37 protein-coding genes and 2 pseudogenes are annotated in these 47,683 nt (G+C 68.0%); 20 read left to right on the top strand and 19 right to left on the bottom strand.

Annotated elements, in window-relative coordinates:
- Positions 1-92: 92 nt before the first annotated feature.
- Positions 93-1,527 (bottom strand): annotated as a pseudogene (locus C1I89_RS05940) (sigma-54-dependent transcriptional regulator).
- The gene (locus C1I89_RS05935) at positions 1,511-3,445 is read right to left on the bottom strand and encodes a sensor histidine kinase (RefSeq protein WP_102771792.1); all 1,935 of its coding nucleotides are present in this window, start codon (positions 3,443-3,445) and stop codon (positions 1,511-1,513) included. Before C1I89_RS05935 ends, C1I89_RS05940 begins: the two are co-directional and overlap by 17 nt.
- A gap of 292 nt (positions 3,446-3,737) precedes the next feature.
- On the opposite strand from C1I89_RS05935, the gene C1I89_RS05930 reads away from it, so the two are divergent.
- Positions 3,738-5,096, top strand: a complete 1,359-nt coding sequence (locus C1I89_RS05930; protein WP_102771791.1) for a dicarboxylate/amino acid:cation symporter — start codon at positions 3,738-3,740, stop codon at positions 5,094-5,096.
- 66 nt (positions 5,097-5,162) lie between these two features.
- On the opposite strand, the gene C1I89_RS05925 is transcribed toward C1I89_RS05930, so the two are convergent.
- From C1I89_RS05925 to C1I89_RS05895, 7 genes are all read right to left on the bottom strand, one after another.
- Positions 5,163-5,780, bottom strand: a complete 618-nt coding sequence (locus C1I89_RS05925; protein WP_102771790.1) for a Maf family protein — start codon at positions 5,778-5,780, stop codon at positions 5,163-5,165.
- Between the two features lie 22 nt (positions 5,781-5,802).
- Entirely contained in the window at positions 5,803-6,273 is a 471-nt protein-coding gene (gene rlmH, locus C1I89_RS05920; protein WP_102771789.1) for a 23S rRNA (pseudouridine(1915)-N(3))-methyltransferase RlmH, read from the bottom strand.
- A 7-nt stretch (positions 6,274-6,280) separates the two neighbouring features.
- Complete coding sequence (rsfS, locus tag C1I89_RS05915) at positions 6,281-6,685, bottom strand: ribosome silencing factor (RefSeq protein ID WP_102771788.1); 405 nt, start codon at positions 6,683-6,685, stop codon at positions 6,281-6,283.
- A 74-nt stretch (positions 6,686-6,759) separates the two neighbouring features.
- Positions 6,760-7,347 (bottom strand): nicotinate (nicotinamide) nucleotide adenylyltransferase, encoded by a 588-nt coding sequence (gene nadD, locus C1I89_RS05910; protein ID WP_102771787.1) that lies wholly within the window; start codon positions 7,345-7,347, stop codon positions 6,760-6,762.
- On the bottom strand, positions 7,344-8,255 hold the full coding sequence (gene hemF / locus C1I89_RS05905; RefSeq protein ID WP_102771786.1) for an oxygen-dependent coproporphyrinogen oxidase: 912 nt from the start codon (positions 8,253-8,255) through the stop codon (positions 7,344-7,346). Before hemF ends, nadD begins: the two co-directional genes overlap by 4 nt.
- A 13-nt stretch (positions 8,256-8,268) precedes the next feature.
- Entirely contained in the window at positions 8,269-9,576 is a 1,308-nt protein-coding gene (gene purD / locus C1I89_RS05900) for a phosphoribosylamine--glycine ligase (protein ID WP_168202329.1), read from the bottom strand.
- 89 nt (positions 9,577-9,665) lie between these two features.
- Positions 9,666-10,397, bottom strand: coding sequence for a YebC/PmpR family DNA-binding transcriptional regulator (locus tag C1I89_RS05895; protein ID WP_102771784.1), 732 nt, complete (start codon positions 10,395-10,397; stop codon positions 9,666-9,668).
- A gap of 172 nt (positions 10,398-10,569) precedes the next feature.
- Between C1I89_RS05895 and C1I89_RS05890 the strand changes: the two genes are divergently transcribed.
- The 4 genes from C1I89_RS05890 to C1I89_RS05875 all read left to right on the top strand — a co-directional run bounded on the left by C1I89_RS05890 (position 10,570) and on the right by C1I89_RS05875 (position 15,174).
- Positions 10,570-12,093 (top strand): helicase HerA-like C-terminal domain-containing protein, encoded by a 1,524-nt coding sequence (locus C1I89_RS05890; RefSeq protein ID WP_102771783.1) that lies wholly within the window; start codon positions 10,570-10,572, stop codon positions 12,091-12,093.
- 192 nt (positions 12,094-12,285) lie between these two features.
- Positions 12,286-13,353 carry a tartrate dehydrogenase gene (locus C1I89_RS05885; protein ID WP_102771782.1) on the top strand — a complete coding sequence of 356 codons (1,068 nt, stop codon included), beginning with the start codon at positions 12,286-12,288 and terminating at the stop codon, positions 13,351-13,353.
- Between the two features lie 81 nt (positions 13,354-13,434).
- Positions 13,435-14,201 (top strand): IS5 family transposase gene (locus C1I89_RS05880; RefSeq protein ID WP_102771781.1). Its coding sequence is split into 2 segments (ribosomal slippage): positions 13,435-13,750 and positions 13,750-14,201, totalling 768 coding nucleotides; the frame shifts between segments, so codons are not numbered across the junction.
- A 13-nt stretch (positions 14,202-14,214) separates the two neighbouring features.
- Positions 14,215-15,174, top strand: coding sequence for a hypothetical protein (locus tag C1I89_RS05875; protein WP_102771780.1), 960 nt, complete (start codon positions 14,215-14,217; stop codon positions 15,172-15,174).
- Positions 15,175-15,285: 111 nt separating this feature from the next.
- On the opposite strand, the gene C1I89_RS05870 is transcribed toward C1I89_RS05875, so the two are convergent.
- The 5 genes from C1I89_RS05870 to C1I89_RS05850 form a co-directional block, all read right to left on the bottom strand.
- Complete coding sequence (locus C1I89_RS05870; RefSeq protein ID WP_102771779.1) at positions 15,286-16,902, bottom strand: DHA2 family efflux MFS transporter permease subunit; 1,617 nt, start codon at positions 16,900-16,902, stop codon at positions 15,286-15,288.
- The gene (locus C1I89_RS05865) at positions 16,899-18,092 is read right to left on the bottom strand and encodes an HlyD family secretion protein (protein WP_102771778.1); all 1,194 of its coding nucleotides are present in this window, start codon (positions 18,090-18,092) and stop codon (positions 16,899-16,901) included. The genes C1I89_RS05870 and C1I89_RS05865 overlap by 4 nt, the downstream gene beginning before the upstream one ends.
- Positions 18,093-18,114: 22 nt before the next feature.
- On the bottom strand, positions 18,115-19,539 hold the full coding sequence (locus C1I89_RS05860) for an efflux transporter outer membrane subunit (protein WP_102771777.1): 1,425 nt from the start codon (positions 19,537-19,539) through the stop codon (positions 18,115-18,117).
- A 106-nt stretch (positions 19,540-19,645) separates the two neighbouring features.
- Entirely contained in the window at positions 19,646-20,134 is a 489-nt protein-coding gene (locus C1I89_RS05855; RefSeq protein WP_102771776.1) for a MarR family winged helix-turn-helix transcriptional regulator, read from the bottom strand.
- A 31-nt stretch (positions 20,135-20,165) separates the two neighbouring features.
- Positions 20,166-21,062 (bottom strand): DMT family transporter, encoded by an 897-nt coding sequence (locus tag C1I89_RS05850; protein ID WP_102771775.1) that lies wholly within the window; start codon positions 21,060-21,062, stop codon positions 20,166-20,168.
- A gap of 97 nt (positions 21,063-21,159) precedes the next feature.
- On the opposite strand from C1I89_RS05850, the gene C1I89_RS05845 reads away from it, so the two are divergent.
- From C1I89_RS05845 to C1I89_RS05800, 10 genes are all read left to right on the top strand, one after another.
- Positions 21,160-22,125: a DMT family transporter gene (locus C1I89_RS05845; protein WP_102771774.1), complete on the top strand. Its 966-nt coding sequence runs from the start codon at positions 21,160-21,162 to the stop codon at positions 22,123-22,125.
- 51 nt (positions 22,126-22,176) lie between these two features.
- Positions 22,177-23,166, top strand: a complete 990-nt coding sequence (locus tag C1I89_RS05840; RefSeq protein ID WP_102771773.1) for a quinone oxidoreductase family protein — start codon at positions 22,177-22,179, stop codon at positions 23,164-23,166.
- A 187-nt stretch (positions 23,167-23,353) separates the two neighbouring features.
- A complete protein-coding gene (gene styD / locus C1I89_RS05835; RefSeq protein ID WP_102771772.1) occupies positions 23,354-24,859 on the top strand; it encodes a phenylacetaldehyde dehydrogenase StyD in 1,506 nt (501 codons plus the stop codon).
- A gap of 67 nt (positions 24,860-24,926) precedes the next feature.
- Positions 24,927-25,808, top strand: a complete 882-nt coding sequence (locus C1I89_RS05830; RefSeq protein ID WP_102771771.1) for a transporter — start codon at positions 24,927-24,929, stop codon at positions 25,806-25,808.
- A gap of 70 nt (positions 25,809-25,878) precedes the next feature.
- Complete coding sequence (locus tag C1I89_RS05825) at positions 25,879-27,069, top strand: amine dehydrogenase large subunit (RefSeq protein WP_102771770.1); 1,191 nt, start codon at positions 25,879-25,881, stop codon at positions 27,067-27,069.
- Positions 27,066-27,623, top strand: a complete 558-nt coding sequence (locus C1I89_RS05820) for a MauE/DoxX family redox-associated membrane protein (RefSeq protein WP_102771769.1) — start codon at positions 27,066-27,068, stop codon at positions 27,621-27,623. Before C1I89_RS05825 ends, C1I89_RS05820 begins: the two co-directional genes overlap by 4 nt.
- A gap of 11 nt (positions 27,624-27,634) precedes the next feature.
- Positions 27,635-28,273 carry a methylamine dehydrogenase accessory protein MauD gene (gene mauD, locus C1I89_RS05815; RefSeq protein WP_102771768.1) on the top strand — a complete coding sequence of 213 codons (639 nt, stop codon included), beginning with the start codon at positions 27,635-27,637 and terminating at the stop codon, positions 28,271-28,273.
- Entirely contained in the window at positions 28,257-28,778 is a 522-nt protein-coding gene (locus C1I89_RS05810; protein WP_102771767.1) for a methylamine dehydrogenase light chain, read from the top strand. The genes mauD and C1I89_RS05810 overlap by 17 nt, the downstream gene beginning before the upstream one ends.
- Before the next feature lie 77 nt (positions 28,779-28,855).
- Entirely contained in the window at positions 28,856-29,302 is a 447-nt protein-coding gene (locus C1I89_RS05805; RefSeq protein WP_246842573.1) for a c-type cytochrome, read from the top strand.
- An 82-nt stretch (positions 29,303-29,384) separates the two neighbouring features.
- Positions 29,385-30,338 carry a helix-turn-helix domain-containing protein gene (locus C1I89_RS05800; RefSeq protein WP_102771765.1) on the top strand — a complete coding sequence of 318 codons (954 nt, stop codon included), beginning with the start codon at positions 29,385-29,387 and terminating at the stop codon, positions 30,336-30,338.
- Between the two features lie 12 nt (positions 30,339-30,350).
- Here the strand turns inward: C1I89_RS05800 and C1I89_RS05795 are convergent, their stop codons facing one another.
- On the bottom strand, positions 30,351-31,025 hold the full coding sequence (locus C1I89_RS05795; RefSeq protein ID WP_102771764.1) for an epoxyqueuosine reductase QueH: 675 nt from the start codon (positions 31,023-31,025) through the stop codon (positions 30,351-30,353).
- 72 nt (positions 31,026-31,097) lie between these two features.
- On the bottom strand, positions 31,098-33,878 hold the full coding sequence (glnE, locus tag C1I89_RS05790; RefSeq protein WP_102771886.1) for a bifunctional [glutamate--ammonia ligase]-adenylyl-L-tyrosine phosphorylase/[glutamate--ammonia-ligase] adenylyltransferase: 2,781 nt from the start codon (positions 33,876-33,878) through the stop codon (positions 31,098-31,100).
- A 174-nt stretch (positions 33,879-34,052) separates the two neighbouring features.
- Between glnE and C1I89_RS05785 the strand changes: the two genes are divergently transcribed.
- A complete protein-coding gene (locus C1I89_RS05785) occupies positions 34,053-37,709 on the top strand; it encodes a YhdP family protein (protein WP_102771885.1) in 3,657 nt (1,218 codons plus the stop codon).
- A gap of 146 nt (positions 37,710-37,855) precedes the next feature.
- Here the strand turns inward: C1I89_RS05785 and rho are convergent, their stop codons facing one another.
- Together rho and trxA are read right to left on the bottom strand one after the other, a co-directional pair.
- A complete protein-coding gene (rho, locus tag C1I89_RS05780; RefSeq protein ID WP_043541410.1) occupies positions 37,856-39,115 on the bottom strand; it encodes a transcription termination factor Rho in 1,260 nt (419 codons plus the stop codon).
- A gap of 117 nt (positions 39,116-39,232) precedes the next feature.
- Positions 39,233-39,559 (bottom strand): thioredoxin TrxA, encoded by a 327-nt coding sequence (gene trxA, locus C1I89_RS05775; protein ID WP_102771763.1) that lies wholly within the window; start codon positions 39,557-39,559, stop codon positions 39,233-39,235.
- A gap of 355 nt (positions 39,560-39,914) precedes the next feature.
- Here trxA and parE point away from each other — a divergent pair, with 355 nt between their 5' ends.
- The 3 genes from parE to parC are packed head-to-tail and all read left to right on the top strand — an operon-like array spanning position 39,915 to position 44,835.
- On the top strand, positions 39,915-41,876 hold the full coding sequence (gene parE / locus C1I89_RS05770; protein ID WP_168202330.1) for a DNA topoisomerase IV subunit B: 1,962 nt from the start codon (positions 39,915-39,917) through the stop codon (positions 41,874-41,876).
- 23 nt (positions 41,877-41,899) lie between these two features.
- Entirely contained in the window at positions 41,900-42,475 is a 576-nt protein-coding gene (locus tag C1I89_RS05765) for a YcxB family protein (protein ID WP_440130616.1), read from the top strand.
- A 35-nt stretch (positions 42,476-42,510) separates the two neighbouring features.
- Complete coding sequence (gene parC / locus C1I89_RS05760; RefSeq protein WP_102771761.1) at positions 42,511-44,835, top strand: DNA topoisomerase IV subunit A; 2,325 nt, start codon at positions 42,511-42,513, stop codon at positions 44,833-44,835.
- A 413-nt stretch (positions 44,836-45,248) separates the two neighbouring features.
- Here parC and C1I89_RS05755 read toward each other — a convergent pair whose 3' ends face one another.
- Positions 45,249-47,249: a TRAP transporter fused permease subunit gene (locus C1I89_RS05755; protein ID WP_258231342.1), complete on the bottom strand. Its 2,001-nt coding sequence runs from the start codon at positions 47,247-47,249 to the stop codon at positions 45,249-45,251.
- Between C1I89_RS05755 and C1I89_RS05750 the strand changes: the two are divergent.
- A pseudogene (locus tag C1I89_RS05750) lies at positions 47,248-47,683 on the top strand (IS5 family transposase); the annotation flags it as partial. The gene C1I89_RS05755 and the pseudogene C1I89_RS05750 sit on opposite strands and share 2 nt — an antisense overlap.

Raw genomic sequence — 47,683 nt, 5'->3', positions numbered from 1 at the left:
TCCTGTGGGGTTTTGTTTTTGTGCCTGTACAAAACAAAAACCCTCGTCGATATTGCGGCGAGGGTTTTTTGTTTTGGGGCGTCGCCGCGGATTTACCGCGGCATGTACTGCTGGCGTTCGATGCCGTGGCGCTGCAGCTTGTCGTAGAAGGTCTTGCGCGGAATGCCCAGCGCTTCCAGCGTCGCCTTGATGTCGCCCTGGTGCGTGGTCAGGGCTTCGCGGATGAGCTGGGCCTCGAAGCGTTCCATCCGTTCCGGCAGGCTGAGCGCGCCTNGTGGTCAGGGCTTCGCGGATGAGCTGGGCCTCGAAGCGTTCCATCCGTTCCGGCAGGCTGAGCGCGCCTGCGGCGGCGGCCGGCGCCGCCGTGGGCGGGGCGTTCAGCACGCCCAGCACCACGCGTTCGGCGAAATGCGCCAGTTCGCGCACGTTGCCGGGCCAGTCGTGCGTGAGCACGTGCTGCTTGATGGACGCGGGCATCTCGGGGATGTCGCGGTGGAAGCGGCGCGAGGCATGCCCGAGATAGTGGGCGAACAATAGCGGGATGTCCTCGCGGCGCTCGCGCAGCGGCGGAATCCGTATCGTGACCACGTTGAGGCGGTAGAACAGGTCCTCGCGGAACTTGTCGCGGATCGCGGGGCTGCCCAGGTCTTCCTTGGTGGCCGCGACCACGCGCAGGTCCAGGCTGCGCACCTCGTTGCTGCCCAGGGGCGTGATCTGGCGGGATTCGAGCACGCGCAGCAGCTTGACCTGGATGGCCAGCGGCATGCTTTCGATTTCATCCAGGAACAGCGTGCCGCCGCTGGCATGTTCGATGCGTCCGATGCGTTTTTTCTGGGCGCCGGTGAACGCGCCGGCCTCGTGGCCGAACAATTCGCTTTCGATCACGCTTTCGGGCAGCGCGCCGCAGTTGATCGCCACCAGCGGGCGGTCGCGGCGGCGGCTCAGGCGGTGCAGCGCGGTGGCCACCACTTCCTTGCCGGTGCCGGTTTCGCCTTCGACCAGCACATCCACGTCGGCGTCCGCGATATGGCGCAGCGTTTGCTTGATGCGCTGCATGGCCGGCGCGGTGCCGATGAAAGGCACCTCGTCGGCCTCCACGGCGAAGGCGGCTTCGCGCAGGCGGCGGTTCTCCAGCACCAGGCGGCGTTTTTCGGCGGCGTGCGCGATCGCGGTGACCAGCCGTTCGGCCGCATAGGGCTTGGCCAGGAAGTCATAGGCGCCGTCGTGCATGCATTGCACGGCGGTGGCGATGTCGCCGTGCCCGGTGATCAGGATGACCGGAATGTCGGGATCGATGTCGCGCACCCGGCGAAACAGCTGCAGGCCGTCGATGTCGGGCATGCGGATGTCGGTCACCACCACGCCGTCGAATTCACGGGTCAGCGCGGCCAGCGCGGGACGCGCGCCGGCGTGGGCGTCCACGGACATGCCGTGCAGCTTGAGTGTCTGGGCATTGGCGCGGCGCAGCTCGTCGTCGTCGTCGATGAAGAGGACGTGCGGGGACGCGGATTCAGGGACTGGTTTCATGGGCAGGATTCGCGGCAAGGTCCTGGCCGGACGCCTTGCGCAGGCTCAGGACGAAGAGGGCGCCACCGTCGGCCGGGTCCGCGACGTCCAGCTGGCCGCCGAATTCGGCGACCAGATCGCGGCAGATGACCAGGCCCAGGCCCAGCCCTTCCGGCTTGGTGGTGTGGAAAGGCGTGAAGAGAAGGGCGCGCGCCTGCGCTGACAGGCCGGGGCCGTTGTCGCCGACCTGGACCTGCACGCATTCGCCGAGGTCCCGCAGCGTCACGACGATGCGGCCGTCGGGCTGCCCGTCCAGCGCCTCCAGGGCGTTCTGCAGCAGATTGACCAGGACCTGTTCGAGCCGGATGCGGTTGGCTTGCACCTGGTAGTTCTGGCCCTCGGGCGGGCGCTGCAGGGCCACCGACTGGCGCCGCGCGCGCGGGCCGACCAGCAGCAGCGCGCCTTCGAGGCAATCCTTGAGGCTGGTGGGCCCGACCGCGGTGCCGGCCTTGCGCGAGAAGGCGCGCAGCTCGCCGGTGATGTGGCCGATGCGCTCGGTCAGGGAGGCGATGGTGTGCAGGTTCTCGCGCGCCGAGCCGTCGTCATGCCGGCGCAGGAATTCGGCGGCGTTGTCGGCGTAGGCGCGTATCGCGGCCACGGGCTGGTTGATCTCGTGCGCGACGCCGGCGGCGACCTGGCCCAGTAGCGCCAGCTTGCTGGCCTGGACCAGTTCTTCCTGCATGGTGTGCAGGCGGGCGTCGGTGCGCTGGCGCTGGTCCATTTCTTCGATGAGCTGCTCGTTCACTTCCAGCAGCTGCGCGGTGCGCTCGTCGACCAGGGCGGCGAGCTGTTCATGGATGACGGCCTGCTGCTGCGCGCGCTCGCGCTGGCGATGGCGGCGCAGCAGGACGATGCCGACGATGGCGGCCAGCGCGCTTTGCGCGAGCAGCGCGCCCAGCTGCGCGTTGGCCGTGGCCTGGTTGATGGAAGACTGCACCGGCGAGAGCAGGTGCAGGGTCCAGCCCGGCGATTCCGCGATGGGCAGCGTCGTATGCAATAGCGGCGCGCCGGCCGGGATCTGGGGCAGCGCGACGTCGGTGCGCACCAGTTGGCCGTTGCTGGCGGTCAGCAGCGCGGGCCGCAAGGGCAGCGGCTGGAAGCGGGCGTCGCCGAACTGCAGGCTGGTGCGCAGCTTCTGCGCCAGATCGGACGCCAGCGGCGCCAGCACCTTGAAGCGCCAGTCGGAGACGCTGCCCAGCAATACCACGCCGTGTTCGTCGGTGACGAAGATCGGCGCGTTGGACTGGCGCCAGTCGGCCTCCAGTTCGCGGAAATCCACTTTCAGCACGACCACGCCCAGCAGCCTGCCGCCGACGCCGTCCACGCGCCGCGCCAGGTACAGGCCGGCCTCATGGCTGATGGTGCCCAGCGCGAAATGCTCGGCCGAGCCCTGCGCCACCGAACCCTGGAAATAAGGCCGGAACTGGTAGTCCACGCCGACGAAGGTGGCGGGCTCGCGCCAGTTGCTGGCGGCGATCGCCAGCCCTTTGCGGTCCAGCACGTAGATGGCCGAGGCGCCCACGCCGCGGCTGAGCGAGTCGAGCTTTTCGTCCAGCGGCACGACCTGGCCCGGCGCGGGGTTTTCGAGCGCGGCGCGCACGTCCACGTCGCGGGTCAGCACGAAGGGCAGGGCGCGGAATTTGTCGAGATTGTTGCGCAGCAGGGCCGCGTTGACCTGGGCCGCGCCGCGCGCCTGCGCCGCGGCGTTCGTCAGGGCCTCGTCGCGGGCCCAGAGCGTGGCGGCGTGCAGCACGCCGAACACCAGCGCGACGGCCAGCACGATGCCGCCGGCGCGCCAGAGCCAGGCGAACTTGCGCCGCCTGGCGCCCGGTTGGGGCGGCAGCGCCGGGGCGGCGGGGGTGAAGGCGGGGCGGGACATGGTGTGTGCGGGTTTTCGCACATTCTATATCTTTTTTGTGTGGAATCTCGCCAGAATGCCAGGTTCCGCTTTCCGGAAAGTAGAAAAAATTCCTTTTCGATCAATGGCTTGTGTATGGGCGGGCGCACGCCGTCGGGCTGGCATGGCGATTGCATAAGTCGGGGCAAGCCGCGCTCCGACGCGCGGTGACATGGGCCCGGAAGCAGTGCGCCGGGCCACAAAACAGATAACGCCCCGTCGCCCGCCGCGCAACGCCGTCCGGAGCAAGGGGCTTTGGTGGGGACAAATCCCAATGATCGACGTGGATCAAGTCGCGCCCGCGCGCAAGCTCAAGTTCTATCAAATCCTTTATGTGCAGGTGATCTTCGCCATCGTGGTCGGGGTGCTGCTGGGCGCATTCAAGCCCGAGCTGGGCCAGCAGATGCAGCCGCTGGGCGACGCCTTCATCAAGCTGGTCAAGATGATCATCGCTCCGGTGATCTTCCTGACCGTGGCCACCGGCATCGCCGCCATGAGCGACCTCAAGAAGGTCGGCCGGGTCGCCGGCAAGGCCATGCTGTACTTCCTGTGCTTTTCCACGCTGGCGCTGATCGTGGGCATGATCGTCAGCCACGTGGTGCAGCCCGGCGCGGGCATGCACATCGACCCGAGCACGCTGGACCAGAAGGCGGTGTCGGGCTATGTGGCCAAGGCGCATGATTCCACCGTCACCGGCTTTCTGATGAACGTGATCCCCACGACCATCTTCAGCCCGTTCGTGGGCGGCGACATCCTGCAGGTGCTGTTCGTGGCGGTGCTGTTCGGCATTTCGCTGGCCATGGTGGGCGAGCGCGGCAAGCCGATACTGTCGTTCATGACCGCATTGGCCCAGCCGGTGTTCCGGCTGGTGGCCATCCTGATGAAGGCCGCTCCCATCGGCGCGTTCGGCGCCATGGCGTTCACCATCGGCAAGTACGGCATCAAGTCCATCGTCAACCTGGCGATGCTGGTGGGCACGTTCTACGCGACCTCGGTGCTGTTCGTGGTCGTGGTGCTGGGGCTGGTGGCGCGCTACAACGGCTTTTCGATCCTGAAGCTGGTGCGCTACATCCGCGAGGAACTGCTGCTGGTGCTGGGCACCAGCTCGTCGGAAGCGGCGCTGCCCACCCTGATGCAGAAGATGGAACGCGCCGGCTGCTCGAAGTCGGTGGTCGGCCTGGTGGTGCCCACCGGCTACTCGTTCAACCTGGACGGAACCAACATCTACATGACGATGGCCGCGCTGTTCATCGCGCAGGCCTGCGATATCCCGCTGTCGCTGGGCGACCAGATCCTGCTGCTGCTGGTGGCGATGCTGAGCTCCAAGGGCGCCGCGGGCGTGACCGGCGCGGGCTTCATCACGCTGGCCGCGACCCTGTCGGTGGTGCCCACGGTGCCGGTCGCCGGCATGGCGCTGATCCTGGGCGTGGACCGCTTCATGTCCGAATGCCGCGCGCTGACCAACCTGGTCGGCAACGCGACCGCCACCGTCGTGGTCGCGCGCTGGGAAGGCGAACTGGACAAGGAGCGGCTGGATGCCGCGCTGGCCGGCGATCCGCAGCCGCTGCCCGCCGTGGCTCCGACGGTCGCCGAGCCGCAGCCCATGCTCGGCGAGCCGATCAGCCAGGCCTGAGCCGGGCAGGCATGAAAAAACCCCGCGGTCAGCCCGCGGGGTTTTGTTTTTTCTGAGACAGACGCTTCAGGGCGTGCGGATGCCGGCGGCGCGCAGCAGGTTGGCGGTTTCGAACACCGGCAGGCCCATCACGCCGGTGTAGCTGCCCGAGATATGCGAGATGAACGTGCCGGCCAGGCCCTGGATGCCGTAGGCGCCGGCCTTGCCGTAGGGTTCGCCGCTGTCGCAGTAGCGGCCGATTTCGTCGTCCGTCAGGTCGCGCATGCGGACTTCGGTGATGGAAACCGCCTCCAGCAGTTGTTCGCCGGTCCAGACCGCGACGGCGGTGCGCACTTCGTGGGCGGCGCCCGACAGCGCGCGCAGGATGCGCTGGGCGTCGGCGCGGTCCGCGGGCTTGCCCAGGACCTGGCCGTCCAGGATCACGGTGGTGTCGGCGGCCAGCAACGGCAGGCGCGGCAGACGGTTTTCATGCATCCAGTCGCGTCCGCGCAGCGCCTTGTCGCGCGCGGTGCGCTGGACGTAGTCGGCGGCGCTTTCGCCGGGATGCTGGGGTTCGTCCTCGCCCGGCGGAGCCGGCACCCGCAGCACTTCGTGGGGCAGGCCGATCTGCGTCAGCAGTTCGCGCCGCCTGGGGCTGGCCGAGGCGAGGTAGAGGCGGGCGGTCGGGGGGGCTGTGTCGGTCATTGCTACAACGAGGCCGGGCCGTTCAGGCGCGATGATAGGGATGGTTGGTCATGATGGCCCAGGCCCGGTAGAGCTGCTCGGCCAGCACCACGCGCACCATGGGGTGCGGCAGCGTCAGCGAAGACAGCCGCAGCTGGCCGCTGCAGGCGGCTTTCAGTTCGGGGTCCAGGCCGTCCGGGCCGCCGACCAGGAAGGCCACGTCCTGGCCGCCGGCGCGCCATTGCTCCAGCTTTTGCGACAGGGCCATGGTGGTGAGGTCGCGGCCGCGTTCGTCCAGCGCCAGGCGCAGGACGCCGGCGGGCAGGGCGGCGTCGATCCGCTTGGCCTCGGCTGCCATCATCTGGGCCGGCGTCTTGCCGCTGTTGCGGGGTTCGGGCTTGATCTCGCGCAGTTCCAGCGCGCAATCGGCGGGCAGGCGCTTGGCGTAGTCGTCCCAGGCGGTCTGCACCCAGTCCGGCATGCGCGTGCCCACGGCCACGACGATGAGCTTCACGGCGCGCTCAGTAGTCGGTGCCGTCGTAGGCGCTGTCGCCGGCGATGGGCGCGGGACGGGTGGATTCCGGCAGCAGCTTGACGCGCACCGGCTTGCCGCCCCAGATTTCTTCCAGGTTGTAGTACTGGCGGATGGCCGGCTGCATGATGTGCACGACCACGTCGCCCAGGTCGACCACGACCCATTCGCCGGTGTCTTCGCCTTCGATGGTGATGCCGGACAGGCCGAGCGCGCGGCCGCGGTCGGATACGCTGGAGGCCAGCGCGCGGGTCTGGCGGTTGGAGGTGGCGCTTGCAATCACGACGCGATCGAACAGGCTGGTCAGATGCGTGGTGTTGAAAACCTTGATGTCTTGCGCCTTGACGTCTTCGAGGGCGTCGATGACGGCGCGTTGGAGTTTTTGTATATCCATAACTGTAAATATAACCCGCGCAGGGTCAGCGAGAGGCTGGCTTTGGGACGTTTGGAACGCCCGGCGGGTGGGGTTTATCGGTAGAGATGGTGCGCCGCAATATACGCGGCGACGGGCGGCGCGAGCAGGCCTTCGGTGGATGCGCCGCGCGCCAGGCGCTGGCGGATGTCGGAGGCCGATACCGGCATGGGCGCGAACGGCAGTTCCTGCAATTCGCGGCCCAGGGCGCCGAGGTGCCGGGCCAGTTCCGGCGGCGCGGCCAGCGGCGTGCCGGGACGGGTGGCCACGGCCAGGTCCACCAGGCTGGCGATGTCCTGCCAGTTGCGCCAGGTGCAGAAATTGGCGAGTTGGTCGGCGCCCAACAGCCAGACGTAGCGCGCCCCGCCAGGCAGGGCGCGCAGGGTGTCGAGGGTGTAGGTGGCGCCGCCACGTTCGATTTCGATCGGGTTGACGGCCAGCCCGGCATGGCCGGCGATCGCCAGTTCCAGCATGTCCAGGCGCTGGCGGCCGGTGGCGTGCAGCGCGGCGCGCTGCCAGGGGTTGGCCGCCGGGATGAGCTGCACTTCGGCCAGGCCCAGCGCCTGCAGCGCGGTCTGGGCGAGCGCGATGTGCGCGACGTGGACGGGGTCGAAACTGCCGCCCAGGAGACCGATGCGTTTCAAACCCAGTCCCGCGGCTTGAGGTAGGCGGCCAGTTCGGCCTCGGGCGTGCCGGCCTGCGGCTGCCAGTCGTAGCGCCACTGCGCCAGCGGCGGCATGGACAGCAGGATGGATTCGGTACGTCCGCCCGATTGCAAGCCGAACAGCGTGCCGCGGTCGAACACCAGGTTGAATTCCACGTAGCGGCCGCGGCGGTAGGCCTGGAAGTCGCGTTCGCGCTCGCCATAGGGCAGGGCGCGGCGGCGTTCCACGATGGGCATGTAGGCCGGCAGGAAGGCGTCGCCGACCGAGCGGGTCAGGGCGAAGGAGGCGTCGAAGCCCGGGGCGTTCAGGTCGTCGAAGAAGATGCCGCCGATTCCGCGGGTTTCGTTGCGGTGCTTGAGGAAGAAGTATTCGTCGCACCAGCGCTTGTAGCGCGGGTAGTAGTCGGCGCCGTGGCCGGCCAGCGCGTCGCGGCATACGGCGTGGAAGTGGCGCGCGTCTTCCTCGAACGGATAGTACGGGGTCAGGTCCAGGCCGCCGCCGAACCAGAAAACGTCGGCTTCGTCGTGGCCGGGGCGCGCGGCCGCCGTGAACATGCGCACGTTCATGTGCGTGGTGGGCACGTGCGGATTGCGCGGGTGCAGCACCATGGACACGCCCATCGCCTCCCAGGAGCGGCCGGCGAGTTCTGGCCGGTGCGCGCTGGCCGAGGGCGGCAGCTTGGAACCCTGGACATGGCTGAACAGCACGCCGGCCCGTTCGAACAGCTGGCCGCCTTCGAGCAGGCGCGACAGGCCGCCGCCGCCTTCGGGACGCTGCCATTCATCGGCGCGGAAGGCGGCGCCTTCCGCTTCTTCCAGGGCGCCGACGATGCGGGCCTGCAAGCCGGTGAGGTAGTCCCGCACGGCGGAGACGGGCAAGGCGTTCATCGGCGGGCTCCGGTCAGGCGTTGGACTTGGACTTCTGCTGCGAGGGCTTGAGCGCGCGCCAGCCGATGTCGCTGCGGTACTGGCGGCCGTCGAAGTGCACGCCGTCTATGGTTTCGTAGACGCGGTCGCGGGCCATCTTGACCGAGTCGCCCAGGGCCGTGACGCACAGCACGCGGCCGCCGGTGGTCTTGATCTCGCCGTCCTCGATCCGGGTGGCGGCGTGGAACACCATGCAATCCTCGGCGTCGGCCGGCAGGCCGCGGATGGCGTCGCCGGTGCGCGGCGTGCCCGGGTAGTTGTGCGCGGCCAGCACGGCGCCCAGCGCGGTGCGGCGGTCCCAGACGATGTCGGCCTGGTCCAGCGTGCCCTCGACGGCATGTTCCAGGGCGTCGAGCAGGTCGCTCTTGACCCGCATCATGATGGGCTGGGTTTCCGGGTCGCCCATGCGGCAGTTGAATTCCAGCGTCTTGATGGCGCGGTCGGGGTCGTCGCCGGGGGCGATCATTAGGCCGGCGTACAGGAAGCCGGTGTACGGAATGCCGTCGCGCGCCATGCCCTGCACGGTCGGCAGGATGATTTCGCGCATGATGCGGTGGTGCAGTTCGGGGGTGACGATGGGCGCGGGCGAATAGGCGCCCATGCCGCCGGTGTTGGGACCCTGGTCGCCGTCGAGCAGGCGCTTGTGGTCCTGGCTGGTGGCCAGGGCCAGCACGTTGCGGCCGTCGCACATGACGATGAAGCTGGCTTCCTCGCCCACCAGGCATTCCTCGATGACCACGCGCGCGCCGGCCTCGCCCATGGAGCCGTCGCCCAGCATGGCGTCGATGGCGGCGTGCGCCTCTTCGAGCGTGGCGGCGACCACCACGCCCTTGCCCGCGGCCAGGCCGTCGGCCTTGATCACGATGGGGGCGCCTTCCTGGTCGATGTAGGCATGCGCCTGGGCCGGGTCGGTGAAGGTCTGGTAGCGGGCGGTGGGGATGTTGTGCCGCACCATGAAGGCCTTGGCGTAATCCTTGGAGCTCTCCAGCTGGGCGGCGGCCTTGGTCGGGCCGAAGATTTTCAGGCCGCGGGCGCGGAACACGTCCACGACGCCGGCGGCCAGCGGCGCTTCGGGGCCGACCACGGTGAGGGCCACGCCTTCGCGCTGCACGAAATCGGCCAGTTCCTCGGCATTGGTGAGCGGGATGTTCTCCATCTGCTCGGCCCGTTGCGTGCCGCCGTTGCCCGGGGCGACGTACACCTTGTGTACGCGCGGGGAGCGGGCCAGCCGCCAGGCGAGGGCATGTTCGCGGCCGCCCGAGCCAATAACCAGGAGTTTCATGTTGGGGTGAGTCTGAAGATAGCCATTCGGGGCCGGGATGGCCCGGCCCCGATTAACACCCCCGCGACGCAGCGCAGGGGAGGGAGGATTTACTGCGCTTCGTCGAAAACGACGGTGGTATAGACTTCCTGCACGTCGTCCAGGCCTTCCAGGGCGTCGAGCAGTTTCTGCATCTTGACGGCGTCTTCGCCGGCCAGTTCGGTTTCGTTCAGGGCCTTCATGACGATGCCGTCGACTTCGGCCTTCAGGCCGGCCTCGTCGAAGGCGCGGCGCACGGCGGCGTAGTCGGCCGGCGCGCAGACCACTTCGATCACGCCTTCCTCGTCGGTGGTCACGTCTTCGGCGCCGGCCTCGAGGGCGGCTTCCATGACCTTGTCTTCAGAGGTGCCAGGCGCGAACACGAACTGGCCGCAATGCTTGAACATGAAGGCCACCGAGCCTTCCTGGCCCAGGTTGCCGCCGTTCTTGGCGAAGGCGTGGCGCACTTCGGCGACGGTGCGGGTGCGGTTGTCGGTCATGCAGTCGACGATCACCGCCGCGCCGCCGATGCCGTAGCCTTCGTAGCGCACTTCCTCGTAGGCGTCGCCGTCGGCGCCGCCCGCCCCGCGCTGGATGGCGCGCTGGATGTTGTCCTTGGGCATGTTGGCGTCGGTGGCCTTGTCCCAGGCCATGCGCAGACGCGGATTGCTGTCGGGGTCGGGGCCGCCGGCGCGCGCCGCCACGGTGATTTCACGAATGATCTTGGTCCAGAGCTTGCCGCGCTTGGCGTCTTGGCGCCCTTTGCGGTGCTGAATATTGGCCCATTTGCTGTGTCCGGCCATGGCTTCCCAGGATAAATTGTCTGCAAAAATGGCATTTTACCGTGACGGCGGGCCGCGCGCCCGGGGGCCGGCCGCAAGCCCGCCCGCCTGTACCCTTATTGCCACGCGCACAAGCCGCGCGCGAGGCTCTACACTTGGGCATCCCTCAGTTTCCTGGTCCGGAGAGCCGTCCATGCCCAACCCCATCGTCATCGCCAAGAACGCCCAGGCCGAGCTGGCGCTGCTGCCCGCCCTGGCCAACCGGCACGGCTGCATCACCGGCGCCACGGGCACCGGCAAGACGGTGACGCTGCAGGTGCTGGCCGAGTCCTTTTCCCGCATCGGCACGCCGGTGTTCATGGCCGACGTCAAGGGCGACCTGACCGGTATTTCGCAGGCCGGCACGGCCAGCCCCAAGCTCATGGAACGCCTCAAGAACCTGGGTCTGGACGAGCCGGCCTGGGGCGCCAGCCCGGTGACGCTCTGGGACGTGTTCGGCGAGCAGGGGCTGCCGGTGCGCGCCACCGTGTCCGACATGGGGCCGCTGCTGCTGTCGCGCATCCTGGAGCTGAACGACACCCAGGAAGGCGTGCTGACGCTGGTGTTCAAGGTGGCCGACGACGAAGGGCAGCTGCTGCTGGACCTGAAAGACCTGCGCGCCATGCTCCAGGACGTGGCCGACCGCGCGGCGCAGCTCAAGACGCGCTACGGCAACGTGTCCTCGGCCAGCATCGGCGCCATCCAGCGCGGCCTCCTGGCCCTGGAGTCCCAGGGGGCGGATCGCTTCTTCGGCGAGCCGATGCTGGACGTGGCCGACCTGATGCGCACCGACGCCCAGGGCCGCGGCATGGTCAACGTGCTGGCCGCCGACAAGCTGATGCAGGCGCCGCGCCTGTACGCGATTTTCCTGCTGTGGCTGCTGGCCGACCTGTACGAAAAGCTGCCCGAGGTGGGCGACATGGACCAGCCCAAGCTGGTGTTCTTCTTCGACGAGGCGCACCTGCTGTTCAACGACGCCCCGGCCGCGCTGCTGAACAAGATCGAGCAGGTGGTGCGGCTGGTCCGCTCCAAGGGCGTGGGCGTCTATTTCGTGACGCAGAACCCGCTGGACATTCCCGATACGGTGCTGGGCCAGCTCGGCAACCGCGTGCAGCACGCGCTGCGCGCCTTCACGCCGCGCGACCAGAAGGCGGTGAAGACGGCGGCGCAGACCATGCGGCCCAATCCCGGCCTGGACATCGAGGCGGCCATCACCGAACTGGGCGTGGGCGAGGCCCTGGTGTCGCTGCTGGACGCCAAGGGCCGCCCCATGCCCACCGAGCGCGCCTACATCGTGCCGCCGGCCAGCCGCATCGGCCCGGCCACCGACGCCGAGCGCCAGGCGCTGCGCCAGGGCAGCACGCTGGCCGCCAAGTACGAAAAAGCCATCGACCGCGAATCGGCCTACGAGGTGCTGGCCGGACGCGCGGCCAAGCCGGCCGAGGCGGCGCCGGGCGCGCAGCCCGAGGCCGGGCAGGGCGCCGGCCAGGCGCCGGCCGATGCCGGCGGCGGGCTGATGGACAGCCTGAACGACGTGCTGTTCGGCTCGACCGGGCCGCGCGGCGGCAAGCGCGACGGCATCGTCCAGAGCGTGGCCAAGAGCACCATGCGCTCGATCGCGCGCGAGCTGACCCGCGGCATACTCGGGTCCCTGCTGGGCTCTAAGGGCCGGCGCTGAGGCGGATCGGGTAGCGCTTCGAAACGGGTTTTTTGTAAAAGGGCGGGCTGTCGCAGCGGCTGCGGTAAGCGAGGGTGTTGCGCCGTGCCCGTTTGTGTCTATCATTTCGGGCGGGGCATTCCCCAGGGTCTGCGCAAGGCTTTCCGTAGCCTTTTCCACAGGCGGACCCGGTAAAAAACAGAGGAAGACGCGGTGTCAAAGAAACACAAGATTGCAGTAATCCCCGGAGACGGAATCGGCAAGGAAGTCGTGCCCGAAGGCCTGAAAGTGCTGGACGCGGTGGCCACGCGCTTCGGCATCGATTTCCAGTGGGACCATTTCGACTGGAGCTGCGACTATTACGCCAAGCACGGCGCCATGATGCCGGACGACTGGCAAGCCCGTATCGGCCAGCACGAAGCCATTTTCTTCGGCGCCATCGGCTGGCCCGCCACCGTGCCCGACCACGAGGCGCTGTGGGGTTCGCTGTTCAAGTTCCGCCGCGAATTCGACCAGTACATCAACCTGCGCCCGGTGCGCCTGATGCCCGGCGTGCCGTCGCCGCTCAAGGACCGCAAGCCCGGCGAGATCGATTTCTACATCGTGCGCGAGAACACCGAGGGTGAGTACTCCAACAGCGGCGGCCGCCTGTTCGCCGGCACCGAGCGCGAAGTCGTCATCCAGGAAAGCGTGTTCACCCGCGTGGGCGCCGACCGCGTCCTGAAGTTCGCGTTCGAGCTGGCGCAAAAGCGCGGCAAGCACCTGACCGCGGCCACCAAGTCCAACGGCATTTCGATTTCCATGCCGTGGTGGGACGAGCGCGTGGCCGACGTGGCGCAGAGCTATCCCGACGTGCGCTGGGACAAATACCACATCGACATCCTGTGCGCGCACTTCGTGCAGCACCCCGACTGGTTCGACGTGGTGGTGGCCTCCAACCTGTTCGGCGACATCCTGTCCGACCTGGGGCCGGCCTGCACCGGGACCATCGGTATCGCGCCGTCGGCCAACCTGAACCCCGACCGCAAGTTCCCGTCCCTGTTCGAGCCGGTGCACGGTTCGGCGCCGGACATTTATGGCAAGGGCATCGCCAATCCGATCGGCCAGATCTGGAGCGGGGCGCTGATGCTCGATTTCCTGGGTTACCCCGAGGCTTCGGCCGCCGTCGTCAAGGCGATCGAAACGGTATTGGCCGAAGGCCCGCGCACGCGGGACATGCAGGGCAATGCCTCGACCGCCGAGGTCGGCAGCGCGATCGCGTCGCTGATCGCGGCCGGCTGAGGGCGGCCCGCGCTCAGGGCTTTAGGCTAGGGCGTGTTAACACTAATTGCGTTCTGATAGATCAGATGTGAAAGTGCAGGCATGGAGATCACCCCCGAGCAATTCAAACGCATCGAACACTGCTTGCCAGTGCAGCGTGGCAACGTCAGGCTGAGCAATCTGCAAGTGGTCAATGCCATGCTGTATGTGGCCGAACACGGCTGCAAGTGGCGCGGGCTGCCCAATCGGTTCGGCAATTGGCACACGATCTACACGCGCATGCGCCGCTGGACCAAAGCAGGTGTGCTGGACAAGATGTTCGAGGAGCTGCAGCGCGAGCAGCTGGTGCGCGTGAAGATCGAGGTGGTTTCGTTGGACTCCACGAGTATCAAGGTGCATCCCGATGGAACTGGCGCTCTAAAAAAAACGGCCCACAGGCCATCGGCAAGTCCCGAGGCGGATGGAACACCAAGATTCATATGGTTGCCGCGGATGCTCGAACGGCCGTGACGTTCTGCCTGTCGCCTGGACAGGCCCACGATGCCCCCGAGGGAAGGCGCCTGCTGCAAAGCCTTGGGCCTGCAAGCCGCCCAATTAACCTGCTCATGGATCGGGCGTACGAGGGCAACGAGACGCGCCAACTGGCCCTTGATCTGGGGTTCATCCCAGTAGTGCCACCGGTGAGGACCCGGATCGAGCCTTGGGAATACGACCGGGTGATGTACAAGCGCCGCAACGAGGTCGAGAGGCTGTTTCGGCGACTGAAGGGCTACCGTCGAATTTTCTCTCGGTTCGAGAAGCTCGATGCAATGTACCTGGGCTTCCTCAGCTTTGTGCTGGTGGCTGATGGTCTTCGCGGTTTGTGTTAACAGGCCCTAGTAGATGGAAGATTCGGCTTTTTCCTCCCCCGCCGTCCATGTGGGCGGCGGGCGGGCTGACCGGTTCGTGCGCAAGCTTTTCCGCTTGCTGCGCTCGCGCACGCAGCGGCACAACCAGCATTTGTGGCCCTTCGTCCGGATCTGGCGCGACCGCGCCGGCGCGATTTGCGGGTTTCGCGCCTTCGGGCGCTCGCTGCCGGTCACGCCGCTGCGGCAGGGATACGACCCCGCCGACGTCACCATGCATCTGATCCTGAGCGGCCCCTCGGTCGCCCAGATCCCCTACGACCGGCTCGACATCCGCGCCGCCATGGGCGTCAATGGCGCCATCGCGCTGGCGCGCAAGTTCGACCTGCCGTTCAAGTACTACTGCATCATCGACCAGAATTTCGTCAGGGACCGCATCGACCTGGTGCGTGAAATCGTCTCGCGCGACCTGACGCTTTACGTCCTGCCCGAGGTGCTGCGCTACATCATGCAGGGCATCCCGCAGGAATCGATCCGCTGCCGCGTCTGCATCATCGAATTGATTTCCGAGCGCGCCTACCAGCGCAGCGCCGCGCCGTCCGTCCTCAAGCGCATGGCCGCGGTCACGCCCGACGTGCAGCTGCTGGACGCCAAGCAGGGGCTGGGCTACAGCTTCGACGCGGCGCTCGGCGTGTTCGACGCCGACACCGTGGCCTATGCGGCCCTGCAGGTGCTGATCTCGGGCGGCGCCCGCCAGATCTACGTGCACGGGCTGGACCTGACGCTGCAGAACGGGCTGCGTTTCTACGACGAGGGGCAGACGCCCCAGGCCAGCCGGCTGGCGCGCAATTTCACCCAGCTGATCGAGCCGTCCTTCCGCTTCGCGTCCGCGCAATGGCGCGCCCGGGGCGTCTCGGTGTTCAACCTGTCGCCCATCAGCGCGCTGTCGGCCGACATCATCGAACGCCTCGACTGGCAGACCTTGCTAAAGGAATAACCCTCGCCGGCAAACACCGCCGCCCGATCGGGGGCACAGCGGATCCGGCTCCGCCGGTCCGCCAGTGCCGCCCCCTGGGGGGCCCGCGTCAGCGGGTAGGGGGGGACCCAATCAATGTGCTCCGGCTGCCGCCTCGGCTGCGCCGCCGCCGCCGCCGCCCTGGGCCGAGCGCGGGCGCGCGAACCATACCAGTCCGGTCAACGCCAGGAAGATGATCGCCGACGCGTAGAACACGTCCAGCGCCGACATGGTGAAGGCCTGGCCGTTGATCATGCCGTCTATCATGCTGAGCGCCTGCTGGTGCGACACGCCCAGGCTGTTCTGCAGCGTGTTCAGCGTATGGTCGAAGGCCGGCTCGCCGGGGCGGGCGGCTTCGGTCAGCTGGGCGTGGTGCATGGTGGCGCGGTTTTCCCACAGCGTGGTGGAGATCGAGGTGCCGAACGCGCCGGCGGTCAGGCGCAGGAAGTTCGACAGGCCCGAGGCCGCGGGAATGCGCCATGGCTCGATGCTGGTGAGCGTGATCGCGGTCAGCGGCACGAAGAAGGCCGCCATCGCCGCGCCCTGGATGATGGTCGGCGTCATCAGGGTGCGCACGTCGGTCTGCGTATTGAAGCCCGAGCGCATGAAGCACACCAGCGCGAAGATCAGGAAGGCCACCGTCACGATCTGGCGCGGGGCGCGCGTGGCCAGCATCCGGCCGACGATGGGCGTGAGCAGGATGGCCAGCAGGCCCACCGGCGCGGTCACCAGGCCGGCGTAGGTGGCCGTATAGCCCATATTGCTTTGCAGCCATAGCGGCAGCAGCACCACGTTGCCGAAGAACACGCCGTAGGCCACCGCCAGCGTCAGCGCGCCGACCGTGAAGTTGCGGATCTTGAAGAGCCGCAGGTCCACCACGGGGTGGGCGTCGGTCAGTTCCCAGATCAGGAAGAAAACGAAGGCCACGAAGGCGATCGCGGCCAGCGCGATGATGGTGGAGCTGGCGAACCAGTCCAGTTCCTTGCCCTTGTCCAGCATGATCTGCAGCGCGCCCACCCAGACCACCAGCAGCGCCAGGCCGACCTTGTCGATCGGCAGCTTGCGGGTCTGCGATTCGCGGTTGCCGTAGATGCGCCAGCTGATCCAGGCGGCCAGCAGGCCCACCGGCACGTTGATGTAGAAGATCCACGGCCAGGTGTAGTTGTCGGAGATCCAGCCGCCCAGCAGCGGCCCGGCGACGGGCGCGACCAGCGTGGTCATGGACCAGACCGCCAGCGCCATGCCCGACTTGGACTTGGGGAAGCTGGCCAGCATCAGCGCCTGCGACAGCGGGATCATGGGGCCGGCGACCGCGCCCTGCAGCACGCGGAACGCGATCAGCGCCTCCAGCGACGGCGAGAAGCCGCAAAGCCACGAGGCCAGCACGAATAGCAGCGTCGAGATCAGGAACAGGCGCACCTGGCCGAAGCGCTGCGTCAGCCAGCCGGTCAGCGGCACCGTGATGGCGTTGGCGACGGCAAACGAGGTGATGACCCAGGTGCCCTGGCTGGTGCTGACGCCCAGGTCGCCCGAGATGGTGGGGATGGACACGTTCGCGATCGAGGTGTCCAGCACGTTCATGAACACCGCCGTCGACAGCGCGATCGAACCGATGATGCGGGTCGCGCCTTCGAGCGGCGGATGGGCGCCCGGCGGCCGGGCGGGCTGGGGGGCGGCTGCCGCGCCCGCGGGCTGGGCGGTGGCGTTCATGATGCGAGGTTGGCCTTGATGATTCTGGCGATCATGGCGTCGACTTCGTCATGGGCCGGCTCGAAGGCGCGGGTCGACCAGACCGGCTCCTTGCGTTCGGCCTGCGTCAGCGGCTCGCCTTCCTGCTTGCCCACGTCGACTTCCACGTCCATCGACAGGCCCACGCGCAGCGGGTGCTTTTTCAGGTCTTCCGGGTCCAGCGCGATGCGCACGGGCACGCGCTGCACCACCTTGATCCAGTTGCCGGTGGCGTTCTGGGCCGGCAGCAGCGCGAAGGCGCTGCCGGTGCCGGCGTCCAGGCCGGCGACGGTGCCGTGATAGGTCACCGAGCTGCCGTACAGGTCGGCCACCAGCTTGGCCGGCTGGCCGATGCGCATCTTGCGCAGCTGGCCTTCCTTGAAATTCGCTTCCACCCAGACCTGGTCCAGCGGCACCACCGTCATCAGCGCCGAGCCGGGGGCGACCCGCTGGCCGACCTGCACGCTGCGCCGGGCCACGATGCCGGCCACCGGGGCGGGCAGCACGGTGCGCGACTGCGCCAGCCAGGCGTTGCGCAGGCCAGCCTCGGCCTGGCGCACGTCGGGATGCTCGGCCACCGTGGTGCCCTCGGTCAGGGCCTGGTTGGTCTCCAGCTTGGCACGCGAGGCCGCCAGCGCGGCGCGCGCCTGGGCCAAGCCGGACTGGGCCGACTTCAGCGCGACTTCGGCGTGCAGGATTTCCTCGCCGCTGACGCCGCCGGACTTGGCCAGCAGCTGGCGGCGCTTGACGTCGCTTTGGGCGCGGTTGAGTTCAGCCTCCGCGCGCAGGATGTCGGCGCGGCGCAGGTCCACGTCGGCGGCCAGCGCGTCGTTCTGGACATAGATGGTGCGCACCTGGCGCACGGTCTGCGCGAGCTTGGCCTGGGCCTGTTGCAGGGCCACGTCGGTGTCGGCGGGGTCCAGCCGCACCAGCGGCTGGCCGGCGGCGACGGTTTCCGTGTCGTCGGCCTCGATGGCCACGACCGTGCCAGGCACCTGGGGCGTGATCTGCACCAGGTTGCCGTGCACGTAGGCGTCGTCGGTGCTTTCGAAGTGGGCGCCGAACAGCACCCACCAGATGCCGTAGGCGATCGCGACGAGTATGAAGGCCCCGGTGGCCAGCAGCAGCAGGCGTTTACGGGCGGGATTGGCGGCGGGAGTGGCAGCGGTCATGACGTCTGAATCCGGGGAGCGTTCAATGAGTGGAAGACGTGGCGGGTTCGGACCCGGCGGCGGGGACGTAGCCTCCGCCCAGGGCATTGGCCAGGTTGGCGTCGAGCTGGTAGGCGCGGATGCGCAGATCGGTTTCCAGGCGCGCCTGGGTCAGCACGCCGGTCTGCGCGATGAGCACGGAGATGTAGTTGCCCATGCCGGCCTTGTAGCGCTTGACGGCCAGGTCGTAGGCCGCGTCGATGGCTTCGCGGGCCTGGCGCTGCTCGGCCTTTTCGCGGTCCAGCAGGCGCAGGGCGTCGAGCGCGTCGGCCACCTGGCGCACCGCGTCCAGCACGGTCTGGTTGTAGTCCGAGACGGCCAGGTCGGCGTCGGCGCGGCGGCCGGCCAGATTGGCGTTGAGTTCGCCGCCGTGGAAGATCGGCAGCGTGACCGCCGGGCCGAACCCGGCCATGCGGGCGTCGGCGCCCAGCAGGTTGCCGGTGCCCATGGCCTGGAAACCGGCGAAGGCCACCAGGTTCACGTTGGGATAGAACTCGGCCTTGGCGCTGTCGATGGCGTGGCGGGCGGCTTCGGCGCGCCACTTGGCGGCGGCGACGTCGGGACGATGGCCCAGCAGGTCCAGCGGCACGCTGGCCGGTACGCCGCCGGCCGGCGCGGTCAGCGCGACCGGCGTCAGGGACTGTCCGCGCTGCGGTCCGGCGCCAGCCAGCGCCGCGACCTGGTTGCGCAGTTGGGCCAGCGTGGTTTCGGTCTGGGTCAGCTCGACCTTGCCGGCGGCCAGCGAGGATTCCGCCTGTTTGACCTCCACCTGCGTGTCCAGCCCGGCGCCGTAGCGGCCCTGGGTCAGTTCCAGCACTTCGGCGCGCTGCGCCAGCACGCGCTGGAGCACGTCGCGCTGGGCGAAGGCGTTCTGCAGGTTCAGGTAGGCCCGCACCGTGGCGCTGGCCAGCAGGTTGCGCGCCGCCTGGGCGTCGGCCGCGGCGGCCTGCTGTTCCGAGACCGCCGCCTTCAGGCGCGAGCGGTTCTTGCCCCAGAAGTCCAGCTCGTAGCTGAAGTCCAGCGCCAGCCGGTTGTCGCTAACCACCGAGCCGCCCATCGGCGCCGGGTAGATGTAGTCCTTGGACAGGTGCTCGCGCGTCAGGGTGTAGTTGGCGTCCACGCGCGGCAGCAGCGGCGCGCGCGCCGAACTGACGGCGGCGTTGGCCCGCGCCAGGCGCGCCTGGGCCGCGCTCATCGAAGGGTTGTTTGCCAGCGCCTCGTCCAGCAGGGCGTCGAGCTGCGGATCGCCGTAGCGCTGCCACCAGCGGTCGGTGGGCCAGTCGGCGTCCTGGGCGGTGAGCCCCAGCTTGGCCGCGTCCAGCGCCGCCACGGGTTCGGGCCCGGGCTCGATCAGCGCGCAGCCGCCGAGGGCCAGCACCAATACAGCAGTAGAGAAAAGGCGTTTCATCCTGACGGTAAGCTGAAAATGATTGATTGATCTGTATTTGCCTAGGCAGGTATTATGCCAAAAAAGGCCCCTGCGATGCAGGGGGGGCGTGCCTGCCCCGGCGGCCTCAGGCCGAGCCGTTGGCCAGCATGCGGCGCAGGTAATGCATGAGCTGGGAGACTTCGTCGGCCGAAAATCCGCGCAGGTGATGGTTGAGCGAGCGGGCGATGTTGGCCGGGATCTCGCGCGCCTTGGCCTCTCCCAGTTCGGTGAGTTCGATCTTGACCACGCGGCGGTCTTCCTGGCTGCGCGTGCGCCGCAGCAGGCCCTTGGCCTCGAGGCGGTCCAGCGCGCGGGTCATGGCGCCGGTGTCCATGCCGTTGAGCCGGGCCAGCTCAGCCGGCGTGTCGGCGCGGCCCAGGTACACCAGCGCGATGGGGCGCCATTGCATGGCGGTGAGATCCAGCGGCGCCATTTCCTGGTCCAGCATGCGGTTCAGGGAATGATGGACCTGCTTGATCAGGAAGCCGGCGTTTTCCTCCATCATGCAGCGGGTATCGCTGCGGTAGTGGACGGGGGTATCGGGCGTGGAAGGAGGAGGCGGCGCGGCATTCATGCGCCGAATTTTACTGCCTAGTCAGTTATTGTCAAGGTTGTGCTTTCATGGCAGCCTCTGCCTGCGCGCCTGCCGGGGCCTGCTTGCGCAGGCCCGACCAGACGATGGCCGCCACGATCAGCGCGGCCCCGGCCATCATGCGCGGCGTGGGCTGCTGGCTGAACAGCGCCCAGGCGAAGGCGATGGCGTAGACCGGCTCCAGCGCGATGACCAGCCCGGCGCTGCGGGCGTTGAGCCGCGTCAGGCTGGAGACGAACAGGTAGTGCGACAGCCCGGTGCAGAAGACGCCCAGCAGCGCCAGCCAGAACAGGTCCAGGGCCGGCAGCGCGGGCAGCTGGCCGGCGGCGAACGGCAGCAGCACCAGCGCCACGACCAGGTTCTGCCAGCAGGCCACTTGCATCGGGTCCATGCCCGAGGCCGAGCGGCGGTTGCTCAGCGCCAGCAGCGCGAAGCTCAGGCCCGACAGCAGGCCCCAGGCCAGGCCGATGGTGCCCTGGTCGGCCAGGTCGAACGAGGGCGTGACCAGCACCAGGCCGGCGGTCACCAGGCCCAGCAGCAGCCATTCGGCCAACCGGATGCGCTCGCGAAACAGCAGGCCCTCGAACAGCGTGATGAAGGCCGGAAAACTGGCGAAGCCCAGCGTCGCGATGGCGATGCCGCCGACCTTGACCGAAATGAAGAACGTGACCCAGTGCACCGCCAGCAGCACGCCCGCCACCACCAGCACGAACAGCTGCGCCGGGGTCAGCGCGCCCAGCAGGGGTTTGCGCCGCATGCGGGCGAAAACGCCCAGCGCGAGCACCGCGAACACGGCGCGTCCCAGCGTGATGACGGCGGCGCTGGCCTGGATCAGTTCGCCGAAGACGCCGGTCAGGCCGAAGAGCACGGCGGCGATGTGGATGTAGGTCAGGGCGCGGTGTCTGGTCATGCGAGGCAGGTTGGAATGCATGGAAGCGGGGCGCCGGCACGAGAAAAGTATGGCGCCGAGCGTGCATTTATTTTTGCACTGAACATAAAATCATCGCATGAATCGCCTTGCCGAGTTTTCGCCGTTTTCCCGTCCCTCCAGCCGCGCGGCCGGATTCATCATGGCAACCCTGGGCGCGGTGCTGTTTTCGGCCAAGGCCATCGTCGTCAAATTCACCTATCGCTACGGCATCGACGCGGTCACGCTCATCGCGTTTCGCATGCTGTTCGCCATGCCGTTCTTCGCGGCCGTGGCCTGGGCCCAGTCGCGCCGCGCCGCGCGCGGCGAGATCGTGCGCCTGACGCCCAAAGAGCGCCTGCAGGTCTGCGTGCTGGGGCTGCTGGGTTATTACCTGTCGAGCTTCCTGGACTTCCTGGGGCTGCGCTACGTCACGGCCAGCCTGGAGCGGTTGATCCTGTTTCTCTCGCCCTCGCTGGTGGTGCTGCTGTCGGCCTTCTGGTTCAAGCGCCCGATCGAGCGCCGCCAGTGGATGGCCATGGTGCTGTCCTACGCCGGCGTGGTGCTGGTGTTCGCGCACGACCTGTCCTTCGGCGGAAGCGAGGTCTTCCTGGGGTCTTTATTCGTTTTCGGGTCGGCCGCAAGCTATTCTGTGTACCTGATCTGTTCGGGGGAACTGGTCAAGCGGATCGGCGCGACGCGGCTGGTGGCCTATGCCATGACGGTCTCGTGCGTGGCCTGCATCGTTCAGTTCTTCGCCGTGCATCCGCCGTCCATGCTGATCCAGCCGGCGGGGGTCTACGGCTATTCCGTGATCCACGCCACGCTCAACACCGTGGTGCCGGTGTTCATGCTGATGTGGGCGGTGGCGCTGATCGGCGCGCCCACCGCCTCGCTGCTGGGCATGGTGGGGCCGGTGTCGGTGCTGTTCCTGGCCTCATGGTTCCTGCACGAGCCGATCACGGTGTGGCAGATGGCAGGCACGGTCCTGGTGCTGGCCGGCGTGTTCGCCTTGATGGGGCGCGCGGCGCCCGCCAAGCGGGGCGAGGCGCGGCCAGAGCGTTGAATCCGGTTTTTGTCGCTTAGTTCGCATTATTTCCATTGAAAGGAGGCCCGCATGGCCAGCAATCTCGTCAAGGCAATTCGTATCGAGCAGCACGGTGGTCCCGAAGTCCTGAAGCTGGCCGAGGTGGAGGTTCCGCCGCCCGCCGCCAACGAAGTCACCATCCGGCAGCACGCCGCCGGCCTGAACTTCATCGATATCTATTACCGCACGGGCTTGTATCCGCACCCGCTGCCCCACGGGCTGGGCTTCGAGGGCGCGGGCGAGGTGACCGCGGTGGGCGCCGACGTCAAGCACCTGAAGAAGGGCGACCGCGTCGCCTATGGCCAAAGCCCCATCGGCGCCTACGCCGAGGCGCGCAACGTGCCCGCCGCCCAGGTCGTCAAGGTGCCCAAGGGCATCGGTTTCGACGAGGCCGCCGCGCTGATGCTCAAGGGCCTGACCGTGCAGTACCTGTTCCGCCAGACCTACCGCCTGCAGGGCGGCGAAACCATTCTGTTCCACGCCGCCGCCGGCGGGGTGGGCCTGATCGCCTGCCAATGGGCCCGCGCGCTGGGCGTGAAGCTGATCGGCACGGTCTCCAGCCCCGAGAAGGCCGAACTGGCCCGCGCCAACGGCGCCTGGGAAACCATCGACTACTCGCGCGAAAACGTGGTCGAGCGCGTGCTGGAACTGACCGGCGGCAAGAAGGTGCCGGTGGTCTATGACGGCGTGGGCAAGGACACCTGGGAAACCTCGCTGGACTGCATCGAGCCGCGCGGCCTGATGGTCAGCTTCGGCAACGCCTCCGGCCCGGTGTCGGGCGTCAACCTGGCGACGCTGAACCAGAAGGGCAGCCTGTACGTGACCCGGCCCTCGCTGGGCATCCACGTCAACACGCTGGCCAAGCTGCAGGCCGCTTCCGAAGAACTGTTCGACCTGGTCCTGAAGAAGAAGATCAAGGTCCGCATCGACCAGCGCTACACGCTGGAACAGGCCGGTGAAGCGCAGACGGCGCTGGCCGGGCGCAAGACCACGGGCGCGACGGTGCTGATGCTGGATTGAGGCGGGGATGACGGCGCGCGGCCCCGGGCAGGGGCCGCGCGGGACCGGCAGGGGCGCGACTCCGCGTTCCTGCCGGTTTTTTTTCGCGCCGGCCGTGCGCAGAATGACAAATCGCCATGCACGGCCCGACAAGCCAGCCGCAGACACCGTTGCTATTCTGGCTCCGACCTGTTCGCTGGAGTTCCGAATGCCTGCTGCAAGCGTTTCCTCTGCCGTTCCCGCCGATCGCCCGGAACTGGGCGCCATCAGAGAGTCCATGCTGATCGACGGCGAGCCCGTGCGCGAAGGGCAGGGCCAGCCCATCGCCGTGCACGATCCCGCCACTGGCCAGGTGATCGCGCACCAGCCGGACGCCGGTCCCGCCCAGATCGACCAGGCGGTGCAGGCCGCCAGGCGCGCATTCGACGCCGGGCCCTGGCGCGATATGCTGCCCGCCGGCCGCGAACGCCTGCTGCTGAAGCTGGCGGACCTCGTCGAGCAGCATGGCGACGAGCTGGCCCGCCTGGAAACGCTCAACAATGGCAAGCTGCTGGGCGTGGCGCAGGCGCTGGAAGTCGGGTCCGGCGCGCAGTGGCTGCGCTACATGGCGGGCTGGGCCACCAAGATCACCGGCGATACGCTGTCGCTGTCCATTCCGTTTCCGCCGGGCGTCCGGTACAGCGCCCAGACCTTGCCGCAGCCCGTGGGCGTGGTCGGCGCGATCGTTCCCTGGAATTTCCCGCTGCTGATGGCGATCTGGAAGATCGCGCCGGCGTTGGCGGCCGGCTGCACCGTGGTGCTCAAGCCCGCCGAGGAAACCCCGCTGACCGCGCTGCGTCTGGCCGAACTGGTGCTGGAAGCGGGTTTCCCGCCCGGCGTGGTCAATGTCGTGACGGGCCGCGGTGAAACGGCGGGCGCGGCGCTGGTCGCCCATCCCGGCGTCGACAAGATCGCGTTCACCGGCTCCACCGAGGTGGGCAAGCTGATCGGCCGCGCCGCGATGGACGACATGAAGCGGGTGTCGCTGGAGCTGGGCGGCAAGTCCCCGGTGATCGTGCTGGACGATTGCGACGTCGACCGCGCCGTGCAGGGCGCCGCCGCCGCCATTTTCTTCAACCAGGGCCAGGTGTGCACGGCCGGCTCGCGGCTCTACGTGCAGAAGGGCTTGTACGCCAAGGTCGTGCAGGGGCTGGCCGACCTGGCCGCCGGTATGAAGCTGGGCTCGGGCTTCGATCCGGCCACGCAGATCGGTCCGCTGGTTTCGGCGCGCCACCAGCGGCGCGTCATGGACTACATCGGTCTCGGGCGCGCCGAAGGCGGCCAGGTGCTGGCGGGGGGCGCGGCCGGCGAGGGCCAAGGCTATTTCGTGCAGCCCACCGTCTTTGCCGGCCTGCGATCCGACGCAAGAATCGCGCGCGAAGAGATTTTCGGGCCCGTGGTCGTGGCGCAGCCCTTCGACAGCCTGGACGACGCCGTGCGGCTGGCCAACGACAGCGCCTTCGGCCTGGGCGCGAGCCTGTGGAGCAATGACCTCGGCCGCGTCCAAAGCCTGATCCCGCGCATCGACGCCGGCACCATCTGGGTGAACACCCACAACATGCTGGACCCGAACATGCCTTTCGGCGGGTTCAAGCAATCCGGCATTGGCCGCGAGCACGGCCGCGCCGTGCTGGATCTGTACCTGGAGAAGAAGTCGGTCTGCATGGCGTACTAACAACGGCGGCGCGGCCCAAACCGGGAGATACCGGTGGCCGCGCCGTCACGGAACCAAGGGGAAATACATGGCAGGCAGCAGGCTTTGCCGGACCCGCGCGCGCGCCGCGCTGCTGTTGGCCTGCGCGGGGGCGTCGCAGGCGGCATGGGCTGGAGATCCCAGCGCGCGCGATTGGATACCCGCGCCGGTGGGCACCAATCTCGTCGCAGGCTATCTGGCGGGGCTGCGCTCGTCCGGGCTGTACGCCGAAGGCAAGCGGGTGGGAGGCGCCTCGGTGGACGTTAACGCGCTGGTGTATCGCCAGATGCATTACCGGGAGTTTTACGGCAAGACGGTGCAGCTCGAATTCATCGTGCCGATGTACCGCACGTCGATGGAGCTGCCGGGCGCGCCGGGCGACCACCAGACAGGCATAGGCGACCTGACGCTGGGGTCGGCGATCTGGTTCTACAACAATGAGCAGACCAGAACCTGGTTCGCCTGGGAGCCGTTCATCGTTGCGCCGGTGGGCCGCTACGACGGCTCGCGGCCCGATGTCTCGCCCGGGAAGAACCGCTGGTCGACCATCCAGGATTTTTCCTTCGTGAAGGGGATAGGCGAATCCACCTATCTCGAAGCCATCGCGGAAGTGGAGATCTATGGCCGCAACACCGACTGGTATGGGCAGACGCTGAAGAAAGATCCTTCGTTCCGCTTTTTCGCCCTGGCGTCGACCAACCTGACGCCCGACACCTATACCGGGGTGCGCTATCGCTACGAAACCGGCGGGCGGGAGACCTCCTCGGGCGAAACCGTGGCCACCAGCGCCCGCAACCACCAGTTGGCCGTCGAGCTCACGCACCAGATCAACGACGCCAACCAGATTCAGATGCAGTACATCCACGACCTGAAGGTCGAGAACGGGCCGCGCATGCGCGGCGTGCAGCTGCGCTATGTCTACGCGTTTTAAGGCCTGTGCGTGGCTGCTTTCAGCGTCGGCAGGCCCAGGGAGATCCGATCATGAGACGAGGAGAATATCGATGAATGCGCTACGCGCCAGATCATGCACATCGCGGGCGGGACAGTGGGCGCTGTGCGCCGCCCTGGCCGCCGCGGCCGGGCTCGCCCGGGCGGACCTGCCGGTGGAGGAGCTCAAGGGCGGCGCCCGCCTGCCGCCTGCCACGCCTCACCGGCTGTATGTGATGGATGCCGTCTTCAATCACCTGGTGGACAGCCGGATCAACATCTACGACGGCGACACCCGCAAATTCCTGGGGCTGGTGCCCACCTCGTTCAACGGTCACATGACCGTGTCCGCGGACGGCAAGGACATCTACGTGATGACGACCTACTACGAACGGCTCAACCGCGGCAAGCGGACCGACCTGATCGAAGCCTGGGACGCCGAGACGCTGACGCCCAGGTTCGAGGTGCCCATCCCGCAGAAGCGCGCGCAGGCGCTGAACTACCGCAACTACCTGCGCCAGAGCACCGACGGCGGGCTGCTGTTCGTGCAGAACGCCACGCCGGCGTCCTCGGTCACGGTGGTGGATTTGAAGACGCGCCAGTTCACCGACGAAATCACGGCCGCCGCGGGATGCTGGAGCATCATCGTCCTGCCGTCCCGCCCGCGCAGCTTCGCCAGCATCTGCGGCGACGGCGCGCTGCTGACCGTCGACCTGGACGCGGCCGGCAAGCCGGCGGGCCAGCAGCGCAGCCAGCCGATGTTCGATCCGGAAAAGGACCCGGTCTTCACGCATACCGAGAACCTCGGCAACACGTTCTATTTCGTCTCCTACAACGGCAACGTGTACAGCGCGGATTTCAGCGGCCAGGACGCCGTCTTCGGCAAACCGTGGTCCCTGCTGGACGCGTCGGGCAAGGACCAGGGCTGGCGACCCGGCGGCTACAACCTGCTGGCCGTGAACCAGGCAAGCAAGCGGCTCTACGTCGGCATGCATCCGAACGGCGCCGAAGGCTCGCACAAGACGCCCGCCTCCGAGATCTGGGTCTACGACCTGTCCACGCACAAGCGGGTGGCGCGGGTGCCGGGCAGGAATGCACTGTCCATGTCGGTATCGCAGGACGAGGCGCCGCGCCTCTACACGCTGGACGGCGGCAACGTGAACGTCTACGACGCAGCGCCGGCCGCGCCCGTTCTCAAGGGAACGATCGAGGGCGCGGGCGAGACTGCGCTGCAGGTCGAGCCGCAACCCTGGAGGGCGCCATGAACGATCCCGTACTGCTCTATGCCGCGAGCGCGGCGCTGGCCTGCGTGCTGCTTCTGGGCGCGCTGGAAAAACTGCGGGACATGGCGCGCTTCTCCGCGGCGGTGTCGGCCTACCGGATCCTGCCCGAAAGCTGGAGCGGTGCGTTCGCATGGGCCTATGCGCTGGCCGAGGCCGTGGCCGGCGTCCTGTTGCTGGCGCCGCCGCGCCAGGCGGCGGGGGCGCAACTGGCGCTGCTGGTGCTGGCGACGGCCACCGCGGCGCTGGCGTTCAACTTGCTGCGCGGCCATCGCGACATCGATTGCGGCTGCGGCGGTCCGGCCAGCGGCACGGGACGGGGCGGGCAGGGCGGCGCGGGGCTGTCCTGGTGGCTGGTCCTGCGCAACGCGGTCCTGGCGTCGTGGACGGCGCCCGCGCTCCACGCCGCGGCGGGTGGCTCTCGCGGCCTGCAATGGGTGGACGCCGCCGCCGTCTTCGGCCTCGCGATCTCCGCGGTGGCCCTTTACTACACCGCCAATCACCTCTTGGCCTCGCATCTCAAGCTGCGGAACCTTTGAAGGAGTTTCACATGGATGCCTTGATCATTTCCAATTTCCTGCTGTGGGGCGTGGTGCTTTGCCTGGTGCTGGTCATCCTGGCCCTGTCGCGGCAGATCGGCGTGCTGTACGAACGCGTGGCGCCGATGGGCGCGCTCACGATGGACAAGGGCCCCGGCGTCGGCGAACCGGCGCCGCGCTTCGAACTTGCCGACCTGCTGGGCCGGCGCATCGTCGTGGGCGAACGCGGGCAGCACAGCCAACTGCTGTTCTTTCTGTCGCCGACCTGCCCGGTGTGCAAGAAGCTGCTGCCGATCCTGAAATCGGTGGCCGCCACCGAAAGCGCCTGGCTGCGCATCGTGCTGGCCAGCGACGGCGAAATGCCCGAGCATCTGGCGTTCTACAAGCAGGCGGGACTGGAGCGTTTTCCGTACCTGCTGTCGACCGAACTGGGCATGAAGTTCCAGATCAGCAAGCTGCCCTACGCCGTGCTGATCGACGAAACCGGAACGCTGCGAGCGAAGGGCCTGATCAATTCCCGCGAACAGCTCGAAAGCCTGTTCACGGCCAAGGAACTGGGCGTGGCGTCGGTGCAGGAGTTCCTGGCCGCCGGCGCGCTGGAAGAAACCCGGATTTCCCGCAAGGAGAGCGGCAATGCACTGGCTGGATAAACTCGGAGAGCGCGCCACGCGCTCGGTCGCGCACGCCACGTCCCGGCGCAGCGTGCTCAACCGCATCGGCAAGGCGCTGGTGGGAACGGCTTTCCTGATGCCGGTACTGCCCGTGGCGCGCTCGGCGCCGGCGGCCCCCAAGAAGCCGCAGATGGACGACACCGCCTGCGACTACTGGCGCTACTGCGCGGTGGACGGCTTTCTGTGTTCCTGCTGCGGCGGCAGCATGACCTCGTGCCCGCCGGGCACTTCGCCTTCAGCCGTGTCGTGGGTGGGAACCTGCCACAATCCGCTGGACGGCAAGGACTACCTCATCAGCTACAACGACTGCTGCGGCAAGGCGGCTTGCGGGAAGTGCATGTGCGCTTTTGCCGAGCGCGAGCGCCCCGGCTACCAGATGTTCCTGCACAACGACGTGAACTGGTGCATGTCCAACGAATCGTCCATCTTCCACTGCACCACCTCCGTGATCGTGGGACTGGCCAAGACGAAGCCGAAGCCATGAGCCGGGGGCTGGGGCGGCGGGGGGCGGGATGGCGGCGGCATTGCGTCGCCGCCGTCCTGTTGTGCGCGGCGCGGGCCGTGGTCGCGCAAGGCGTCGCTCCCGACGGTTCCGCGGCGGCGCAGTTGCGCCAGGACGCGCGGGCCGATTACGTCCTGCAGTGCGCGGGCTGCCATCGCGTGGACGGCCGCGGCAGCAGCCGCCACGGCATTCCCGATTTCCGGGGTTCCGTCGGCGCTTTCGTGCACTTGCCGGCGGGCCGCGAATACCTGATCCGGGTGCCGGGCGCCGCGCAATCCCAGTTGAGCGACGCCGAACTCGCGGCGGTGCTGAACTGGCTGCTGGAAAGTTTCAGCGCCGCGCAACTGCCCGCGGATTTCCGTCCCTACACCGAACAGGAAGTGGCGGCGGCGCGGCGGCGCCGCTACGAGGACGTGGTGCCGGTGCGCCACGGGCTGGCGCAGGCCTTGTCGAAGCAGGGTTTCGACCTGGCCGAATATTCCTACGGGAGCGACAGAAAACCCTAGCGGGGCGGCTGTCTTAGGGGTTGTTACCGATGTTCCCGTCCCGCCGCCCGATGCTAGAAAGAGGCAGCATTCCGGAGTCGCCATGTCCCAATCCCTTTTGCGCAGCGCGCCCAGGCACTTCCTGGATTGCGCCAGCTGGCAGGAAAGTGTCAGCGATACCTTTGTTCCCCTGGAAGTATCCGCCGTGTTCCCAGCGCGCTTCCGCAACAGCGTGGCGGTGGACTCACTGGGCTGGATGCAGGTCAGCGAGCTGCGCAGCAGCGCGCAGCGCGTGCGCCGCAGCAAGCTGCTGGCCGACCAGTCGGTCGCGGCCGGCTACAAAGTGACGCTGCAATTGTCCGGCCGCAGCGAAATCCACCAAGCCCGGCGCAGCGCCTTGCTGACCCCGGGCGAATGGGGCATCTACGACACCACCCGCCCATACGAGATCGAGGTGGACGACGGCGCGCATTTCCTGGTGATGCAGGTGCCCGGCAAGCATGTCGAGGCCTGGGAGCCTTTCATGCGCAATGCCGTGGCGCGCCGCTTCAGCGCCCGTCAGGGCTGCGGCCGGATGGCCATGGACCTGCTGCGGGTGGCGTTGAACGAGCACGCCAACCTGTCGGAGAGCGCGTCGCGCGACGCCGCCAATGCGATCTTGCAGATGATGGGCCTGAACATCAGCGAACAGGCCGGCGCGCTGGCCGAGCAGGACCAGGTCGAACTGCGCCAGGCGCAACTGCGCCGCGTGCAGCAGCACATACTCGAAAACCTGCATGATCCGGCCTTGTCTCCGGCCAGCGCGGCGGCGGCCTTCCGGGTGTCGCGGCGGTATCTGTACAAGCTCTTCGCGCAAGCGTCCACCACGCCCGCCGATTTCATCCTCAGCGCGCGGCTGGAGCGCTGCCGCGACACGCTTTGCGACGCAGCGCAGTCCGCCCGGCCGATCGGGGACATCGCCTATCGCTATGGGTTTTCGGACGCCGCGCGCTTCAGCCACGCGTTTCGCAAACGCTACGGCGTGTCGCCGTCGGAATACCGGCGCCAGGAACGCTAGCGCCGCGGCCGCTCAGAGCGACTCTTCGTTGATCAGCTCTTCCTTGCCGTAGAACTTCACGCCGATGTGGATGCGGTCGCGGCCTTGCGAGCGGCGGTGGCGGTTGGTGTCGCGCAGCGAATAGACGCAGCCGCAGTATTCCTGCTGGTAGAAGTTCTCGCGCTTGCTGATTTCGATCATGCGCGACGAGCCGCCGCCCTTGCGCCAGTTGTAGGTCCAGTAGATCAGGTCGTCGTAGCGGGCCGCGGCGCGTTCGCCGCAGCCGTTGATCTGGTTCATGTCCTTCCAGCGCGAGATGCCCAGCGAGCTGGTGATGGTGTCGAAACCGTGCTCGTGCGCGTACAGCGCGGTGCGCTCGAAGCGCATGTCGAAACAGACCGTGCAGCGTTCGCCGCGCTCGGGCGCGTCTTCCAGGCCCTTGACCCGTTCGAACCAGTTGTCCATGTCGTAGTCGGCGTCGATGAATTCGATGCCGTGCTGTTCGGCGAAGCGGATGTTCTCCTGCTTGCGGATTTCGTACTCTTTGACCGGATGGATGTTCGGGTTGTAGAAGTAGATCGCGTAATCGATGCCCGAGGCGGTCATGGCCTCCATGACTTCGCCGGAGCAGGGCGCGCAGCACGAGTGCAGCAGCACCTTGCGGCGGCCGGCGGGCAGATCGAGTTTGGGGCGCACGAGGTCGGACATGGCTGGCAAACGGAAAAATGCGGAAAAGTCCTTATTTTACGACGAGTTGCCGCCAGCCGCGCCCGCACGGGTTCATCCGAGCACGGCCGCCCACAGTTCGCGCACGGCGGCGCGTTCTTCCTGCAGCTGCTCGGGCGGCACGCGGGCCTTTTCCACGCCCTGCAGCCGCAGCTGATGCTGGACGCGGCGCAGGGTGCGATAGGCGTCGCCGGCGCGGGCGGCCAGCGCCGGCTCGATCAGGCCGGCCTCGCCGGCCAGGCGCAGCAGCGCGATATTGCCCAGGTTGCGCACCAGCTGCGGATGCGTGCCTGAGTGGCACAGCACCAGGTACTGGGTGACGAATTCCACGTCGACCATGCCGCCGCGGTCATGCTTGAGGTCGAACAGCGGGCCGGTGTTGGGATGGCCGGCGTTGATCTTCTCGCGCATCGCCAGCACTTCGTCGCGTAGCGCCGCGGCGTCGCGCGGCATCACCAGGATGTCCTCGCGGATGCGTTCGAAGCGCTCGCCGATGCCGGCGTCGCCGGCGGCATGCCGCGCGCGCGTCAGCGCCTGGTGCTCCCAGGCCCAGGCGTGCTTGTGCTGGTACTGCTCGAAGGCCTCGACCGACACGGCCAGCAGGCCGGCGTCGCCGTCCGGGCGCAGGCGCAGGTCGACCTCGTACAGCCGGCCCGAGGACGTCATGGTCGAGAGCCAGGAGGTCATGCGCCGGCCCAGCTTGGCGTAGACCTCGGCGGCGTCCTCGCGCGTGTCGTCGAACAGGAACACCAGGTCCAGGTCGGAGGCGTAGCCCAGCTCCTTGCCGCCCAGCTTGCCGTAGGCGATGACGGCGAAGCGCGGTTCGGCGCCCGGCACCCGGTTCACCAGCGGCCAGGCGCGGCGGATGGTTTCGTTGAGCAGCACGTCGGCCAGCGCGGACAGCTGGTCGGCCAGCTTTTCCACGGTGAGCTCGCCCTCCAGGTCCTGCGCCAGCAGCTGGAAGCTGGCCTGGCGCTGCACGTCGCGCATGAGGTTCATCTGGCGTTCGATATCGGGCTCGCCGTCGGGCAGGCGGCAGGCGTCCAGGTCCGCGCCGAGCTGGCGCGCGATCTGGGCGAAGTCCAGCGGCTCGAACAGCGTGCGCCAGTCGATCAGGCTGTCGAGCAGCAGCGGATGCTGGGTCAGGTACTGGGCGGCCCAGGGGCTGGCGGCGACCATGCGGGCCACGCGGGCCAGGGTGTCGGGATACTCGGCCAGCAGGGCCAGGTAGGCGCTGCGCTGCGCGATTTTTTCGATCAGGTCGAACAGGCGCACCGTGGCCTCCAGCGGCGCAGGCGTCTGCAGCGCGGCGCGCAGCGCCGAGGGCAGCAGGATGTCCATGCGCTTGCGGCTGCTCTCGGGCAGGCTGCGGATGCGGTGGCTGTTGAGCAGGGTCTCGGTGCGGCGCAGCAGGTCCTGCGCGGAATCGCCGAAGGCCTGGCGGATCTGTTCGCCCAGCTCGCAATTGCCGTCCGGCGTTTCCAGGCAGCCGGCGGGTTCGGCGGCGCCGGGCGCGGGCGCCGGCTCCTCGGTCTCGCCCATGCCCATGATGCGGAACACGTTGCGGAAGGTCTGCGAGACGAACTCGCGGTGCGCCGCCAGCGTGGTTTCGAAGTCCTGCGGGCTCATGCCCAGGGCGGCGGCCAGCTCGGCGCGCTGGGCGGGATCGCCGGGCAGCAGGTGGGTCTGCGCGTCTTCGCGGTATTGCAGGGCGTGCTCGGTGCGCCGCAGATAGCGGTAGGCCTGCTCCAGGCGCCGGACGTCGTCCTCGGGCATCAGGCCGGCCGCGCGTTCGGCCTCTAGCGCTTCGAGCAGGCCGCGCTTTTGCAGCGCCGGCATGCGGCCGCCGCGGATCAGCTGGGCCACCTGCACCACGAATTCGATCTCGCGGATGCCGCCGTCGCCCAGCTTGATGTTGTTGGCGCTGTCGATGCCGCTGCGCGCGTGGGCGCGGCGCTGCCAGTCCTGGCGGATGCGCTCGCGCAGCGCGCGCAGGGCGGCGAGGGCGTCGAAATCGAAATACTTGCGGTACACGAAGGGCACGCGCAGGCTTTCGAGCTGGCGCGCCTGCGCGGCGCTGTCGCTGCCGTCGAAGGCCTGGGCCGGAATCAGCCGCGCCTTGAGCCAGGCATAGCGCTCCCATTCGCGGCCCTGGCCGATCAGGTAGTGCTCTAGCGCGTCCAGGCTCCAGGCCAGCGGGCCGGAGTCGCCGTCGGGACGCAGCCGCAGGTCGGTGCGGAACACCTGCCCGTTGGCGTCGACCTCGGACAGCACCGGCATCATGCGCCGCGTCAGGCGGCCGTAGAACTCGTGGTGGCTGATGCGGCGCGGCCCGTCGGTTTCGCCTTCTTCGCCATACAGCATGATGAGGTCGATGTCGGAGGACACGTTCAGTTCGCAGCCGCCGAGCTTGCCCATGCCCATGATCAGCATTTCCTGCGGCTTGCCGGTGGCCGGGTCGCGCGGCACGCCATGCACGGCCGCGAGTTCGGCCGCCACGCTGCGGTAGGCGGCGGCCACCGCCAGGTCGGCCAGGGCGGTCATGGCGCCCACCACCTCTTCGAGCGGCGCCTGCCCGGCCAGGTCGCGCACGATCAGCACGTTGAAGACGCGTTCGCGCAGCTTGCGCAGCACCATGCGGCAGGATTCCACCGGCAGCGTGTCCGGCGCGTCCGGGCCGGCCAGTTCGGTTTGCCATGCTTTGATGCGGGCGGGCGTGAGCGGCTGCTGCACGGCCTCGGCAAGCCAGGCGGCCAGGTCGGGATGGGCATCGAGGCGGCGGCGCAGGTGGCCGGACCAGGCGAGGGCGGGGTCGAGCAAAACGGGCGTGGACATGGCGAAATTGGCGGCGAAATGGGCGCGTTTCAGGTATAAGTGGGGACGATACCGCAAGACCATTATCCTGCCCACCGATCCGTGTCAGCTTCGAAAAATTCCCCCACGCCGGACCCGCAATCGGGGCCTGCCGCCGGCCGCGCGTCCTGGTGGGGCGGCGCGGCGGCCAAGAAACTGCTGTGCGCCCTGTTCTGGGTGACGCTGGCCGTCTATGGCGTCGCCGCGCTGGGCGCGCTGGGCGTGCGCTACTGGGTGCTTCCCAGGATAGACCAATGGCGTCCGCAGATCGAGGCCTACGCCAGCCGGGCGCTGGGCTCGCGCGTGGAGATCGGCGCCATCGAAGCGGACTGGCAGGGGCTCAATCCGCGGCTGGACCTGAAGGCCGTGCAGGTCTACGACGACGAGCCGGACCCCGTGCTGGCCCTGCCGTCCGTCTCCGCCGTGCTGGGCTGGCGCAGCATTCTGGCCTTGTCGCCCAAGCTGGTGAGCCTGCAGGTCGAGCGGCCCGAAATCACGCTGCGCCGCGACGCGGACAATCATCTATGGGTGGCCGGCCAGGACATCGACCTCAACACCAGCGATCACCGTTCGGACCTGGATCATCCCGCGCTGCGCTGGCTGGCCGCGCAGCGCGAACTGCGCGTGCGCGGGGCCACGGTGCGCTGGATCGACGGGCTGCGCCAGGCGCCCGAACTGACGCTCGAAGGCGTGGACTTCCTGGCGCGCAACGGCAGCCTGTCGCACCGCTTCGTGCTGCGGGCCGCGGCCGGCGACGCGCTGGTGCGCAAGATCGAACTGCGCGGCGAGTTCAACCGCAGCCTGCTGGCGCTGGGCGGCGCCAATGCCGCCGGCTGGAGCGGGCAGCTCTATGCCCAGGTGGACGACGCCGAGCCGCTGGCCTGGGCGCCCTGGATCGAACCGCCGGAGATCGCGGGGCGCATCAGCGCGCGCGCCTGGCTGCAGCTGGAAAAAGGCAAGTTCACCGCGCTGACCGCGGACGCGGCGGTGCGCGGCCTGCGCTGGTCGGCCGCGGCCGACGGCCCCGGGTTCGCGGCGCACTACGCGCAGGCGCGCGTGCAGGGCCTGCCGGGCGACTTCGTACAGATCGAGGGCGTGCCGCTGGCGCGCAGCCCGGGCGCGGCCGCCGTGTCGGTCGACGGCCGCGCCGAGCAGCTGGCCGTGACCCTGCCCGGCGTGTTCGCCGAGCCCACGCTGAAAGCGCGCGACGTCGCGCTCCAGGCCAGCACCAAGGGGCCGGACGCCGAGCACTGGTTCGTCGACATCGCGCAGCTGCGGCTGGCCAATGACGACATCGACGCGCGTTTCCAGGGACAGTGGCAGCCCGAGGGCAAGACGGCGGCAGGCAGCGTGGACCTGCGCGGCACCATGGTGCGCGGCTCCATGCCGGCCATCCACCGCTACCTGCCGCTGGAGGTCAACGCGGACGCGCGCGAATGGCTGGCCACCGGCCTGCCGGCCGGCGAGATGCAGTCGGCCTCCATCACGCTCAAGGGCGACCTGGACGATTTTCCCTACGGCAGCCCCGGGGCCCAGGGCGAATTCGTCATTGCCGGCGCCTACACCGGCGCCAAGGTCGACTACGCGCCGGCGCGCGGCCACCGCAAGGGATGGCCGGTGCTGGAGAACCTGGCGGGCAACTTCCGCATCGACAAGGTCAGCCTGACGCTGGACAGCGCCGGCGGTGCGCTGGCCCACGTGGGGCCAGGCCAGACCGTGGCGCTGGGCGCGGTCTCCGCTACCATTCCCAACATGGAGGAGAACTCCGAACTGCTGCTGGACGGCGAGACCTCCGGCTCGGTGCCGGCCTATCTGGCGCTGGCGGCGAATTCGCCGCTGGGCGAACTGCTGGACGGCGCGCTGGAAGAGGCGCGCGGCAGCGGCGACTGGCGCGTGGGCCTCAAGCTCAAGGTGCCGCTGCTCAATACCGACGACACGCAGGTGCAGGGGCGCATCCAGTTCGCCGACAACAGCTTCACCTTCATGCCGGAAATGCCGCTGCTCAGCCAGATGCGCGGCGAGCTGGCGTTCTCGGAAAAAGGCGTGGAGACCAAGGAAGTGCGGGCTCAGTTCCTGGGCGGTCCGGCGCGGATTTCCGGCCGCCTGGCCAAGGGGTCGGACGCGCTGCGGTTCGAAGGCACGCTGGCCGGCTCGGCGCTGACCCAGCTGAGCAACACGCCGTCCATGTCGCGCTTTTCGGGCAAGGCGGCCTACAAGGGCAAGGTGGGCTATCAGCGCGGCGGGGCGGTGGATATTTCCGTGGAGTCCGACCTGGTCGGCATGGCGATCGACATGCCCGCGCCGGTGGGCAAGCCTGCCCAGAGCGCGCAGACGCTGAAGGTAGAGTGGTCGCCCGCGCAGGACCGCGGCGCCTCGAACCGGCGCTGGCTGACGGCCAGCCTGGGCGACGGCGTCAACGCGCTGTTCGAGCGCGCGCCGTCCGAGGGCGAGCGTTCCTATTTCACGCGCGGCGCGCTGGGCATCGGCCGCCCGGCCAGCCTGCCGGAGCGGGGACTGAGCCTGAACGCGGCGCTGCCGGAACTGGACATGGACGCCTGGGAAGACGTGGCCGACGGGTTCAGCCCGGCCGCCGGCAAGAGCGCAGGCAAGAACCGCGCCGCCTCGCGCCCGATGCTGCCGCAGCCCGAGCGCATCAGCCTGGCCGCCGGCAAGCTGCGCACCGGCGGTTTTACCCTCAACGACCTGACGCTGTATGCGACCCGCCCCGGCCCGGCGCAGTGGCGCGTGGACCTGCAATCGCGCCAGGCCGCCGGCACGCTGGAGTGGCGCGAGGCCTCGGGCGCCATCGCCGGGCAGATCACGGCGCGCCTGAAGCACCTGGCGCTGGGCGGCGAAGGCGATGACAACGACGCCGACGAGGCCCTGTCCTCGGGCAGCGACCTGTCGGACATCCCGGCGATCGACCTGCAGGCGCAGGAATTCCGGCTGTACGGCAAGAATCTGGGCGCGCTGCAGGTCCAGGGCGCCAATCTGGAGCGCGGCCGCCAATGGCGGCTGGACAAGCTCTCCATCACCAATCCGGCGGCCTCGCTGAACGCCACCGGCAACTGGCGGCTGCAGGGCGCGGACCGCGGGCTGACGGTGGACGCTTCGGTGAAGTACGAGGATGTGGGCAAGTTCCTCGACAGCATCGGCTTCGAGAAAGTGGTGTCGGGCGGGCAGGGCACCATGAAGGGCCAGGCCACCTGGCGCGACCTGCCCTGGACCCACAAGATCGAAAACCTGACCGGCGAGGTCGACGTCAGCCTGGACAAGGGCCGCTTCATGCACGTCAATTCGCGCACCGCGCGGCTGCTGGAGCTGCTGTCGCTGCAATCGCTGCAGCGGCTGGCGCGGCTGGACGTGAACCCGACCAACCTGCTGCGCGACGGCTTTCCCTTCGACACCATCCGCGGCCGGGTCAAAGTGGCCGAGGGCGTTGCGTCCACCGAAGGCTACAAGATCAACGGGCCGGTCGCCGCCATCGTGCTGGCCGGCGGCGTCAACATCATCCGCGAACGCTGGGACCTGAAGGCGGTGGTGATCCCCAACCTGGACGCCAGCGGCGCGGCCATGGTGACGGCGCTGGCGGTCAACCCGCTGATCGGCCTGGGGGCCTTCGTCACGCAATGGCTGCTCAAGCAGCCGCTGGCGCGCGCCATGACCATGGAATACGCCGTCACCGGCGACTGGGACGACCCCAAGATCGAGCCGATCGAAACGTCCGCCAAGCCGCTGGCGGACAAGCCGGCCAAGCCTGGCAAGCAGCCCGAGACGCCGGGCCTGCTGGAGGAATTCCTGGGCGGCAACTAGGCCGGCCGCAATGGAAAGGGGCCCCCAAAGAAACGGGGGCCCCAAAAGAAACGGGTGTCTCAAGACCCGGGCCGCACGGATCCGGCTCCGCCGGTCCGTAGCGGCGCCCCCCTGGGGGGGAAGCGCGCAGCGCTTCGGGGGGGAGATTATTTCTTTTTCATCATGTCGAAGAATTCGGCGTTCGTCTTCGTGGCGCGCATCTTGTCCAGGATGAATTCCATGGACTGGACTTCGTCCATGTCGTGGATGAACTTGCGCAGCACCCAGACCTTCTGCAGCAGGTCCGGCGCGATCAGCAGTTCTTCGCGGCGGGTGCCCGACTTGTTCAGGTTGATCGAGGGGTAGACGCGCTTTTCGGCCAGGCGGCGCTCGAGGTGGACTTCGGAGTTGCCGGTGCCCTTGAACTCTTCATAGATGACTTCGTCCATGCGGCTGCCGGTTTCGATCAGCGCCGTGCCCAGGATGGTCAGCGAACCGCCTTCCTCGAGGTTGCGGGCCGCGCCGAAGAAGCGCTTGGGACGTTGCAGCGCGTTGGCGTCGACGCCGCCGGTCAGCACCTTGCCGGAGGCCGGCACCACGGTGTTGTAGGCGCGCGCCAGGCGGGTGATGGAGTCCAGCAGGATCACCACGTCCTTCTTCATTTCGACCAGGCGCTTGGCCTTTTCGATGACCATTTCGGCGACCTGCACGTGGCGCGTGGCCGGTTCGTCGAAGGTCGAGGCCACCACTTCGCCGCGCACGGTGCGCTGCATTTCGGTCACTTCCTCGGGGCGTTCGTCGACCAGCAGGACGATCATGACCGCGTCGGGGTAGTTGGTGGTGATGGCGTGCGCGATGTGCTGCATCATCACCGTCTTGCCGGACTTGGGGCTGGCGACGATCAGGCCGCGCTGGCCCATGCCGATGGGCGCGAAGACGTCGAGAATCCGGCCGGTGAGGTTTTCTTCGCTCTTGATGTCGCGTTCGAGGCGGATGACGCGGTTCGGGTGCAGCGGCGTCAGGTTCTCGAACATGATGCGATGCTTGATCGCCTCGGGCGCCACGCCGTTGACCTTGTCCACCTTCACCAGCGCGAAATAGCGCTCGCCGTCCTTGGGCGTGCGCACTTCGCCTTCGATCGAGTCGCCGGTGTGCAGGTTGAAGCGGCGGATCTGCGAAGGCGAGATGTAGATGTCGTCGGTGCTGGCCAGGTACGAGGTCTCGGGCGAGCGCAGGAAGCCGAAGCCGTCGGGCAGGACTTCCAGCACGCCGTCGCCGAAGATCTGCTCGCCCTGCTTGGCGCGCCGTTTCATGATGGCGAACATCAGTTCCTGCTTGCGCAGGCGGTTGGCGTTCTCGATTTCCAGGCCGGCGGCCATTTCCAGCAGCTGCGAGACATGCAGCGCCTTCAGTTCGTTGAGGTGCATCGCGGTGAGTGGTGGGGGAAAAGTAAAGAAGGGTTCTGGCGGCGCGCCACGGACGGGCTCGCGCGGTATTGAATGAGCGCCGCCACCGGGGCGGCGCCTTCGTTCACAGCACGCAGTTTACAACGCGCCGTCCAGGAATGCGGTGAGTTGCGACTTGGACAGCGCGCCGACCTTGGTGGCGGCGGCCTGGCCGTCCTTAAAGAGCATGAGAGTGGGAATGCCACGGATGCCGTACTTGGCGGCGGTGTCCTGGTTTTCGTCCACGTTCAGCTTGGCGACCGTCAGGCGGCCGGCGTATTCGGTGGCGACTTCTTCCAGGATGGGGGCGATCATCTTGCAGGGGCCGCACCAGGCAGCCCAGTAATCCACCAGCACAGGCTGGCCGGACTTCAACACATCGGCATCGAAGCTTGCGTCACTGACGTTCTTGATTTGGTCGCTCATGATGGTGATTCTCGGGTTCGGCAGCAAAGGGCGCGTAAAACAGGGTCCGGAAGGAAAAAGGGTCCGAAGAGATGCGCCTTGCGGTTGTTCTTGTTTGTGGCAATGGACTAAAGCATACCACTGTCAATAACAACAGGCATACCACTGGAGATAACAACAGGGTTTGCCGGATTTGTGTAGGATGTTGCGGCGCAGTTGTCGCGATCCGGGCCGAGGGCCCCGATGCGCCGGTTGCCACTGTCATCATCCTACCGAATTCGGAGGTGGTCAGGTCGTGCGCATCCCACCGGGAGCCGCGCAGAACCTGGGCTTATCCGTAAAATGTCGGTTTTTTTCCACAGATGTTGGGGATAACTTGGCCACTCCACGTTACACCGAGGCGTCCATTCGCGTCCTGAAGGGGCTGGAGCCCGTGCGCCAGCGCCCGGGCATGTACACCCGAACCGAAAACCCGCTGCACGTCGTGCAGGAGGTCATTGATAACGCCGCAGACGAGGCATTGGCCGGCTACGGCAAGCAGATCCAGGTCACGCTGCATGCGGACGGCAGCGTTTCCGTCGAGGACGACGGGCGCGGCATTCCCGTCGGCCTGCATCCCGAAGAGAACGCGCCCGTGGTCGAGCTGGTGTTCACGCGCCTGCACGCCGGCGGCAAGTTCGACAAGGCCGGCGGCGGCGCCTACGCCTTCTCCGGCGGCCTGCACGGCGTGGGCGTGTCGGTCACCAACGCCCTGGCCACGCGGCTGGAGGTGGTGGTGTGGCGCGACGGCGCCGTCAACCGCCTGGTCTTCAAGGGCGGCGACGTGGCCGAGCCCCTGGCGCCCTACGACCAGGGCGGGCGCAAGAAGTCCGGCACCCGCGTGCGCGTCTGGCCGGACCCCAAGTATTTCGACAGCCCCAATATCCCGCCGGGCGAGCTGACGCACCTGCTGCGCAGCAAGGCCGTGCTGCTGCCCGGGGTCAAGGTCACGCTGGTCAACGAAAAGACCGGCGACACCAAGACCTGGCAGTACCAGGACGGCCTGCGCGGCTACCTGTCCGAGGCGCTGGCCGGGGCCGAGCTGATGGTGCCGTTCTTCGAAGGCCAGCAGTACGCCGGCGCCGACCACGAGAACTTCGCCGAAGGCGAGGGCGCCCAGTGGGTGGTGGCCTGGACCGAAGACGGCAACGCCGTGCGCGAGTCCTACGTCAACCTGATTCCCACGCCGGCCGGCGGCACCCACGAATCCGGCCTGCGCGAAGGCCTGTTCGGCGCGGTCAAGGGCTTTGCCGAACTGCACAGCCTGCTGCCCAAGGGCGTGAAGCTGCTGCCCGAGGACGTGTTTGCGCGCGCCAGCTTCGTGCTGTCGGCCAAGGTGCTGGACCCGCAGTTCCAGGGCCAGATCAAGGAGCGCCTGAACAGCCGCGACGCGGTGCGCCTGGTGGGCGGTTTTTCCAAGAGCGCGCTGGACCTGTGGCTGCACAGCAATGTCGAATACGGCAAGAAGCTGGCCGAGCTGGCCATCCGCCAGGCCCAGGCGCGCCAGCGCTCGGCGCAGAAGGTGGAAAAGCGCAAGAGTTCGGGCGTGGCCGTGCTGCCGGGCAAGCTGACCGATTGCGAATCCAGCGACGCCTCGCGCACCGAAGTGTTCCTGGTCGAGGGCGACTCGGCCGGCGGCTCGGCCAAGATGGGCCGCGACAAGGAGTTCCAGGCCATCCTGCCGCTGCGCGGCAAGGTGCTGAATTCCTGGGAAGTGGACCGCGACCGCCTGTTCGCCAACAACGAGATCCATGACATCTCGGTGGCCATCGGCGTGGACCCGCACGGTCCGGGCGACACGCCCGACCTGTCCGGCCTGCGCTACGGCCGCATCTGCATCCTGTCGGACGCGGACGTCGACGGCTCGCACATCCAGGTGCTGCTGTTGACGCTGTTCTACCGGCACTTCCCCAAGCTGGTCGAGGCCGGCCACGTCTTCGTGGCCAAGCCGCCGCTGTTCCGCCTGGACGTGCCGGCCCAGGGCAAGCGTCCGGCGCGCAAGATCTACTGCCTGGACGAGGGCGAACTCGAGGCCGCGCAGGACAAGCTGCGCAAGGAAGGCGTGCGCGAAGGCGCCTGGGCCGTGAGCCGCTTCAAGGGCCTGGGCGAAATGAATCCCGAGCAGCTGTGGGAAACCACCATGAACCCGGACACGCGCCGGCTGCTGCCGGTGGGCTACGGCGACCAGACCCCCGAAGACACCACCCGCATGTTCGACATGCTGATGGGCAAGGGCGAGTCCTCGCAGCGCCGCGCCTGGATCGAGGAAAAGGGCAACCTGGCGGAGCTGGACATCTGATGGCCGCATCCGGAGCTGCCCGCATGGACGTCGACCTGACGGCCGACGACTACGCCGACTTCGCCGTCTACGTGTACAAGCGGCCCGAGCTGCGCCGCCGCCGCTACCGCTCGCACCTGCGCTTCGCGATCCTGATGATCGTGGCGCTGCTGGCCTATCTGGTCTGGCAGACCTGGGACGGCAAGGGGCCCGACTGGGCCCGCATCCTGCCCGTGTATTTCGAGGGGCTGGCGGTGGGGCTGGGCATTCTCGCGGTGCTGGCGCTGGCCTATGAATACGTGCTGCCGGCGCTGGTGCGCAAGAACACCCGGCGCATGCTGGCGCGGCAGCCCGACGAGCTGTTCCTGGGCCGCCACCGGCTGGAGTTCGGCCCCGACGGCGTCTCGGATTCCACCGCCGCCGCCTCCGGGCGCATGGCGTGGTCCGATGTGCGGCGGGTCGAGGAAACCCCGGACCATCTCTATGTCATTCTCGGCACCTTGCAAGGCGTGATCATCCCCAAGCGCGGACAGGACGCCGCCACGCTGGAGGCGGTGCGCGCGCAGCTGCGCGCGCACGTGGCCGACACGCAACTGATGCCGTCCGCGCCGGCGCGCTGACGCCGTTTCGATGAATTTGTCTACCTGAAACCATCATGACCGACAGCAATCAACCCGGCCTGTTCGACGCCACCCCGCCCGACGGCGAGGGCGACGCCGCCATCACCCTGGCGCGCTACGCGGAACAAGCCTATCTAGACTATGCCGTATCCGTGGTGCGCGGCCGCGCCCTGCCGGACGTGGGCGACGGCCAGAAACCCGTGCAGCGCCGCATCCTGTACGCCATGCAGGCGATGGGGCTGGGCGCCGGCGCCAAGCCGGTGAAGTCCGCGCGCGTCGTCGGCGACGTGCTGGGCAAATACCACCCGCACGGCGACCAGGCCGCCTACGACGCCATGGTGCGCATGGCGCAGGACTTTTCGCTGCGCTATCCGCTGATCGACGGCCAGGGCAACTTCGGCTCGCGCGACGGCGACAACGCCGCCGCCATGCGCTACACCGAAGCGCGCCTGACGCCCATCGCCAAGCTGCTGCTCGACGAGCTGGACGAGGGCACCGTGGACTTCGTGCCCAACTACGACGGCAGCCAGCAGGAGCCGCAGATGCTGCCGGCGCGCCTGCCGGTGATGCTGCTCAACGGCGCCTCGGGCATCGCGGTCGGCATGGCCACCGAAATCCCGCCGCACAACCTGCGCGAAGTGGCGCAGGCCTGCGTGGCGCTCATCAAGCATCCGCAGCTGCCCGACGCCGAGCTGCACGCGCTGGTGCCCGGGCCGGACTTCGCCGGCGGCGGCCAGATCATCACCCCGCCCGAGGACATCGCCCAGATCTACGCGTCCGGCCGCGGCTCGCTGAAGGTGCGCGCCCGCTGGCAGTTCGAGGAAATGGCGCGCGGCCAGTGGCAGCTGGTGGTCCACGAGCTGCCGCCCGGCACCTCGTGCCAGAAGGTGCTCGAAGAGATCGAGGAAATCACCAATCCCAAGGTCAAGACCGGCAAGAAGAGCCTGACGCCCGAGCAGACGCAGGCCAAGGCGGTCATGCTGAACCTGCTGGACGCGGTGCGCGACGAGTCGGGCAAGGACGCCGCCGTGCGCCTGGTGTTCGAACCCAAGACTTCGCGCGTGGACCGCGACGAATTCGTCAACACGCTGCTGGCGCAGACCAGCATGGAAAGCAGCGCCTCGGTCAACCTGGTGTGCATCGGCACCGACGGCCGGCCGCGCCAGAAGGGCCTGCGCGACATCCTGGTCGAATGGCTGGCGTTCCGCACCAATACCGTGGTGCGCCGCACGCGCTTCCGCCTGGACAAGGTGATCGACCGCATCCACGTGCTGGAAGGCCGCATGGTCGTCTACCTGAACGTGGACGAAGTGATTCAGACGATCCGCGAATCCGACGAGCCGCGCGCCGCGCTGATGGAGCGCTTCAATCTGTCGGAGCGGCAGGCCGAGGACATCCTCGAAATGCGCCTGCGCCAGCTGGCCCGCCTGGAAGGCTTCAAGATCGAGCAGGAACTGGCCGACAAGCGCGAGGAACAGCTGCGCCTGCAGGAGCTGCTGGACAATCCCGCCGCGCTCAAGCGCCTGCTGGTCAAGGAAATCGAGGCCGACGCCAAGCAGTACGGCGACGATCGCCGCACGCTGATCGAGACCGCCGAGCGCGCCGTGCTGGAGACCAAGGTGCTGGACGAGCCGGTCACCGTGATCGTGTCGCAGAAGGGCTGGCTGCGCGCCCGCCAGGGCCACGGCCACGACGCCGCGCAATTCGGCTTCAAGCAGGGCGACGATCTCTACGGCGCCTTCGAATGCCGCACCACCGACACGCTGATCGCGATGGGCGACAACGGGCGCGTCTATTCGGTGCCCGTCTCGGCGCTGCCCTCGGCGCGCGGCGACGGCCAGCCGGTGACCACCATGATCGACCTGGGGCCGGGCACGCGCATCGTGCACACCATCGCGGCGTCTCCCGACAGCCGCTGGCTGCTGGCCACGCGCGGCGGCTACGGCTTTGCGGCCAAGCTGTCCGACATGGTCAGCCGCCAGCGCGCCGGCAAGCAGTTCATCACGCTGGAAGAGGGCGACGCGCTGCTGCGCCCGGTGCCGCTGTTCAAGGGCGCCATCCAGCTTGCGCTGCTGTCGCACAAGGGCAAGTTCCTGGTCTTCGGCCTGGACGAGGTCAAGACCCTGTCGGGCGGCGGACGCGGCACCATCCTGATGGGCCTGGACGCCTCCGACAAGCTGGACCAGACCGTGCCCATCGGCGCGGGCGGCCTGCGCGCCGCCGGCATCTACCGCAACAAGCACACCGAGGACATCCTGGCCGGCGAGGCGCTGGCGGTCTACGTCGGCAAGCGCGCCCGCAAGGGACGCGCGCTGGACGTGCGGCCCAAGCAGCCGGTGCTGTCGCCGGTGCTGGGCTGATTTTGAGTGGGGGGCGTTCGGCGCCCGATGGGTTCCGCGCGCTTGGTATTCGAGTTTTTTTCCAAGAGCTCTCGCGCTGCACCCATCCTACGATGGTGAAACCGTAGGATGGGTGCAGCGCGGGAAACACTGCGCAAGAANNNCGTCGGCAAGCGCGCCCGCAAGGGACGCGCGCTGGACGTGCGGCCCAAGCAGCCGGTGCTGTCGCCGGTGCTGGGCTGATTTTGAGTGGGGGGCGTTCGGCGCCCGATGGGTTCCGCGCGCTTGGTATTCGAGTTTTTTTCCAAGAGCTCTCGCGCTGCACCCATCCTACGATGGTGAAACCGTAGGATGGGTGCAGCGCGGGAAACACTGCGCAAGAAAGAAAATCTCAAGCGCGCGGAACCCATCGGGCGCCGAACGCCGCCATCCCGTCAAACCGCCGTGGCGCGCAACCTTCCCACGGCGGCGCCGCCGTCGCGCCGGCCCTGGCGCGCCCACATGCCCGCCAGCAGCAACAGCGCCGGCACGTAAACCCAGAAGTCGGACCAGCGCTGCGGGTTGGGCGCCTTCACTTCCAGCACGTCCCAGCCTTGCTCCCAGCCGGCGCGTTCGGCGCGGCTGCCGAAGCGCAGGCCGCCGATCTGCGTCTGGCCGCCCAGGCTCATCAGCGTCACCCCGGCCTCGGCCAGGCGCTTGCGGCCCGCGTCCTGCGCGCCCGCGTCTTCCAGCGCGGGCAGGGCGACCGCCACGGTCTTGGTCAGCTCGTCGCCCTCCAGGTTGATGCCGCGCAGCACCACGGTCAGGCGGCCGTTGTCCGGCAGCGCCGCGGCGATGGCCTGCATTTCGGCGGCCGGACGGCTTTCGTGGCGCGCGGCGAAATGGTCCATGAACCAATCCGGCCGGAACAGCATGAAGGTCACCAGCAGCAGCAGGCAGACCTCCAGCCGGGTACAGCGCGTGCGGAACCACCCCATGGTGGCCGCGGCGAAGGTCAGCGAGGCCAGGGTGGCGCCGGCCACCACCAGCGCCAGTTCCCAGCCGTAGCTGACGTCGATCAGCAGCAGCATGGGGTTGAACACGAACATGAACGGCAGGATGGCCGTGCGGGCCGCGTAGGTGACGCCCTGTATGCCGGTCTTGATCGGGTCTTCGCCGGAGATCGCGGCGGCCGCGAAAGTGGCCAGGCCCACCGGCGGCGTGATGTCGGCCATGATGCCGTAATAGAACACGAACATGTGCACGGCGATCAGCGGAATCACCAGCCCGTTCTGCGCGCCCAGCTCCACCACCACGGGGGCCATCAGCGTGGCCATCAGGATGTAGTTGGCGGTCGTGGGCATGCCCAGGCCCAGAATCAGGCACACCACCGCCGTGAAGATCAGCATCAGCAGCACGTTGCCCATCGACACCAGTTCGACGAAGGCGGTCATGCGCAGGCCCAGGCCGGTCAGCGTGATCGCGCCGACGATCAGCCCCGCGGTGCCGCAGGCGATGGCGATGCCTATCATGTTGCGCGCGCCTTCCTCCAGGCCGCCTATGGCCTCGCGCCAGCCCAGGCGCCAGGCCGGTCCGGTCGGCTGCTTGCGGAACCAGGCGATCAGCGGACGCTGCGTGACCATCTGGAACAGCATCCCCACGGCCGCCCAGAACGCGGACAGGCCGGCCGAGAATTCCTCCACGCTCAGGCACCACACCAGGATGCCGATTGGGATCAGGAAATACAGCCCGGCGCGCACCGTGGGCCAGGGCTGGGGGCGCACCGGATGGTTGATGTCTATGTCCTGCGGCAGGTCGGGGTGGCGCGCCGCGATGCGCAGCAGCCACAGGTACAGCGCCGCCAGGATGGCCAGCAGCACCCAGGTGGCGGCCGCGCCGGCCACCGCCTGGATGCCGGTGCCGATCCAGTAGACCGCGCCCATCACCACCAGCGTGCCGCTGATGCCCATGCCCCAGCCGGCCAGCTTCTGCAGCGGCGTGCGGGTCGGGCCCGAGGCCATCATGGGCTGGATGCCCAGCTTCAGCGCTTCCAGGTGCACGATGTAGAACAGCGCGATGTACGAGATCGAGGCCGGCAGGATCGCGTGGCGGATGATGTCGGTATAGGGGATGCCCACGTATTCGATCATCAGGAAGGCGGCCGCGCCCATCACCGGCGGCATGATCTGGCCGTTGACCGAAGAGGCGGTCTCGATCGCGCCGGCGCGCACGCCGCCGTAGCCGGCTTTCTTCATCAGCGGAATGGTGAAGATGCCGCCGGTCACCACGTTGGCTACCGAGGACGCCGACACCAGTCCGTTGACCGCGGACGACACCACGGCCACCTTGGCCGGGCCGCCGCGCAGATGGCCCAGCAGCGCGAACGACACCTGCATCATGTAGGGCGTGTTAACACTAATTGCGTTCTGATAGATCAGATGTGAAAGTGCAGGCATGGAGATCACCCCCGAGCAATTCAAACGCATCGAACACTGCTTGCCAGTGCAGCGTGGCAACGTCAGGCTGAGCAATCTGCAAGTGGTCAATGCCATGCTGTATGTGGCCGAACACGGCTGCAAGTGGCGCGGGCTGCCCAATCGGTTCGGCAATTGGCACACGATCTACACGCGCATGCGCCGCTGGACCAAAGCAGGTGTGCTGGACAAGATGTTCGAGGAGCTGCAGCGCGAGCAGCTGGTGCGCGTGAAGATCGAGGTGGTTTCGTTGGACTCCACGAGTATCAAGGTGCATCCCGATGGAACTGGCGCTCTAAAAAAAACGGCCCACAGGCCATCGGCAAGTCCCGAGGCGGATGGAACACCAAGATTCATATGGTTGCCGCGGATGCTCGAACGGCCGTGACGTTCTGCCTGTCGCCTGGACAGGCCCA

It is taken from the genome of Achromobacter pulmonis, assembly GCF_002885955.2.
Lineage (GTDB): Bacteria > Pseudomonadota > Gammaproteobacteria > Burkholderiales > Burkholderiaceae_B > Achromobacter > Achromobacter pulmonis_A.
Note: the sequence above shows the minus strand (reverse complement) of the source record. Positions and strands in the feature narration are given on the sequence as shown.

What these genes read in the sequence shown, in the direction of transcription:
- C1I89_RS05935 (WP_102771792.1), bottom strand. Translation starts at nt 3,445, where the DNA reads ATGTCCCGCCCCGCCTTCACCCCCGCCGCCCCGGCGCTGCCGCCCCAA.
- C1I89_RS05930 (WP_102771791.1), top strand. Translation starts at nt 3,738, where the DNA reads ATGATCGACGTGGATCAAGTCGCGCCCGCGCGCAAGCTCAAGTTCTAT.
- C1I89_RS05925 (WP_102771790.1), bottom strand. Translation starts at nt 5,780, where the DNA reads ATGACCGACACAGCCCCCCCGACCGCCCGCCTCTACCTCGCCTCGGCC.
- rsfS (WP_102771788.1), bottom strand. Translation starts at nt 6,685, where the DNA reads ATGGATATACAAAAACTCCAACGCGCCGTCATCGACGCCCTCGAAGAC.
- hemF (WP_102771786.1), bottom strand. Translation starts at nt 8,255, where the DNA reads ATGAACGCCTTGCCCGTCTCCGCCGTGCGGGACTACCTCACCGGCTTG.
- purD (WP_168202329.1), bottom strand. Translation starts at nt 9,576, where the DNA reads ATGAAACTCCTGGTTATTGGCTCGGGCGGCCGCGAACATGCCCTCGCC.
- C1I89_RS05895 (WP_102771784.1), bottom strand. Translation starts at nt 10,397, where the DNA reads ATGGCCGGACACAGCAAATGGGCCAATATTCAGCACCGCAAAGGGCGC.
- C1I89_RS05890 (WP_102771783.1), top strand. Translation starts at nt 10,570, where the DNA reads ATGCCCAACCCCATCGTCATCGCCAAGAACGCCCAGGCCGAGCTGGCG.
- C1I89_RS05875 (WP_102771780.1), top strand. Translation starts at nt 14,215, where the DNA reads ATGGAAGATTCGGCTTTTTCCTCCCCCGCCGTCCATGTGGGCGGCGGG.
- C1I89_RS05870 (WP_102771779.1), bottom strand. Translation starts at nt 16,902, where the DNA reads ATGAACGCCACCGCCCAGCCCGCGGGCGCGGCAGCCGCCCCCCAGCCC.
- C1I89_RS05865 (WP_102771778.1), bottom strand. Translation starts at nt 18,092, where the DNA reads ATGACCGCTGCCACTCCCGCCGCCAATCCCGCCCGTAAACGCCTGCTG.
- C1I89_RS05860 (WP_102771777.1), bottom strand. Translation starts at nt 19,539, where the DNA reads ATGAAACGCCTTTTCTCTACTGCTGTATTGGTGCTGGCCCTCGGCGGC.
- C1I89_RS05855 (WP_102771776.1), bottom strand. Translation starts at nt 20,134, where the DNA reads ATGAATGCCGCGCCGCCTCCTCCTTCCACGCCCGATACCCCCGTCCAC.
- C1I89_RS05850 (WP_102771775.1), bottom strand. Translation starts at nt 21,062, where the DNA reads ATGACCAGACACCGCGCCCTGACCTACATCCACATCGCCGCCGTGCTC.
- C1I89_RS05845 (WP_102771774.1), top strand. Translation starts at nt 21,160, where the DNA reads ATGAATCGCCTTGCCGAGTTTTCGCCGTTTTCCCGTCCCTCCAGCCGC.
- C1I89_RS05840 (WP_102771773.1), top strand. Translation starts at nt 22,177, where the DNA reads ATGGCCAGCAATCTCGTCAAGGCAATTCGTATCGAGCAGCACGGTGGT.
- styD (WP_102771772.1), top strand. Translation starts at nt 23,354, where the DNA reads ATGCCTGCTGCAAGCGTTTCCTCTGCCGTTCCCGCCGATCGCCCGGAA.
- C1I89_RS05830 (WP_102771771.1), top strand. Translation starts at nt 24,927, where the DNA reads ATGGCAGGCAGCAGGCTTTGCCGGACCCGCGCGCGCGCCGCGCTGCTG.
- C1I89_RS05825 (WP_102771770.1), top strand. Translation starts at nt 25,879, where the DNA reads ATGAATGCGCTACGCGCCAGATCATGCACATCGCGGGCGGGACAGTGG.
- C1I89_RS05820 (WP_102771769.1), top strand. Translation starts at nt 27,066, where the DNA reads ATGAACGATCCCGTACTGCTCTATGCCGCGAGCGCGGCGCTGGCCTGC.
- mauD (WP_102771768.1), top strand. Translation starts at nt 27,635, where the DNA reads ATGGATGCCTTGATCATTTCCAATTTCCTGCTGTGGGGCGTGGTGCTT.
- C1I89_RS05810 (WP_102771767.1), top strand. Translation starts at nt 28,257, where the DNA reads ATGCACTGGCTGGATAAACTCGGAGAGCGCGCCACGCGCTCGGTCGCG.
- C1I89_RS05800 (WP_102771765.1), top strand. Translation starts at nt 29,385, where the DNA reads ATGTCCCAATCCCTTTTGCGCAGCGCGCCCAGGCACTTCCTGGATTGC.
- C1I89_RS05795 (WP_102771764.1), bottom strand. Translation starts at nt 31,025, where the DNA reads ATGTCCGACCTCGTGCGCCCCAAACTCGATCTGCCCGCCGGCCGCCGC.
- glnE (WP_102771886.1), bottom strand. Translation starts at nt 33,878, where the DNA reads ATGTCCACGCCCGTTTTGCTCGACCCCGCCCTCGCCTGGTCCGGCCAC.
- rho (WP_043541410.1), bottom strand. Translation starts at nt 39,115, where the DNA reads ATGCACCTCAACGAACTGAAGGCGCTGCATGTCTCGCAGCTGCTGGAA.
- trxA (WP_102771763.1), bottom strand. Translation starts at nt 39,559, where the DNA reads ATGAGCGACCAAATCAAGAACGTCAGTGACGCAAGCTTCGATGCCGAT.
- C1I89_RS05765 (WP_440130616.1), top strand. Translation starts at nt 41,900, where the DNA reads ATGGACGTCGACCTGACGGCCGACGACTACGCCGACTTCGCCGTCTAC.
- parC (WP_102771761.1), top strand. Translation starts at nt 42,511, where the DNA reads ATGACCGACAGCAATCAACCCGGCCTGTTCGACGCCACCCCGCCCGAC.
- C1I89_RS05755 (WP_258231342.1), bottom strand. Translation starts at nt 47,249, where the DNA reads ATGCCTGCACTTTCACATCTGATCTATCAGAACGCAATTAGTGTTAAC.